This window comes from Hymenobacter polaris (genome assembly GCF_012927305.1).
In the GTDB taxonomy this organism is placed as follows: Bacteria; Bacteroidota; Bacteroidia; order Cytophagales; family Hymenobacteraceae; genus Hymenobacter; species Hymenobacter polaris.
In genome coordinates this window covers 1,876,868-1,932,542 of record NZ_JABBGH010000001.1, presented here as the reverse complement: position 1 = coordinate 1,932,542, position 55,675 = coordinate 1,876,868, and the positions used below count along the sequence as shown (strand labels likewise).

Sequence of the window (55,675 nt, the reverse complement as noted above, 5' to 3'; positions counted from 1 at the left end):
TCACTCTACTTTCGCAATGAGCGGCATTCAGGACATTCTGGACAACAACAAGCAGTGGGTAAAAACCAAGAACCAGGAAGACCCCGCGTTCTTTTCGCGGCTGGCCAATGGGCAGCAGCCGCGCTACCTGTTCATTGGCTGCTCCGACTCGCGGGTGCCGGCCTCGGGCATTACCGGCACCGGGCCGGGCGAGATGTTTGTGCACCGCAACATTGCCAACATGGTGGTGCACACCGACATGAACCTGCTGAGCGTGCTGCAGTACGCCGTGGAGGTGCTGGGCGTGCAGGATATTCTGGTGTGCGGGCACTACGGCTGCGGCGGCGTAGCCGCCGCTTCAAACAACAAGCAGTACGGGCTGATTGACAACTGGCTGGTGAATATCCGCGACGTGGTGCGCCTGCACGAAACCGAGCTGCTGCGCATCTCCGACGAAGCCCAGCGCCTGCGCCGGCTGGTGGAGCTGAACGTGATTGAGCAGGTGCATAACCTGGCCAAAACCAACATCATCCAGAATGCCCAGCGCGGCCCCAACCCGCCCCGCCTGCACGGCCTGGTGTACGATATTGCCGACGGCGTGCTCAAAGACTTGGAAATAAACCGCTACGACATGCTAGACGGGCTAGACCATATTTACGCCACCGAGGTCGCGCTGCCCGAAGACAAAGACAGCAGCAACTACGAAGGCCCGCAGCACGACCCCGCTGCCGAGCAAGCGGCCTAAGCGCCGAAGTATAGCCGACCCCTAGGCCCTTATCAAGCAAAAAACCCTGACCAGAACCAGTCAGGGTTTTTTGCTTGATAAGGGCCTAGGACCATTCGCCCCTGGGCAGGGTGCGCGCCAGCACCCAGCGCCGGGCGGGCTCTTCAAGCAGGCGGTACAGCAACTCGGCGGCCAGCACCGTGGCCAGCAACTGCCAGCCGATGTAGTGGCCCCAACCAAACTGCGCGCGCCACCAAATACTGAGAAACCCAATCTGCACTAAGTAGAAAGCGTAGGCGCGCTTGCCCAACGCATCCAGAAGCGGTGTAGCCAAAAAGGTACGCAGCCAGGTGCTTTCGGTGAGCAGGCCGGCCAGCAGCAGCGTCATGCAGAGCGGATAAAACACCACATTCAGCGCGATGGTGGCGGGCCGCACGTTGCCGTCGTACCAGTCGAAGGGCGAGTTGAGCTTGACTAGCACCACGCCCCCGGCCAGCATGAGCGCGAGGCTGAGCGTAGTGCGCCAGGGCCAGCCGGGCCGGCTTTCGGTGAGGCGGTTGTTCCACCAGCGGGCCAGGCCCACCCCTAGGGTAAACTCGAGCACGCGGCCGAAAAACGTGAAATTGAACAAGTGATGGAACGAGCCGAAAAAGCCGTGCAGTGCCGGCTGGTTGCGGCACACGGCCGTGAGCGTGAGGCCAATAAAGAGGATGCCCAGCGCAAAAGCGGTGGCCCCCCGGTAGCCGTAGCGCCGCCACAGCACTAGCAAGATGGGCAGCGTAAAGTAGAAACACTCCTCGGCCGTGAGCGACCAGGCCTGCGGCAGCCCCACGTACTTGAGGGTGCTGGACAAGCCTCGCAGTAGGGTTTCGCTTAAAAAAAACAGCAGCGCGGTGTGGCCCAGCTGCCCAGCGGGCACTGGCCAGTAGGTATAAAGTAAAATACTGGTATTGAGCACCAAATACATGGGGTAGACCCTGGCCAGGCGCCGCCACACGTAGCGCTTCCACCAGGGCCGCGTGAAGGTGGCCTCGTCCTGGTAGCGCGAGCCCATCACGAAGCCGCTGAGCAGGAAAAACATGCTCATGGTCATATGAAACTGCTCGATGATGAGCACCACCCAGTCGGGGGTGGTGGCGGGCCGAAAGTGTTTGGCAAACACCATGAGCGCCACCACAAACCGCAGGCCGGTGAGGGCTGGGTAGTAGGTGCGCCGGGCTAGCGCCGGTGGGGCAGCGGGGGCCGTGGTGGGGGAGAGCAGCTCGGTCATGGCTGCGCAAAGTAACACCGCCTGCCGCCGGCTAGCGTGCCGGGCGGAGGCTACCTTTAGCCGCTATTCCTGCTCGTTTCTTTTAGCGCCCGATGAAGCAACTCGTTACCTGGCTACTACTGGCCCTACTGTGCCCCTTGCTGGCCCCGGCCCAAACGGCCTCGCCGGCCGCCCCAGCGCCCGATACCACCATCGTGAAGGCCGCGCCCGACTCGGTGCCGCGCTACTGGGACACTCATATCAAGGCGGGCCTGAACGCCAACGAGGCGCTCATTTCCAAGAACTGGAAAAGCGGCGGCTCTAGCTCCCTAGGCATCAGCTTGTTGTTTAACGGCCAGGCCCACTACCAGCGCGGGGTGCACAGCTGGGATGGCGAGGCCGACTTCCTCTACGCCGGCCAGTATACCCAGGACGGCACGGGCTACCGCAAAACCAACGACCGCCTCTACATCGACACCAAGTACGGCTACGACCTGACCAAGAAGTGGGGGTTGTTTACGGCCCTGAACCTGCTTTCGCAGTTCACGCCCGGCTACAACTATAACGACGACAACTCGGCCACGCTCATCTCCAACTTCCTAGCCCCCGGCTACATCACCAACTCCTACGGCGCCGAGTTTCATCCCAACGAGCGCTTCAACCTGCGCCTGGCGCCGGTGGCCGCCCGCGTGACGGTGGTGCGCCAGCCCGACCGCCTGCGCCACCCCGCCGACACCACCATCTACGGCGTGCGCCCCGGCCGCTCCACCTTCTGGCAGGTGGGCTTTCAGGCCCTGGCCGAGCTAGACCAGCCCCTGGGCGACAACGCCAACCTGAAAGCCCGCTACGTGCTGTTTGTGGACTACGGCCAGCTAAAGCTCGTCGATACCTCGCACCGGGTAGATATTACCCTCACGGCCAAGTTCAACAAGTGGCTCAATGCTAGCCTAGGGGGCATCGTGCTTTACGACTACAACCAGGACCGACGCTTCCAATACAGCCAGAACCTGGCCCTAGGCATCCTTTTCGACCGCAAGCGCCCCGCCAACCGGCCCGGCCAGTAGCCGGCGGCCAAGCCCTAAGCAGGGGCTAGGGAGACTAGGGGCGTAGCTTTGCGGCCGTTTTCAACGCCCTTCCATGCCCCGATTTTTACCGCTTGCCGCGGCCCTGGCACTGGCGAGCCCCCTAGTGGCTACCGCTCAGCAGCTTACGGCACCGCCCGATACGGCCCGCCTCGCCGACGTAACTGTGTACGGCTCGCGCGTGGGCCAGACCGAGGGCCAAACCGGGCGCTACGTGACCGTGATTCCGGCCGCCGCGCTCAGCCGCTACCCCGTCAACTCGCTCGACGACTTGCTGCGCCTGCTGCCCAACCTGGAGATGCAGAGCCGCGGCAGCTTCGGCACCCAGGCCGACGTGACCCTGCGCGGCTCGACCTTCAACCAGGTGCTGCTGCTGCTCGATGGCATGCGCCTCAACGACCCGCTCACGGGCCACTTCGCGGCTTATTTGCCCATTGCGCCCAGCGAGATTGAGCAGATTGAGATAGTGCGCGGCCCTGGCGCGGCCCTCTACGGCCCCGACGCGGTGGGCGGCTACATCAACATCGTCACCAAGACCTTCGCCGCCACCCACCACCCCGACGGCGTGCAGCTGGCCGGCACCTTTCTGGCCGGCGAATACGGCCTGAAAAGCACCAACGCCGGCTTCTACGGCCAGGACCAGGGCCTGCGCCTAGGGGGGGGCATCCTTAACAACACGGCCGCCGGCCAGCTGGTGGGCACGCCCGACGGCGCCCGCAACGACTTCAAGCTCAATACTTACTCGCTGTCGGGCGCTTACCAGATTACCGATAAGCTGAGCGCCGCCGCCCGCGCCAGCTTCGATAGGCGCGACTACGGGGCGCGGTTTTTCTACACCACCAACCCCGGCGACCAGGCCCGCGAAACCACCAGCCGCGACTGGTACCAGGGCCAGCTGCGCTACGACTGGAGCGACAAGCACCGCACCGAGGTGCAGCTAGTGGGCACCAGCAGCACCGACCTGTACCTGTACACGCCTACCTCGGTGGCCAGCGACCACCTCATGCACTACCTCAACGTGCAGGCCCAGCACTACTGGACGCTGAGTTCGGCCGTGCGCCTGACCCTAGGGGGGCAGGCCGACCGCCGGGCGGTGCTCAGCAACGACCGGGGCGACCACACGCTCTGGCACCAGGGCGTGTTTGTGGTGGCGGCCCTTGCGCCCTGGGCGGGCCTGAGCCTGACGCCCGCCTTGCGCCTCGACCACGACCAGAGCTACGGCACCGAGCTGGTGCCGCAGCTCAACGCCAGCCAGCAGCTGAGCGAGCGCCTGACCGTGCGCGCTGCCGCTGGGCGCGGCATCCGGGCCCCCAACTTCACCGAGCAGTACACCAGCAACGTGCGGCCCGGCGTGGTGCCCAGCGGCTTCAACGTGGGCAACCCCGCCCTGGCCGCCGAGCGCACCTGGAGCTACGAGGGCGGCCTCGACTACCAGCCCTGGCCGGCCCTGCTGCTGCGCGGCACCTACTTCAACCGCTACGGCCGCAACCTCATCGACTACGTGAACCAGAGTGGGGCGCAGGTAATCGCGGCCACGGGCCTGACTAACATCAACCCCGCCGCCAGCTACCGCTTCGCCCAGAACCTGTTTGCCGTGCGCACCCAGGGCATCGAAACCGAGGCCACCGTGCGCGCCGCCCTAGCCCCCGGCCTGCGCCTGGAGGGCACCGTGGGCTACACCTGGGTGCACCTGAGCACCGAGGGCGACGTGCAGTCGCAGTACCTCTCGAACGTGGCGCGGCAGCTGGTGGCCGGCAACGTGGGCCTGACGCACCGCCGCTTCGGGGTGTACTTCGGGGGCCTCTACAAGCAGCGCGACGCCGCCGCCACGGCCGCCCTAGGCCGCGAGCTGACGCCGAGCTACGCCGTGTTCAACCTGCGCCTCGAAGCCGGCCTGGTGCCCGACCGCGTGTGGCTGACTGGCCAGGCCCTCAACCTCTTCAACGCGAAGTACGCTGACCTGCTGGGCGCCCAAATGCCCACCCGCTGGCTGATGGCCGGCGTGCGCGTGGCCCTGGCGCGCTAGGAGATTGGGGTAGATAGAAGGATTAATAAAAGCACGTCATGCTGAGCGCAGTCGAAGCATCTCTCCCGCGTAACTAACTCCTAACGTCAGGTTTACTTACGCGGGAGAGATGCTTCGACTGCGCTCAGCATGACGTGCTTTTATTGACCCCCTGGCCATCTAACAATTCAGCCACCCGCCCATGTCCCCCAAACCCGCGCCGCCGCGCCTGCTGCTGCTGGCCGCTTTTGCGGCCGTGTACCTGCTGTGGGGCTCTACCTACCTGGCCATTAAGTACGCCATTGCCGGCCTGCCGCCGCTGCTGATGGCGGGCGGCCGCTTCGTGCTGGCGGGCGGCATTTTGTGGCTGGTGGGGCGGCTATCGGCGAGCTACGAGGCGCCCACCTGGCAGCAGTGGCGCACGAGCCTGGTGGTGGGCGCGCTGCTGCTGGTGGGCGGCAACGGCGCCGTGGTGCTGGCCGAGCGCACGCTGCCCTCGGGGCTGGCGGCGCTGCTGGTGGCCAGCGAGCCGTTTTGGGTGGTGCTGCTGGGCTGGTGGTGGCTGGGGCAGGCGCCGCCCAGCGGCCGGGTGGTGCTAGGGCTGCTGCTGGGCTTCGGGGGCGTGTGGCTGCTGGTGGGGCCGCAGCTGCAAAGCCACGCCGGTTCGGGCCAGTTGCTGGGGGCGGGGCTGGTGCTGGCAGCCGCCTTTAGCTGGGCAGCGGGCTCTATCTACGGGCTGCGGGCGCCGGCCGCGCGCTCGCCGGTGCTGGGCGCGGGCATGCAAATGCTGTGCGGCGGGGCGCTGCTGCTGGCCCTGGGCGCCGCGCGGGGCGAGGGACGGGGCCTGCACCTGGCGCAGGTGCCGGCCAGCGCCTGGCTGGGCTGGGGCTTCCTGGTGGTGTTTGGCTCGCTGGTGGCCTTCACGGCCTACAGCTGGCTGCTGCAGCACGCCCCGCCGGCGCGCGTAGCCACCTACGCCTACGTCAACCCGGTGGTGGCCGTGGGGCTGGGCTGGGCGCTGCGGGGCGAGCAGCTCAGCGGTGGCCTACTGCTGGGCGCCGCCGTAGTGGTCGGCGCGGTGGTGCTGCTAACGACCGGCGGCCGCCCTGGCGAGCCTGAGCGCGAGGCGACTGGCGAAGCGTAAAGTCGAGGCCGGAAAGCCCGCTAACGCTGCTGCCGACAGGCTAGGTACAGCATGGCAAAAAAAGAATTAATTTACTTGCTGCTATTTACTTAATCTGATTAAAATACTGTATATAAGACATTTGCATAAGTAAATTGATACTAGCTTACTTAGTTAAGTAAAACAGTTATGGGCATAGTGCTATTGATGATGGTACTATTGCTAGAATAAGCAGGGCAGGTCGAAGTTGAAAGTTACTAAACCTAAGTAAAGTATCGTATTATTGTACTGCCAGTCTGCCACAGCGCAGGCCCCGGCAACGCTACCAAACGGCGCCGCCAGCTTACCGCTACCTGCCAGTCCAGCTACCCAGAAACTACCCGATTACCTCGCTCTGAAAACACGCTCGCTCTGCTTACCCGCTCTACCTGCTGAAAACAAACTACTACCTCTCGCTGGCCTCTTTAAAAGCCTCTTGGCGCCTTGCCAGGAGGCTTTTGCGTGCCTACGGGCCCTAGAGCTGCCTCCGGGCTCAGCCAGCTTGAGTAGTAGTGGCCGGGTGGCACGCGGTTAGCCGACAGCAAGCGAAGCAACTCGCCGGCGCTGGGGCCAGTTAGGCGTAGTTGGTAGTTGCGCAGCACGGCGCGTACTTCGCCCGGCCAACCAACCTTGTGCTATGCTGCGCCGCTACCTACTTGCTTTACTGCTACTGGCCTGCTGGCCCGCCCACGCCCAAGGCAGCTTACCCATAGCCCGCCCCGCCGTGGCCGACACTGCCCGGCTACGGCCCGCTGCGGCCGCTCCCGATACGGCCGCGGCCCTGCACCGCTACTTTGCCCAGCGCCGGCACAACGGGCGCGTCACGCTGGGGGTAGGGGGCGGTATTCTGGTGGTGGGCTACACGATGGCTGCCGTCAGCAATAAAGGCGGCAGCCTGCCTGTTTTTCTAGTTGGAGCGCTGGGCGTCGTCGCAAGCGTGCCAATACTAGTGCAGGGCGCCCTGCGCATCGCCGCGCATTCGCAAGGGCGGGAGCGGCGCGTGCTGCGAACCTGGCAGCAGCACCGCCTGCCCCGCCGCTGGGCCCGGCGTGCCCTAGTGCCCGACTATACCCAGCCCCCCACGCCACGCTAATGCGCCGCACCTGCCTCGCCGGCTGAAGCCCGTTTGCTGCGCGCCTGCCGCGCCGCGTTGGCCCTAGGCCCCCTGGCTCAGTTTCATGACAGCTTTTTCAAGTTTAGTCAAAAACAAGGTGACTTAGCATTTTTTCGGAGCTAGTGAAGGTAGAAGTGGGACTGGCCCCACCCATCCTTGAGCGAGATTAACAGACTAGCGCGAACGTAGGGGTGGATGCCAGTCCTACTGCGGCATCTCTTCAGTTGACCGCAAAACTGCCCTAGAGATATTGTTCGACAAATCCAACATCAGCCTCGAAAATTGTCGATAAGTAAATAACTGTAAACAAGTAATTTATATAGTATAAATTCTGATTTTATGGTGGCTAAATGGCAATTGGCAGGGAGCGCAGCGCTGGGCGTACTTCGCTAGGACAATCCCATTTCACCTTGTCCCAATGCGCCACTTTCTACTATTGCTGGTACTGCTGTTAGCTAGCCTCGACGCCTGCGCCCAGCTTAACCCAGCCGGCACCACCCAGCCGCAGCCCGCTGGCCCCGCCCCAGATACAGTGGCAGCTCTACACCGATTATTTGCGGCCAAACGTGCCAAACGCGATGCGCTGGCTGTCCTTTCGCTAGTTATCGCGGGCACCACCGGCTACGCAGCTACGCAGTCATACAGCCTCAGTGACATTAGTATCGCGTACGGCACAACTATAGGAGCGCTTTCCATAGGTGGTATAGCGCTCGCTTATTATAGCCAGTATAGTCGCCGGCGCGAACAAGAGGCGCTGGAGGCGTTTAAATCTCACCAATTAGCGAAAGAACTCAAACGAAAACTCAAAAGGCGCTATTTCTAGCCCGTTGCGCCTAGGCCCCTGGTCCGCCAAAACGACCTTTTCACGGCGTATTTTTGTTGGGCAAAGTCAGCCTGCGCCGCGGGCGTATCGGCGAAATCCGTTTAATCCGTTAAATCTGCGATGGTTGTTTGCCTTGCCGAAAAGCCCAGCGTAGCCCGCGAAATCGCCCAGGTGATTGGGGCCAAGAACCGCCACGACGGCTACTACGAGGGCAACGGCTACCAAGTGACCTGGACCTTCGGCCACTTCTGCCAGCTGAAGGAGCCCGACGACTACCGCCCCGAGTGGAAGCGCTGGAGTCTGCACGACTTGCCCATGATTCCCGATGCGTTCGGCATCAAGCTGATGCGGCGCGACGACGGGGTGGTGCGCCAGTTCAACGTCATTAAGAAGCTGCTCGAAGGCGCCACCGAGGTGATAAACTGCGGCGACGCCGGGCAGGAGGGCGAGGTGATTCAGCGCTGGGTGCTGCACGAGGCGCGGTGCCGTAAGCCGGTCAAGCGCCTCTGGATTTCGTCGCTCACCGAGGAGGCCATCCGGCAGGGGTTTCAGAACTTGCGGGAGGGCAAGGAGTTCGACAGTCTCTACCAGGCGGGGCGCAGCCGGGCCGTGGGCGACTGGCTGCTGGGGCTGAACGCCACGCGCCTATTTACGCTCAAGTACACCACGTACCAGGACAAGCAGCTGCTGAGCATCGGGCGGGTGCAAACGCCTACGCTGGCGCTGCTGGTGGACCGCTACCACGAGATTCGCAACTTCAAGCCCGAGCCCTACTGGGTTTTGCGGACCGAGTACCGCGGCACCACCTTCACCCGCATCAACACCGAGGCCGAGCAGAAGGAAGCCCAGGACGCGCCCGACGAGCAGAGCCGCCTGCGGGCCCTAGGGTTCTTTGTGAAGGAAGACGAGGCCAAGGCTGCCCTGGAGGCCGTGCGCCCGTCGCCCCTGACGGTGACGAGCGTCGAAATCAAGAAAGGCCGCGAGGCGCCGCCCCGGCTTTTCGACCTCACCAGCCTGCAAGTGCAGTGCAACAACCAGCTCGGATTATCAGCCGAAGACACGCTGAAAATCGTGCAGGCGCTGTACGAGAAGAAGGCCGTGAGCTACCCTAGGGTCGATACCACGTTTCTGCCCGACGACCAGTACCCCAAGATTCCGGGCATCTTGCGCGGGCTGCGCGGCTACGATGCGCTCACGGGCCCGCTGCTGGCCATGCCCCGGCTGCCCAAGAGCGGCAAGGTATTCAACAACAACAAGGTAACCGACCACCACGCCATCATTCCGACCGGCAGCGGCGGGCCCAGCGGCGGCATGGAAAGCAGCGTGTACGATATCATCACGCGCCGCTTCATCGCCGCTTTCTACCCCGACTGTGAGGTAAGCAACACCACCGTGCTGGCCGAGGCGGCGGGCTTCCTCTTCCGAGTGCGCGGCCGCCAAATCCTGAGTCCCGGCTGGCGCGTGGTGTATGGCGACCCCGCCCAGCAAGCCGCGCCTAAACCGGCGCCCGCCCAGGGCGAGAAAGCCACCGGCGCCGAAGATGACGATGCCGTGAGCACCGTGCTGCCGGCCTTTACGAAGGGCGAGAGCGGCCCGCACACCCCTAGGCTGGAAAGCAAGATGACCCAGCCGCCCAAAGACTACACCGAGGCCAGCCTGCTGCGCGGCATGGAAACGGCCGGCCGCAACATCGACGATGACGAGCTGCGCCTGGCCATGAAGGAGAACGGCATCGGCCGCCCCAGCACCCGCGCCGCCATCATCGAAACGCTGTTCAAGCGCAATTACATCAAGCGCGACAAGAAGCGCCTGCTGCCCACGCCTACCGGCATTGAGCTGATTGGCCTCATCCGCAACCCCACGCTGAAATCGGCCGAGCTGACGGGGCAGTGGGAACGGAAGCTGCGCCAGATTGAGCGCAACGAGCTGCCGTCTGACCAGTTCCTGGATGAGCTAAAAGGCCTGGTGCGCGAAATGGTGCAGGAAGTGAAAACCGACCGCGGCGGCCGCATGGTAACGAGCGGCAGCGCCGAAAAAGCCCTGGCCGAAGCTCCCGCCGCGGCTGGCGCCAAAAGCACGCCCGCCGGCTTCCAGGCCAAAACGCCCGGTGCTCCGGCTGCCGGCGCCGGCGGCCTAGGCCCCTGCCCGGCTTGTAAGACCGGCCACGTGCTGCGCGGCAAAACCGCCTTTGGCTGCGCTCGCTTCCGCGAGGGCTGCCAGTGGCGGCTGCCGGCCGAGGTGCTGGGCAAGAAGCTGACCGACCCGCAGGTGAAGGCGCTGCTGAGCAAGGGCCGCACCCAGCTCATCAAAGGCTTCATGACGGGCGCGGGCGAGAAGCTCGACGGCGCCCTCACGCTCGACGCTAACTTGCAGCCCGAGCTGCTGCCCGCCGCCGAAAGCAAGCCCACCACCGCCACCGACCCCGGCCAGGTGCCCTGCCCGGTGTGCAAGCTCGGCACCATGCTCAAAGGCAGCAGCGCCTACGGCTGCTCGCGCTTCCGCGAAGACTGCCAGTTCCGGGTGCCCTTTGAGTGGGGCGGTAAGAAGCTGACCGACACCCAACTGCGCCAGCTGCTGCGCAAGGGTGAAACCGGCGTCATTAAGGGCTTCACATCGGCCAAAACTGGCAAGAAGTACGACGCTGCGCTGAAGGTGGACGAGGGGCGCGTGGTGCCGGTGTTCGCGTAGGGGCCTTAGGGCCCGCCGAGCGCCCAAAGCCTCGCGCCGGTGTTGGTGGATGAGTTGCCGCCCTAGGGCCTGGCTGGGTGCCCAAAGCCCCGCGCTGGCGCCCGCTATAGCCCCTGATGGCAGGCGGGCCGATTGGCCCAAAATGTCCGGTGAATGGCCATTGGGTGCAAGCGGTAGCCGGTACTTTTGGCCTTATGAAAGCCCTGCCCCACCTGGTGTTCGTAGTGCCGCCCGCCGTGCACCTGCTGGACCTAACCGGGCCGGCGCAGGTTTTCTACGAGGCTGCCACCTACGGCCAGCCCTACCGGCTCACGTTTTGCTCTTACCAGTCGGCCGTGAGCAGTTCGGCCGGCCTAGGGCTGGGCCCGCTGGTGCCGTTTGCCGACGTGCCGCTGGCCCCCGGCGACTTCGTATTTGTGCCGGGGCTGGAAATGGACTACCTGCGGTCGGACGCTTTTCGGCGGGAGGGAGCCGCCTTTTTTGAGTGGCTGCGGCAGCTGCATGGCCGCGGCGTGCGCGTGTGCTCCATCTGCACCGGCGCGTTTATGTTGGCGCACGCTGGGCTGCTGAACGGAAAAAAATGCACCACCCACTGGCGGCGCCTGGCCGAGCTGCAGGCGCGCTACCCGCTGGTGCGGGCCCAGCCCGACACGCTGTTTGTGCAGGACGGCGACATTACGACCAGCGCGGGCGTCACGGCCGGCATCGACCTGGCGCTGTACCTGCTGGAGGAGCGGCACGGGCCCCTATTTGCCACTAAAGTGGCGCGCGAGCTGGTGGTATATACCCGCCGCAGCGCGCAGCACCGCCAGCTCAGCATCTACCTCGATTACCGCAACCACCTGCACGCGGGTGTGCACCAGGTGCAAGACTGGCTGGCTGATAACCTCGCCGCCGGGGCCACCCTCGAAACCCTGGCCGAGCTGGTGCACATGAGCCCGCGCACCCTCACGCGCACCTTCCGCAAGGCTACCGGCATCAGCATTCAGCAGTACACCGCCGCCCTGCGCCGGGAGCTGGCCGCCGTGCTGCGCCACGACCCCGCGCTCACGCAGGAAAGCATCGCCGCGCAGTGCGGCTTCCGCAGCGTGCGGCAGCTGCGGCGCATCTGGCCCGCCCTGGCGAGCTAACCGTTCACTTGCCGCTTTACCTCTTTTTTGTAGTGTCATGAAAACCAAAATTCTGCTATTTATCTGCCTGTTAGCTGCTTGGTGTGTCAACCAGTTTCCTGCCCAGGCAACGGGGGGCCTAGGCGCGGTGCAGGCGTGGCACTGCGCCCCCTGCGGCGGGGCGTGCGACGCCGATACGTATGCCGCCGCGGGCACGTGCGCCCACTGCGGTATGGCGCTGGTGCAGTCGGCTGCTAATTCGGCCGGTTCCGAGCGCGCTCCAGCCTTAATTCCTGGCCGGCGCAACGTGGCTATTTTGGTGTACAAAAACATGGAAATCCTCGACTTTGCGGGTCCTGGTGAGGTGTTTTCCGTGGCGGGCTTCAACGTGTACACCGTGGCCGTGGCGCCGGAGCCCATTAGCAGCCAGGGCTTTGTTGTCATTACGCCAAACTACACCCTCGCCAACTGCCCGCCGCCCGACATTGTGGTGGTGCCCGGCGGCGACACGGAGCCCATTCTGGCGGACGCCGCCCTGGTAAAGTGGGTGCAAACCCAGGCCGCCCACGCGGAGGTGCTGCTGTCGGTGTGCACGGGCGCGGGCCTGCTGGGCAAAGCGGGCTTGCTGGATGGCAAGCAGGCCACCACCTACCACGATTACCTCGACGCCTTGCAGCGGGCCAACCCCAAAGCCAAGGTGCTGCGCGGCACGCGCTACGTCGATAACGGCCAGGTTATCACCACCGCTGGCATTTCGGCCGGCATCGATGGCTCGCTGCACGTGGTGGCCAATCTGCTCGGCGAGGAAGCCGCCCGGCAAGTGGCCCGAACGATGGAATACGACAAGTGGCAACCCAACCAGGGCCTAGTGGTGAAGGCGCCCACTGCCACCGCCGCGCCCAGGTAGCCAGGGCTACCGGCTCCCCAACTGGTAGTGCAGCTTCATGCTGAAGATATTGTGCCGGTCGAAGTCGGTGGCGAAGTAGGGCTCCAGGCTAACGGCGCGCAGGCCCGCGGGCAGGCGCAGGTTGGCGCTGGCGAAGGCCAGGCTGGGGGTGGGATAGTGCGCTGAATTAGCGTAGCCCAGTAACAGCTGGCCGCCGCCCGCCTGGCCCAGCCCCGACCCTAGGGCCAGCCGAGTAGTATAAGCGCCTAGGGCATTTTCGGCGCCGTAGCCCGCATCGGCTTGTGCAAATAGCAACTGCGGGTTTCCCACGCGAAGCATTCCTTCAGGCATGAAAAAAGCCGCCTGAGTGGAGTTGTCATTCACGAAATAACTATAATGACCTAAATCACCGAGGTGTGCGCCTATACGGAAGCCTAGAGTTGACCAACCTCTGCCAACACTGGCTTCTAAGTAGCCATGCGCATCAACTAAAGCATAGGATTCGGTAGATAACGATGGAGTTGTGGTGAATACAGGCTGCAAGTCGATGCGTTGCTGGCCCGCCCACAGTCCTCCTCCCACTGTTACGTAGCCGCTCCGCCCATTTTGGCGCTCACGTTGCCTGGCAATCTCAATGCCACCTGCCCGCACCTGCTGATGCAGGTTATAGGTAGTGCCGCCCCCGCAGCCCGAACCATTACTGAATTTATTGAATGCATCATGGTCGCTACCGATGAGGCCCCCAGTAAGGGTTAAGGTTTGGCCTTGCTGAGCGATAGGCTCTTGTGCTGGCGCGGGCGCCTGGGCCGTAGCCAGCAGCAGCGCGCCGCCCAGCAGCACGGCCAGCGGCAGGCCCGCCAGGCGCGGCACCCCGCGGCCCAGGGTTACCAGCCAGGTGTGCCCTTCGGCCAGCAGTACCAGCAGCAGTAGCAGTTGCAGCACCGCCGTTTCAGCCAGCGACAGGGTGGTCGGAGCCAGCCGGGTGGTGGCGGCCAGCAGCCCTAGGGCCAGCAGCGCCGTGGTAATCGGGCGGGGCGCGGGCAAGGCTGCGGGCGCCGGCCGGCGCTGGCGCACCAGCCACGCCCAGCCGCCGAGCAGCAGCAGGGTTTCGGCCAGCATCAGCCACTGCATACCCACCAGCGTTACACCGCCCACAACTACGGGTGCGGCCAGCAGCGGCTCGCCGGCTGGGTCGCGCCAAAACTCCACCGCGAAGCGGCCCAGACACAGCAGCCCCAGGCCCAGCAGGTAGCGGCTACCGGCCGGCCAGGCGCGGCGCCGCAGCAGGTGCAGCGCCAGGCCCGCCCCGGCGCACAGCAACAGCTGCAGCAGCTGGGTAGGCACTAGCACGTGGGTGTGGGCGGCCCCGGCCGGCAGCTGCCCTAGGGCCACCTGAATAACATAAGCCGCTGAGCCGGGCCTGTAGGCCACGCCCCAGGCGCCAGTGGTGGCCGTGCCCCAGCAGCAGCCGGCCAGCACGCAGCCCACACTTTGCACGGCTAGCGCCCAGCACAGCGGCGCGGCCAGCGCATCGAGCACCGCCCGCACCCGCAGGCCCAGCAGCGGCCCTAGGGCCAGCACTACCAGAAAGCTGCCCCAGGCCCCGCCAATAATGGAGCGCGGCCCGCCGGCCAGCGCCTGCACGGCGGCCGCGTCGCCGCGCAGCCAGCCTGGCCACTGCCCTAACGGCAGCAGCACCAGCTGACAACCCAGCACCAGCCCTAGGGTAGTGGCGGCCACCAGCGGCAGCCAGGCCCGCTGCGCATAGCCGCGCCGGTAGCCCTGGCCCAGCAGCAAGGCCACGTACACGGCAAAGGCCACCACTTGGGCGGCCTCGTAATAAGGATGCCCTAGCGGGCTCGGCAGGAGTAAGGGTAGCGGCATAGCTCAGAAAGGCAGATTGTGCTGCCGAAGCTACTGGGCTATGCTCACCGGACGTATAGCAAAACTGCGCTGCCTCTGACGCTAGGCTAGTAGGCTTGTCTTATATAAAGCGCTAGCCATAAGTAGTATAGGCTGGTGACGGCCTGACTTTGAGAAAGCGCCGGGGTGGCTACTTACTTAACCCAAAATGCAGGATAGCGCCGCAGTGTTCCCTCCTCCGCGAAGGAAGTAACGCCTGGCGCCACCCCGCACTCAGGTTGACTACTTAATTGCTGGTGAGAAGCTTACGGTTGCCCCAGCGCTTATTTATACGCATGCGTGGCATAGCCGCCGTCCACCAGCAGCTCAGTTCTCGTGATGTGGCATTAACTCTCTTTTTTTATGAAGACCCAGAATCCCCGTTCTACCTATCCCATCAGCTTTTCGCTGGCTATGCTCGGCGATAGGTGGACGATGATTATTCTGCGCGACATGGTCTTCGTAGGCAAATCGACTGTATGGCGAGTTTCTACAATCGCCCAAAAAGGTGGCAACCGACATCCTCGCGACGCTCGAAGCGCAAGGCTTGGTGACCAAGCAAGTCACCGCCGACAAGAAAGCTAAGTTCACCTATCGCCTTACGGAAAAAGGCCTGGGTTTGCTTCCGCTGCTGATGGAACTCACTCAGTGGGGGCACAAAATACCATCCGGCGGGGGGCAACCCGGCCCTGCTCCACGAACTAACCACGGATAGGGAGGGCCCCTTAAGGTAAATGCATTAAAATTGAAGGCAGCGGTGGCGGTGCTCGTCGCTGAGGGCACATGGGTTCTGCTTGTGCTGGAAGCTGATGCGCTCGGGTAAGGCTTGCAAGAGCCGCAGCACCAGCTGGCGGATGGCGGCGTAGTTGGCGGCGGCTTGCTCCGCCCGCTTGCGGCTTTGGTCCTCGCCCAGCACCACATCCAGCACCCAGTGCAAGTGATGCTCGATGCCCCAGTGGCGGCGCACTACGTGCATGAACGTGGCGGCCGGCACCGTTAGCGAACTCAGGTAGTAGCGCGTGAGCGTTACCGGCTCGGCCGCGCTCGGCACCTGGGGCTGCGGCCGGGTGGGGCCACTGCGCCCGCAATGCTTCCGGTAAAACGCTGGCCGGCAGCACCCGGCATGACCGGGTTTTCACGCGGGCGTGACGCGGTAACTCCGCTGGGGCTTGCTAGGTAGCGACCGTCGGAGCTGGGGCGAAAGCCAGTTGTGCGGCCGGCGGTAACTGGCGCTGGCGGCCCTTGAGCGCCAGTACGTAGTCGGCCCCGGCCTGCGTGAGCGCGGCGGCTGTCGAGGGCTGGGTGAAACCCGCATCGGCGCTCATCACGCAGCCGCGCACACCGAGCAGGGCCAGCAGTACGCGCGGTTCGTTGGCTGGTGACTGCCGTCTCGTACTGGCCCAGGCACACGCCAGCTTCATCGCACCAGGCGTGCAGCAGCGTCACGGGCGTGTGCCCGCCCTGGGCGTGCGCCGTCTGCGCCTGCTAGGCCGTAACTGAACGGCGCAGGGACGCTTAGGTGGGTGCCGCCGGGCAGCCGCACCGTGCGGGTACTCCACTGCACCGAGCAGCGCTCGACCTGGCGCAAGTCCAGTAGACTCATGACGCGGTTTACCGTGTTATGCGAGGGGATACCTTGGGCGTAAGGCAGGTCTTGGCGGAGCCAGGCCAGCTTGAGGCGCGGCCGAGGGTAGTAGTCGAAGTCGGCCTTGAGCAGCACGTCCTGCACGCCCGAGGTGAAGCTGGCTCGGCTGTCCTCGCGCAGCGGCGCGCCCGGCGAGGAATCCTAGGCCTGGTAGCTCAGCTCATTGGCGTAGCGGTAGCGGCGAGCGTGGCGCGGCCGAAGAGTTGAGACGTAAGCGTGCGCTGCCAGCGCAGGGAGGCTAGCGCGTTGCCGTAGCGCAGGTCGCTGCCGGCCTGGTAGCGCAGCTCCCCGCCCGGCACGGGCGTGGTCTGGAGCCGCTGCGTGACGAAGAGCCGGTCGCCGCCCAGGTAAAAGGCCGCCAGCAGTTAGTCGCGGGGCGCGAGCTGGTGGCTGAGCTTGGCGCTGGCATCGTAGAACGAGTAGCCCATCACGCTGGCCCCCTCGGAGTCAAGCGAGCTAGCCACGCGCGAAAACAAGTCCAGGTTGCCGCGCCGCGCCGACACGAGGGAGGTGGTGCGGCCCTTATTCAGCGGGCCTTCGAGCGAGAAGTGGGTGGCCAGCACCCCTAGGCCGGCGTGGCCACTGAGCTGCTGCTTGTTGCTTTCCTTCAGGCGCACGTCTAGCATGGCCGAGAGCCGGCCCCCGTAGCGGGCCGGGAAGTCGCCCTTCAGCAGGCGGATGTCGCGGATGGCGTGGGCATCGAACACGAACAAAAAGCCGCCCACGTGGCTGACGTAGTACAGGGGCACGTCGTCGAGCAGGGTCAGGTAATGAGTGGCGGGGCGTAAAAACTGTCCGTGACGTACTGCATGCTGCTTCGACGATTAAACAAGGGCGCGGCTGCCTAACTCCTACGTTTAGCAACCAAGAAACGGGTAGTTTTGGTCGCCTGTAACGGCGGCGAGCCTGGCTCATCCGTCGGTTGCTGCTAACGCCTGTATGAACCGATTTGACCGCATCGTCGCCATTCTCATTCAGCTGCAAACCCGGCGGGTGGTGAGCGGCCCCTCGCTGGCCGCCCGGTTTGAGGTGAGTCTGCGCACCATCTACCGCGACATCCGCACGCTGGAGCTGGCCGGCGTGCCGCTCCTTGGCGAGCCCAAAATAGGCTATTCGCTGGCCGAAGGCTACCGTTTGCCGCCGGTCATGTTCACCCGGGAGGAAGCGGCGGCGCTGCTCACGGCCGAGAAGCTGGCCACCCGCCTCACGGATGCGCCCACGGCCCAGCTCAGCGGGGCCGCGATGGACAAATTGCGCGCCGTACTGCGCCGCCCTGACCGCGACTACCTGGCTGCGCTGACGCCCCACATCCAGGTGGTGCGGCCCACCGAGCAGTTCCCTGAGTCCAGCACCTACCAGCAGCTGGTGGCAGCTGTCGCTACGCACCAGCTGGTCCATATCCAGTACCAAGCGAGCGCCACCGAGCCGGCGACGCCCCGCGACATCGAGCCGATTGGGCTGTATCTGACCCAGCACTGGCACGTGGTGGCGTACTGCCGGCTGCGGCAGGCCTTCCGCAACTTCCGCCTCGACCGCATGCAGCAGGTAGTACTAAGCCCCGAGGTCTTTGCCCCGCGCCCCGAAACGCTACGGCAGTACTGGGCCGACCGGGCCAACACCTCGCAGCGCAAGAAGGTGGTCGTGCGCCTGCAGCTGGCGCAGACATCCCGTAGCCTGGCGCAGCGCCTGCACGATACCAAGCGCCAGTACGGTTGGGCGCACGAGCAAACCCTGCCCGATGGCAGCGTCGAAATGACGTTGTACCTGGGCTCGTTGCCCTACCTGGCGGCCTGGCTACTGCCCTACGCCGGGGCTGTAACGGTGGTCGAGCCGCCCGCGCTACGGACGCACTTATGCGAGCTGGCGCAGCAGGCGCACCACTTTTTTTGCCCGCCGGCTTCCAATGCTGACACAGGGCTGTCATAGGTGGCGCGGACCTTTGTAGAGCAGTGCAGCAAGGGTGCTGGCTGGTCCTTTTTTCCTTCTTTTTCTATGTTCAACGTCGTGTCCAACATCCACTGGCTGAGTGTACTGGCCGCCTTTGTTGCCTATTACCTGCTCGGGGCCCTGTGGTACCTAGTGCTGTTTCCGCAGCCCTACAAGGTGTCGCTGGGCAAGGCCCACGAAACGCTCCAAAACCAGTCAGCTTTGTTTGTCGTGGGGCCGGGCGTGTGCGTGCTGGTTTCCGTGCTGGCCACGGCGCTCCTGTTTCAGGCGCTGCACATTGCCAGCTACGGCGACGCGCTAGGCCTAGCAGTAGTAGTGGGCGTGGGCTACCTAGTGGCCAATACCACCAACATCGCCATTAACCCCAATATCCCGCAGCCCTTCCTCTACAGCGCCATCACCAGCAGCTACCACCTGGTCGGCATCACCCTCACCTGCCTTCTCCTGGCCGCGCTACGGTAGGGGCGGTGACGCGGCAGCGGGTGCAATGGCCACCCGCTGCCGCGTCCGCTTTCTGTCCGGTTGGCACAAACGCAGGGCCTTGCCACTGCCGGGCGAGTTCATGGTGCTTTTCTTTTCCACTTACTGCCGCCCGCTATGTCTTCCGCGCACACCCTAGGCCAACCCAACTCGACGCCCGCCTGGCTCGACCGCCGCCTGTTTCCCTTTACCAGCCGCTGGCTAACCATCGAAGGCCACACGCTGCACTACCTTGACGAGGGCACGGGCCCCACCCTGCTGCTGCTGCACGGCAACCCAACGTGGTCGTTTCTCTATCGGCACCTGGTGCGGCAGCTGGCCCCGCATTTTCGCTGCATCGCGCTCGACTACCCTGGCTTTGGGCTCAGCACGGCGGGACCGGGCTACGGCTTCACCCCGCGCGAGCATTCCCACCTCGTGGAGCAAGTAGTTGAGCAGCTCGGCCTGCGCGACCTGTGTATTATGGTGCAGGACTGGGGTGGTCCTATCGGGCTGGGCTTTGCCGGGCGCCGGCCCGAGCTGGTGCACTCGCTCATTTTGGGCAACACCTTCGCCTGGCCGGCCACGGGTTCAGCGGGCCTGACCATCTTCTCCAAGCTATTCGGCGGCCGCCTGGCCCGCTGGCTCATCACGCGCTACAACGCGCTGGCCCGCTGGCTCATTCCGGCCGGCATCAACCGAAAGCTCACGCCCGCCGAGTTGGCGGCGTACCTAGGGCCGTTTTCCACGCCGGCCGCGCGGCTGCCCACCTGGATTTTCCCGAAGGAAATCACCGGCAGCCGCGCTTACCTAGCGGAGGTGGAAACCGGCTTGGCCCGGCTGCGCGACAAGCCGGCCCTGGTGGTATGGGGCGAGGCCGATGGCGCCTTTCGCAAGCCCGACCGCCTGCGCTTGCAGCAGTATTTTCCCGCGCACCGCGTATGCCTGCTGCCGCAGGCCAAGCACTTCATTCAGGAAAACGCCCCCGATGAAATCTGCGCGGCTATTCGGGCGTTCGCGCAGTAGGTAAGCCGCTGTCTATTCACTCGCTTGTACTACTGTTAACTGCTGCCCATGAAACCGTTGGAATCCCTGCTCACCTTCACTCCCACCAACCAGGCCGAGTGGCGGGCCTGGCTGCAAGTCCACCACGCCGAGCCCACCGGCATCTGGCTGGTGTACTACCGCCAGGCAACCGGCCAGCCGACTATCAGCGTGAGCGAGGCCACCGACGAGGCCCTGTGTTTCGGGTGGATAAATGGGCAGGGCCGGCCGCTGGATGCCAACCGCTACCTCAGCTACTTTGGGCCGCGCAAGCCCGGCAGCGGGTGGTCGCGGGTAAATAAAACCAAGATTGCGCACCTGCTGGCTACCGGCCAAATGGCCCCGGCTGGGCTGGCCCGCATCGAGGCGGCCTGCCAGGATGGCTCGTGGACGCTGCTCGACGAGGTGGAGCAATTAATAGTGCCGGCCGACCTGGCGGCTGCCCTGCAAGCCCAGCCGCCCGCCGCCGACTTTTTTGCCAGCCTCTCGCGCACCGACCGGCGTAATCTGCTGCAATGGCTGGTACTGGCCCGGCGCCCCGCTACCCGCCAGCGCCGGCTTGCTGCCATCGCCGACCTGGCGGCAAAAGCCCACGCAGTTTGGCAGCCGCCGCCGGGCGACTGAGCCGGGGGCGCCGCCCCAGAAGGCTGCGAAGCCGACAAACCGTGCTAACTAACATAGGACATTAACCGTGCGGTACTGAAGTGGTCTAACTGAGGGAGACAGAATTGGGCAATAAGGCGAGCCATCCTGCTTGAAATGGCTGACGACCTTTATTACGAAATCCACTAACTACGTTTCCTACACCTCAGCGCACCAGAACAGGTCAAACATTTCCCGCATTCGAGTGCTAGAACGTACGTTGAACTACGTTTGGACTACTCATGAAAACGCCTTCTCAGTGGAAATAAGGCGTGTTTCGACACCACCAAGCACAACTACCAGAGACCATATTGGATTACGTACCCATAGGAAGAGCAACTTAAGCGATTACCGCGCTATCTCTTGCTCGTAGCCAGCTTTTAGTAATCTATGGTTCAATGACTTGATGAGTAGTACCCCCGGGGCAATCCGTCTACTAGTCCCAGATGGCCCTAGGGGCTACTAGTCCGGCAGGGAATATAGTTCTCTCAAATTTATGCTCGATGGCGTTTTGGCTTAAACAATGAGCATTTTGGTTAAGCCCCGGCCCGGCAGCGCGGCGGAACTTTGCCTTGTCAATCAACCCAACCTGTTATGAAAGCAGTGAGAATCCACGAGTTTGGCGGTCCCGAGGTGCTGCGCGTAGAGGACGTAGCCCGGCCCGAGCCGGCGGCCGACGAAATCCTGCTGCAAGTGTATGCCAGTGGCGTGAACCCCGCCGACTGGGTGGTGCGCGAGGGCGGCAATGACGTATTGCACGCCCATCTGACCTTGCCCCTGACCCTAGGCTGGGATGCGGCTGGCGTGGTGGCGGCCGTGGGCCGCGATGTAACCACCTTCCAGCCCGGCGATGCCGTGTACGGTGAGCCGAACTTCCCTGGCGACGGCAGCTACGCCGAGTACCTTACCTCCCGCGCCAGCCAGTTTGCCTTAAAACCCCGCAGCCTCAGCTTTGTGGAGGCGGCCGGGGTGCCGCTGGCCGGCCTCACGGCCTGGACGGCCCTCTTCGAGCAGGGCAGGCTGCAAGCCGGCCAGCGCATCCTCATCCAAGGGGCCTCGGGCGGGGTGGGCGGCTTCGCCGTGCAGTTTGCCAAGGCTAAGGGCGCCTACGTCATCGCCACTGCGTCGGCCGCCAACCTCGACTACGTGCGCGGGCTAGGGGCCGATGAGGTGCTCGACTACCGCACCCAACCGGTGGGCGAACTGGTGCGCGGCGTGGACGTGGTGCTGGAAGCCTCGCCCGTGCGCGACAATGCTGAGCGGGTGAAAGTCGTGCCGGCCCTGAAGCCCGGCGGTATCTTCGTGACGGTGAACCTCGATGCGCCGTTTGACGAGGCCATGCAAGCGGCCCTGGCGAAGCAGCAAGCCACGGGCGAGCTGTCGAATAACCAGGCGCGGGGCGAGTGGCTAACCGAAATCGCCCAGCTCATTGATGCGGGGCAAGTCAAGGTGTTCGTCAGCCAGGTGTTCCCGCTGGAGCAGGTGGCCGAGGCGCACCGCGCCAGCCAGACCTGGCGCACCAGGGGCAAGCTGGTGCTGCAAATTCACCCCGAAGACGAGCCGGCATGAAGCGCTTCGCCACCATCAGCGAGTTCCACGAGTTCCGGCACCTGCCCCCGCCGCTGCACCCGCTGCTGAGCGTGGTAGACGTGGGCACCGTGCCGCCGCTGTGGCCCGGCGAGGAGCCGGAGAACCTCGTGCTGGACTTCTACGCTTTCTCGGTCAAGCGCATGCGTAATTTTCGCATTCGCTACGGGCAGCAGCCGTTTGATTTTAACGAGGGCATTATGTCCTTCCTAGCCCCCGGCCAGGTGTTCAGCGTGGCCGTGGCCGACGCGACGGAGGAAGCCGAGAAATCGGGGTGGGCGGTGTACATCCACCCCGATTTCCTGTGGCAGACCCCGCTGGCTACCACCATCCGGCAGTACGATTTCTGGGACTATGGGCTGCGGGAGGCGCTGTTTTTGTCGGCCCGCGAGGAGGCCACCATCCTGGGCGTCATCGCGGCGCTCAACCAGGAGTACCAGGCTACGCTCGACCAGTTCAGCAAACCCATCATTGTGGCGCAGCTCGAAAGCCTGCTGCGCTACGCCGACCGCTACTACCACCGCCAGTTCCTGACCCGCGAGAAAGCCAACCACGAGGTGTTGACCCGGCTCGACGCGCTGCTGCGGGCCTACTTCGACCGCGCCGACCTGGCCCAGCGCGGCCTGCCCACGGTGCAGTACGTGGCGGAGTGCCTGCACACCTCCCCCAAGTACTTGAGCAGCCTGCTGCGGGTGCTCACCGGCCAGAACACGCAGCAGCACATTCACGAGCGGCTGCTGGCCAAGGCCAAGGAGCAGCTGTCGGCCACCAGCCTCACGGTCAGCGAAATCGCCTACCAGCTGGGCTTCGAGCACTTGCAGTCGTTCAGCAAACTATTCAAGGCCAAGACCGGCTGCTCGCCGCTGGAATTTCGGGCCTCGTTCAACTGACGTGGGCCGGGCCTGCTACCGGCCGAAACGGGCTAGGAACGAGAAGTCGGGCTGATGCATGGCCAACTCGTTGCGGCTGGTCTGCGCCTGGGCCGCCTGGGCGTAGGTTCGCATCTGCTGCTCGTAGTCGGCGATGGCCGCCTCCAGGCTGACGAAAGCGCCCGGCCGGGTCAGGTTGTCGGCCAGCAGCCGAGCATCGCGCAGGCCGGTATTGGCCCCCTCGCCGGCGAAAGGCGGCATCACGTGGGCCGCGTCGCCGATGAGGGTGATGAGGGCCGGGCGCGCGGCGTGCCAGGGCTGGGCAAGCGACAGCTGTCGGGCGGGCAGTCCCACAAAGAAGGTCGAAGCCGCGAACAATTCCTGGAAGCACGCCGGCCCGTCAGCGAATAGCGCCGCCAGGAAGGCCCGCGCCTGCGCCGGCTGCCCGAAGTCCGGGGCGCTGTCGCGCAGCCAGTCGGCTGGTTGGCGGAAACTCACGTTGTAGGTCAGCGCCCCATTGTTGTCGGGGTGCGCTACCAGCGTGCGGCCCTGGTGGGCGTACATCAGGATGTTGCCGCCGCAGCGCTGGTAGAAGTTCGGGCAGGCGCGGGCGGGCTCTGTCACCTCGCCCTGCACGATGAACGTGCCCGTGTACGCGGCCTGCGCGTCGGTGACGAAGTGCCGGGCCTGCGACAGCCCCCCGTTGGCCCCGATAACCACGTCGGCCGTGGCCTCGGGGCCACCCTCGAAATGCAGCTGCCAGTTGCCGGCTCGGGACTCCAGCCGGGTGAACTTGTGGCCCCACTGCACCGTGCCGGGCGCCAGGCTGCCGAGCAGCAGTTGGCGCAGGGCGTAGCGGTTTATTTCGGGGGTGGCCGTGTTGGGCGGCGTGGTGAGCTGCACCCGGCACTGCGCATCCACCAGCGTGCGGCCGATGGGCCGGGCCTGGGCAAAGTAGTCGGCCAGCAGGCCAGCCGCGCGCAGGGCGGGCTGCCCGGTTTCTTGGTGCAGGTCGAGGGTGCCACCCCACACGCGGGCCTGGGCGCTGGCATCGCGCTCGTATACGGTGACGGCCACCCCCTGCTGCTGCAGCAGGCGGGCCATCGTCAGCCCCACCGGCCCGGCCCCGAGGATGGCCACGGTCTTGTCTTGTAGAAGCATAAATTTAGATGGTATGCGAGTCGCAAAAGTGCGTCGCCGCGCCGGGCCAGGCTTGTACAAATGCGACAAAATCGGGTTGATTCGGCCTCGGCACTACTGCGGTACTATCGAAGCAGGCGAGCCGGCCAGGCCGCCGCGCTGGCGGAACGCGCCCGGTGAAGTACCCACCACCCGGCGAAACAGGCGACTGAAATACTTGGGGTCGTCGAAGTGCAGGCGGTAGGCGACCTCACTCACCGGCAGGCCCGGCTGGACGAGCAGGCGCTGCGCCTCGCGCACCAGTTCCTGTTGCAGGTGGTGGGTAAGCGAAAAGCCCGTGACGGCCCGCACGGTGTCGTTGAGGTAGCGGACCGATACGTGCAGGGCCGCGGCATAGTCGGCCGGCCGCGGGCGGGCCGCAGCCGGCTGGCGCAGCAACTGCCGGAAAGCTCGGGTCAGCTCTAACTGCCGCGCCGAGTGCTGGCCGAGTACCTGCTGCTCGCTGGCCGTGGCAGCGGCCACCACTTGGTAGCCGACTGCCTGCACCAGCGCCTGCACGATGGGCAACCGAAATAGCTGCTGCTCATCGCCTTGCAGGAGGTGAATCTGCCGCAGCAGGGTGAGTAGCAGTTCGGCGGCCGGCGCAGTAAGGGGCAGCAGCAGCGGGTCGGCGAGGCGCTGCTCCAGCAGGTCGCGCAGCGGCGCGGCAAGCAGGGCCGGCGCAAAGGCCAGGTACCAGCCCCGCGCCGGCCCGGTCGTTACTACGCGGTGTATTTGGCCCGGATACAGCAAAAAAAGCATCTGGCGACCCAGGTGCACCGGCCGGAAATCTACTTCCAGCTCCATCGTGCCTTCCTTCAGCAGCAGGCAATAATAGTAGTCGTGGCGGTGCGGCTGGGCCACCTCGTCGGGGGGGCTCACCGACTTATCAGCCAGCAGCGGCACCGCGTACACGTCCGCGAACTTCTCCTGCATCGGGTGCAGCGGCACGCGGGCTTTTCGGGGCATGGGGCGGAAGGGGGGAATGACGGGCGGTAGTACGCGGTTGAAGCTACGCTAGCCCGCGCTGAAACTCGCTGTGCCGCCGGGCATCCGTCGGCGAGGTAAACAGCGCGGCCAGCTTGGCGCGGGCCACTTGCCGCCGAAATGCCCCGTGCTGCGTCGCGTCGCCTGCGTCGTGCAGCATATCCGTCATTTCTACGGCAAACTCCTGGTAGCGCCACACATGAGCCAGGCAGGTATCGGAATACGTTTGCAGGGCGGTTTCATCGTGCGCGTGCACGGCTTGGCGCAGGGCCTGGGCCAGTACGTCCACGTCGTAGAGGGCCAGGTTCATGCCCTTGGCGCTGGCCGGGGGCACCAGGTGGGCCGCGTCGCCGGCCAGAAACAAGCGGCCGTACTGCATGGGGGCGTGCACTACCGAGCGCAGCGGCACGAAGAACTTGTCGAGTACCGGCGCCTCAGGCAGCGTGGCATCGCCGGTCCGCCGCCGGATTTCGTGCCACAACCGCTCGTTGGGCCAGTCCTCGGCCGTGTCGCTGAGGGCACATTGCAGGTAGTAGCGGCTGCGCTGGGGGCCGCGCGGCAGCTGCCCTACGAAGCCATAATCGCTCACGCCCATGATGGGGTGGCCCACTAGGGGGGCTTCCACCAGCGCGGCCAACCAGGCGTAGCCAAATTCGTGGTGGTAAGTAGTGAGCACCCCGGCCGGGATGGCCGCCCGGCTGGTGCCCCGGCTGCCGTCGCAGCCCACCACGTAGGCGCAGCTCAATTCGTGAGCACCCGTGGCATCCGCGTAGCGCACGCGAGGGCGTTCGCTGTCCGTTAGGTCAATAGATAAGTCGGTTACGCCGAAGCGCACGTCGCCGGCGCGCTGGTCGAGTAGCTCGCGCAACAGGTTGTGCACCAGCATTTGCTGGGTACAGAAGCGACCCTGGCTGCCGTCGTCGCTGCTTAGTTCGAAAATACGGCTGGTGCCGTCGAGGCGGTAGTCAATGGTCTGGGCCACGGGGCCACCAAGCAGCTGGTCGGCCAGGCCCCAGCGCTCAAACATCCGCACACCCCGCGCCTCCACTACGCCAGCCCGCTGGCGCTGCTCCAGGTAGGCCCGGTCGCGGCGCTCCAGCACCACGCAGGGTACTCCGGCCTGGTGCAGAAAGGTAGCCAGGGTCAGGCCGGCCACGCCGGCCCCCACGATAGCCACGGTAGTTTCCATAGACAATTCCATGTTGTTTTTTATCGCTGGTGAACAGGGACAAAGGTCACCTAGTCACTGCTGCGAAAAGGGGTAGCCGGCGCGGTTTCAGGTGGACGATTCGCGGTTAGTAGCGGTTCGATGCCTGGTGAGCGATGGCTGCCGCGATTAAGCTACAAACTCCCGCAATCCGGTTAGGTGGGGGGTAATCGCCGGGCCAGACCTTTGTCCCTGTTCACCCATCTCCCTTTTCGGTATGACTCCGCAACCCCAAGCAGCCGGTGCAGCTAGCCCGGCCCCTAAAATCTGGTTTATCACGGGTGCCTCCCGGGGCTTCGGCCGCATCTGGACCGAGGCGGCCCTACAGCGCGGCGACAAAGTAGCCGCCACCGCCCGCCAATTGGCCAGCCTCGCCGACCTGCCCGCAACATACGGCGACCTCGTGCTGACGCTAGAACTGGACGTAACCAACCCGGCGCAAGTGAAAGCGGCTGTAGCCCAGGCCCACGCCCACTTCGGCCGGCTCGACGTAGTGCTCAACAACGCTGGCTACTCGCTGGTCGGGACCGTGGAGGAAGCCAGCCTTGACGACGTGCGTGCGCTGTACGAAACCAACGTGTTCGGCACGCTGGCCGTTATTCAGGCGGCGCTACCCTTGTTGCGGGCGCAGGGCCACGGCCACATACTGGGCGTTTCTAGCGGCCTAGGCCACTATACCTTACCGGTTATCGGCTACTACTGCTCCACTAAGTGGGCTTTTGAGGCCCTGCACGAGAGTCTGGCTGCCGAGGTGGCCCCGTTCGGTATCCAGGTCACTATCATCGAGCCGGGGGCCTACGCCACCGAGTTTGGCAGCCCCGAGTCGCTGCGCTTCGCCACCGGCCTGGAGGTCTACACCGACTTTAAAAACCAGTTTTTTGGCAACCTGCGTGGGTTGGAGCGGGGCGACCCGGCCGCCACACCGGCGGCGCTCTTTGCCGTGGTAGATGCCGAGCAGCCGCCGCTGCGCCTGTTTTTGGGCAGCCACAACCTGCCGATGGTGCGTGCAACCTACGCCGAGCGGCTGGCTACCTGGGAAGCCTGGCAGCCCGTGGCCGACGCCGCCCAGGGGGACGCTAAGTAACTTACGCCGGGCCTCGGGCAGCGAACGTGGCTACCGAAGGCCCTATTTTTCACTTGGCTGTTATGAAAAAGCCCACTGCCGCCCCGCTGCGGTTCGCGTCCCTGGCCGAGGCCCACCGGGCCTTTGGTCTGCCGCAGCCCCGGCACCCGCTCATCAGCCTGCTCACCAGCGCTGATGTGCCCACGCAGGCCTTGAGCGCCTCCCACACCCACGTACTGAGCTTCTACAAGATAGCCTATAAGCCCCGGCTAGGCGGCCAGCTCACCTACGGGCAAGGGCACTACGACTTCGATGCGGGCGGCCTGCTGTTTGCTGCCCCCGGCCAGCTTATCGGCGGCCGGCCCGACAGCGAACCGGGCGCGTGCAGTCAGGTTACCCTGCTCATTCACCCAGATTTTGTGGCCAGCTACCCCCTGGCTCAGAAGATGCGGCACTACGGCTTCTTCACCTACGCCACTCACGAAGCGCTGCACGTGTCGGAATCGGAAAAGCAACTGCTGCTGGCGCTGCTGCGCACGATGAAAGCCGAGCTGGCCGGTCGCCTCGACGAATTTAGCCAGGACGTGGTGGTGGCCCAACTGGAATTGCTGCTGACGTATGCTAACCGCTTCTACAAGCGCCAGTTCTTGACGCGCAAGGCAGTGCATAGCGACCTGCTGCGCCGGCTAGAGGAGGAGTTAGCCGACTGCTTTCGCCCCGACTACCTGCACCAGCACGGCCTGCCCACGGTGCAGGACCTAGCCCAGCGCCTGCACGTGTCGCCCAGCTACCTGAGCGACATGCTGCGCACACTGACCGGCCAGAGTGCCCAGCAGCACATCCACGACAAGCTCATCGAGCAAGCCAAGGAGCAGCTTGCCGCCACCAACATGACGGTGAGCGAGGTGGCCTACGCGCTGGGCTTCGAGCATCCGCAGTCGTTTAGCCGGTTCTTCAAAACCAAGACTGCCCTCTCGCCACTGGCGTTCCGGCAGTCGTTGCAGCCCAACTGAACGAGCAAGGAAGAGCGACCGGCCCACGCACGGACGAATCCGCGGCCGACGGTGGGCCGGCCGCTACGCCTCGGTATCGGGCTGGCGGCCCAGGTTCCGGCGCACCCGGCTCAGTGACTGCGGCGTAATGCCTAGATAGGAAGCTAGGTAGGCCAAAGGCACCTGGTTGGCCAAGTGGGGGTAGGTGCGTAGAAAGGCCGTGTACTTAGTGGCCGCATCGGCGTGCCCGAGCGCGCTGAGGCGCTCCACCATCTCCAGTAGCGAGCGCGTGATGAGGGTGCGCTCCAGCCCGGGCCAGCCCACGATGGTGCAGCCCAGCGCCTGCCAGTCGCGGTCGGCGAACACCAGTACCCGCGCCGGGGTTACGGCCTGCACATACTCGGTGGCGGGCAGTTGGTACTGGTAGCTGGGCAGGTCAATCATGAAGCGGGGGGCCTCCAGAAAGTATTTGGTAATTTCCGTGCCCTCCCGGTCGAAATAGCAGATGCGAAATACGCCCTCCAGCACGAAGGCGATTTCGCGGGCTACCCGGCCGGCCTCAGAGAAGTAGGCGCCGGCCGGGTAGTGCCGCTCGGTGGCCTGGCTGGCAATCAGGGCCAACTGCTGCGGCGTGAAGGGCGCGCAGTGCAGCAGAAAGTCGTCAAGAGCAGGATACGACATGGCAGGCAGGCGAAAACCAAAGTGGTGCTGGCGGTCGGAAACAGTACGGCCGGTCAGCCGCCCACGGCCACGGCGGCCGGCTGCGCAGCCAGCAACTGCTCGGTGCCAGCCCACAGGTCGGCCCAGAGCCGGGACTGGCGCGCGAGGGCCGAGGAAGGGACGGCCCGCCGGCCCTCGAAGTACTGGCCCGTGACCCCGGCCACGGCCGGGTCGGCCGCGAGCCAGGCCAAGTTACGGCCTGAGGTTTCAGTGGAATGCACGCCAGGGAAGAGACGCAGCACGGGCAGCACGTTCTGCCAGGCCCAGAGGGCGGCCCCGTGGTTGGCCCGGCCCAGGCCGGTGCCGGGCATTAGGCCCGGGTCAAAGGTGGTGACCGTCACGCCCGAACTGGTATCACGCAAGCGGCGGTTCAGCTCGTACATATACAGCAGGGTGCAGAGCTTGGAGGTCGAGTAGCGGAACTGGTTGGCCGGGGCGCTAGCCGGGTCGAGGTCCGCCGGCACTTCGCCCCGCGCCAGGGCAGCGGCCCCCAGGTACTGGGCGGGCGGCATGCCGAACAGGGCGGCCGTCCACACGCGGGGCGCGTCGAAGTGGGTGCCGCTGCCCACCAGCACCAGGCGGCCGGCCGGCTCCAGGGCAGGCAGCAGGCGCTCGACCAGCGCGAAGTGAGCCAGGTAGTTCACGCCGAAGGTTTGCTCGATGCCGTCGGTTGTCCAGTGCTGGCCGTCGGCAAACTGGATGCCGGCGTTGCACACGATGGCTTGTAGCGGGGGCAGCGCGCGGGTCTGCAAGCAGTCGAGTAGCTCGTCGGCGAAGTGGTGCACGCTAGCCAGCGCGTTCAGGTCGAGCGGCAGGATGGTGAGGCGGCCGGGAGCCGGGAGACTGGCCGCCGCCTGCTCGGCCATCGCCCGCGAGCGGGTGGCCCAGATGAGGTGCGCATCGGGGGTGGTAGCCAGCAGCGCGCGGCTGGTGGCCAGGCCGAGGCCCGTGTGGCCGCCGGTAATCAAGATGGAGTGAGGCATGGGACGTGAGACGTAGTACGCATCAAAGGTCCCTATGCACCTTATCCTACTTACTGAACATTTGGTAAGAAAACAGCCGGCGCCCTCCCAACGCCTCTCAGGTTTTGGTGGGTTACCGGTTGTTTGAGCAACAGCCTTGCGATATCTGCGGCACTACTCGTAGCGCATGGGTTGCACGCGGCTGGTGGCTCCGCCGTGGTCTACGAGTACGGCCTCGCCGCTGGGTAGGTCCGCCTCGCCGGCGAAGAGGGCTACCACCACCTGCGCCACGTTGGCGGCCGTGGCGAGCTGGCCGCTGGGGTTGACCGTAGCGAACTGCTGTTTCGCCTTGGGATTACCGCCGGCCAGGCGGTCAATCATGGGCGTGTCCGTCGTCCAGGGGCACACGGCAAAAACGCGCAACTGGTCTTGCTGCCGGGCCGGGTCGGCGGCCAGCCCCCGCGTAATACTGAGCACGGCCGCTTTGCTGGCCCCGTAGGGCAGGGCCACGGGAAAAGGCATTACCGTGCCAATGTACGAGGCCGTGTTGACGACAACCCCGGTGCCGTGGGCCAGCAGCGCGGGTAGCGCGTGCTTGAGCACGAGCAGCACTCCCGTCACGTTGGTGGCTAGAATATCTTCAATGCCCTGGGCCGGGGTCTCCACGAGCGGTCCGGGGGTACCCTCGGCGCCCGCGTTATTGAAGAGCAAATCCAACCTACCAAAGTGGGCAAGCGTTTCCGCCACTAGGGCCTGCACCTGGTTTTCCTGGCTGACATCGGCGGCCACGAACCGCACCTGCTCGGGCCCACCCAGGGCTTGGGCGGCGGCCTGGCCCTGCGGCGCGCTGCGCCCGGCCAGCACGACGCGCGCCCCGCGCGCCACCAACTGCCGCGCTACTTCCAGCCCGATGCCGGAGGTGCCCCCGGTAAGCAGGGCTACTTTGTCTTTTAAGTTATCGGCCATACCCGAAAAGTGGCCGCGGAAATGATGCGCCGCGAACCGGGGCAAAGGTCCGGGCGGGTAGGGCGGGCCGACTTGTGCGCGGCAAACCACTAGTTGCTCGCCTCAAACAAGTGCCTGCTGGCGAAAGGCGCGGGGCGTGAGCTGGAAGTGGCGGCGGAAGAAATGCACGAACGACGACGGCTCGGCGAAGCCCAGCCCCCAGGCGATGTCGGCCAGGGGCCAGGTGCTGTACTGCACCAAAAAGGCCGCCTCCTGCGCCACGCGCGCCCCCAGCAGCTGCGAGGTGGTGCGGCCCGTCACGGCCTTGAGGGCTCGGTTGAGGTGGTTGACGTGCACGGCCAACTGGTCGGCAAAATCGGCGGGGGTTTGCAGGCGCAGGGGGGCAGCCGGCTCCAGCGGGAACTGTCGCTCCAGCAGCTCTGCAAACAGCGTGGCGATGCGGGCATCGGCGCTCGCGCCGGCGGGGGGCACGGCCGGGGTAGCCGGGGCCAGCTTCAGGCCCTGGTGCACCAGCTCGAAGGCTAGGTTACGCAGGCGGTCGTGCCGGTAGGCGTAGTCGGAGCGCAGCTCGCGGCGCATTTCCTCGAAGATGCCCCCTAGGGCTACCTGCTGGGCGTCGGTGAGTGGAAATACCGGCACCCGCCCCGGCTGGAAAACCGGGTACTGGCCGATGTGTCCGAATTGCCGGAAGAAGTCGGCCGTAAAGAGGCAGAAGATGCCCGATTGCGCTTCTTCCAGCAGCTCCCAGCCGTAGGGAATGAGCGGGTTGGAGAAAATGAGCGCGTGGCGCTCAATATTGATAACCTTGTCGGCGTAGGTGAGCTGCTTGCGGCCCGTGAGTAGGCTAATCTTGTAGTAGTCCTTGCGCGCGTAGTGGATGGGCCGGGCGTAGGGGCCGGCAAACTCGGCCATGTCGAACACGTTGAAGTGCCCCAGCATCCCGCGCAGCAGGGCCGGGTCGGGCTGCGGCCGGTCGCGGTAAAAGTCTTCGAGGCTTTGGGTAAGCTGCATGGTGCAAGTTGGCTGCCAGTAATCCGCTGCCTGGTCCGGTAGTGTCCTTTCTCCCTCTTTTACCGGGCTGGCCGCTGGTCGGTGGAACTGTTGCAGCAACGCAGATGAGATTTCGTGCTGGGCAAGGACAGAAACGGAGCAACAAGTTACGCATAGTGCCAGTAGCAGAAAACTGTCTCGTCCGGCTATGTGTTGACAGAAATAAGGCAAGAGCCCCGCTCGGATTTTCCGACGGGGCTTTTTCCCTTGCTGATGGACTTGGTTTGGAATTAAACAGTTCAGGGCTAGGTAGGGGCGCTCTTCATTGTAGAGGTACACGGCCTGGTTGACGAGCAAGCGGGCTTAGGCCAGGTCGTCGGGCAGCACGAAGAGGAATTCATCTTTCAAGATACCGTTGACGCGCTCGGCCAGCGCGTTCTGGTAGCAAGCGTAGCCGTCGGTCATGGAGTAGCGCAGTTGGGCATTGGTCTGGGCGCTTTGGTAGGCCTCGGAGGTGTACTGACTGCCGTGGTCAGAGTGGTGGATGCAGTTGGCCGCGCCGGCCTGGCGCACGGCGGCGGCGAGGGCGGCTAGATAGCCCGCCGTGTGTAGGCTGCTGTGCACGTGCGCGCCGACGATTTTACGCGAAAATGCGTTGGTGATTAAGCTCAGATAAACCGTGCCCTAATGGGTAGGTAAGCAAGTTATATTACTCACATATAGCTGATTATGACCAGTTGGCTTAGGGCATCTTTGACCAGGTTGGGGTGGTAGTGAAAGCGGTGGTGCGAGTCTATCATCTCGGGAAAGCTGCGCTTGCGGGGCACCAGCAACTGCTGGCTGCGCAGCAGGGTGAAGAGGGCGTCGCGCCCGCAGGACGCGCCCTGGGCCCGCAGGCGCGGCGCAATTTTGCGCAGCAGTTTGCGTGTGCCCAGCCGCAGCAGCAAGGTACGCACGGCCCGTACCGCGACCAGCACCTGTTGGGCGCGGGCGGCGTGCGCCTATTCCCGGTCCCGGCGCTGGTAAAAGCTTTGGCGCGAAAGGCCAAAATGCTGGCATGCGCGCTGCACACTCATTTTTTTAGCGGCTTTGAGGCGGGAAACAGCCGCTAGAAAGACTTTTTTGGCAGCGGGATGTCGTGGGTCATCCACCACCACTTGCAGCATCGTGCGCAGCAGCAGATGCAGCTCGGCACTAGCTTGTAACTGCTTCTCGTACTGCGCCTAACTGGTTTCTCTTCGGGCTCTTGCATGACAACTTCTGGAAAAGTGTCAATACATAGCCGGATGGGACACACACTAGCTTGACAATAAGAGCTTTCTCGGCAGGATCTTCAGCTAGGGTGTGTGGACAATCTGCAATCTTTAGGTGGTGCGACGTTATGAACTCAAAGATGCTGATTGGGCGCGGTTAGCGCCGTTATTACCAGGCAAAGTCGAAGATGTGGGCCGTTCGGCCGCCGACAACCGATTGTTTGTCAATACCGTACTGTGGATTGCTCGTAGCGGGGCGCCCTGGCGCGATTTGTTGCCCGAGCGGTTCGGGCCGTGGAACTCGGTGTACCGGCGCTTCCGCCGCTAGGCACAAACCGGCGTTTGGCACCGCGTGTTCGAAGCGGTGCAGGACCTGGCCCTGGACTGGGCCATGCTGGACTCGACTAGCGTGCGAGCCCACCAGCACACGGCCGGGTAAAAAAAATGGCAATGATATACAATATTACACCAATTAGCAACTTATTGAAATTTTGAGCGTATATTTACACCAGATAAACGGCCTGGTGTTATGCTCCCTACCTTCAAAAGCCTGCTGGATTTGGTCAAAGCCTTCCCTGATGAGGAAAGCTGCTTGCTGCACCTGGAGCAACTGCGGTGGAACGGCACGCCCGTTTCGCCCTTCGATACTACCAGTAAGGTGTACAAGTGCGCCGGACACCGCTACAAGTGCAAGAATACCAACAAGTACTTTAACGTCAAGGTTGGCACCATCTTCGAGGACACCAAGATACCGCTGCAAAAGTGGTTCATGGCCCTCTACATCTTCTCCAGCCACAAAAAGGGCATCAGCTCGCACCAGCTAGCGAAGGACATTGACGTGACGCAGAAAAGCGCGTGGTTCATGCTCCACCGCTTGCGCTACGCCTTCGCGCACCCCAACTTCAAGGCTACGATGGAAGGCCCGGTTGAAGTAGATGAAACCTTCGTGGGTGGCAAGGAAAGCAACAAACACGCTAGTAAGCGTACCCCTAATACCCAGGGCCGTAGCCTGAAAACCAAGAAGGCCGTGGTGGGCGTGTTGCAGCGCGAAGGGCACGTAATAGCTCAGGTGGTAGAAGATGTAGCCACCGCTACGCTGGTGGGCATCATTACGGAGACGGTACAGCCGGGCGCTACGGTACACACCGACGAGTACGCCGCCTACCGTCCGATTGCTACCGTGTACAACCACCAGATTGTACGCCACAGCGCCAAGCAGTACGTGGATGGGAAGGCGCACACCAACGGATTAGAAGGCTTCTGGAGCCATTTTAAGCGCATGGTGGATGGCATCTACCACCACGTCAGCTTTGAGCACCTGCAAGCCTACGTAACGGAGTTTTCGCTTCGCTGGAACTCGCGCCGGGCTACGACTGCCGACCGCTTTAATCTAGTGCTGGGCAATGTCGCCGGGCGCTTGACTTATAAAACCCTTATTTCCCATGTCTGACTTGCAGCTTATACAGGAGGACGAGCCTAATTCGTCCACGCTTAAAGCAATCAAACAAGGTGTGCTAACAATTGCAGACTTTGAGATGAGATGCTATGTCTTGGATACGCCCGATAACGAACGGGTGATAAGTCGCCAGGACTTAATGGGGGCATTGGGTATGCACGCCAACCCACCTAATAGACCTACGGAAAATCCAAACGACAAACTACCAGCTTTTTTACGCGCTGCGAATCTTAGGCCGTTCATAAGCAATGAGTTAATTGATTCGGCAAAGCCGATAGATTTCAAGAACTTAAAGTGGCATAAGACAATTGGCTACAAAGCTACTATCTTGAAAGACATATGCTACGTGTTTATTGACGCTAATAAGGCGGGGGTTCTGACCGCTAAGCAAAAGCATATCGTTGAGCGATGTGAAGCTTTGGTTAGGGCATTTGCCACAGTAGGTATTACTGCGCTGGTAGATGAGGCTACGGGCTATCAATATGATAGGGAGCGCGACGAGCTGCAAAAGATTCTAAAAGCCTATATCGGCGAAGAACTACTTGAATGGCGTAAGCGGTTTCCTGATGAGTTTTATCGAGAAATATTTCGCCTAAATGGTTGGGATTTTACTGTAAAAGGTATTAAGCAGCGCCCCGGCATTATTGGCACTTGGACAAAGCAGTTTATCTATGCACCGATGCCAAAAGGGGTATTACCAGCACTTGTTGAGAAAACGACCCATGTTCCTGGTAAGCGCAAGCCTAAACTACACCAAGCATTTAGTAAGGATACTGGCGTACCACATCTAGAAAAGCAGCTCGTTTCAGTTGTAACCCTAATGAACGTTTCGAGTGATTGGAAAGAATTTAAGGGGTTATTTGAGCGCAAATTTGGGCAGCAGGTACTTGACTTTGGCGGCAAAGAGCTTGGCCCCGCACCAGGTAAAAGCGACTTTGATATTGCGCTCACTGGTCTTCTTTCCGTTCCACCACCCTCGAAGGATGATAGGCCCGTCAAATCCCCAGAAGATGATGAGGATAACGAAACTGGTACGGAAGAGGTGGTTCCTGACGATAAACCGATAGAACCTAAGAAGTGACAATTACACTTCCATTCCACAATATTTCGAAAATTAGAAGCTTATAATCCATAACAACACTAGGGGCACATAAGCCCAAATCGCATATGCCAATAATTGCCAAAAAACCTAGAATATCTGTAAACAAGCTTGCAGAATATCTTGAAGCTTCGCCTACTAGAAGAAAGAAGATTATTTCTGATGCCAAGAATCCTGCTAAGTTTATAACGACTAGGTACACTAATGCGCGAGATGTTATCAAAAACTATCTTATAGCAGGGCAAGACGAAGATTACGTATTAGAATCAATCAAGGAAATTGAAGAGATAGAAGCTAAGTCTGATTTTCAAGAGCAAGACAAAGCCTTGTCTATTGAATCTCTAGAGCTACTACTTGAAACTGATTTTGCTGTACTAGATGAGTGTGAAATAATCAATTTTGATGATGCAAATAAATTAATTGAAATAGCAGGAGTTAATATAAGTGTTAATCCTGACTTAGTTCTGACTAAGAGAGTTGGCGATATTACTCATATAGGAGCGGTAAAGCTTCATTTATCAAAAAGCAATCTCTTGACTAATGAAAGTCAGAAGATTGTAGGCGTGATGTTACATGATTTTACTGGTAAGTTCTTAACTAAGGAAGGTGAAAATCCTAATCCCAAATTAAGCATGTCAATAGATGTTTTTCAAGCAACTATCGATTGCTGCCCTAAATCATATACACTTCGCATGCGCACGATAGAAACTGCTTGTGAAGAGATTGCATTGTGGTGGGGAAAGCTATGAGTTTTTTCGTTGTGGCAATCCAAGCAAAGCGTTTGAAAATTTGATATGTCACATGCAGCCCCGCCCTCGAATACAGGTAGAATATGGTCGGCTTGCCAGTCGTCGGTAATAGAGCCACAATATCTGCAAGCACCCCCATCAAGCTGATAAAGGTATTTGCGTATTTCTGAAGTGTCTCCTTTTATAATGGCAAAAGTTCTATAAGCCATATCTCGGCAATCAGTTGAATACCATTTTTTTCTGCTTTGAGGTATGTCTTTGCCACATCCACACGCGCATTTCCCTTCTATCGTTGGATAAAGCTCAGCAAGAACCATCCCGGTTTGGTAGCGCCGAAAGTAGTTAATCATGTATAAAGCTACAAAATTTAGTCTGATAATCCAATGAAATTAGTTATATAACGCAAAAGCCTCCTTTTTATTTTAGTGTAAACTCGTATATCATTGCCAAAAAAATAGCGCCCCAGCCGAAGCCCTCGGCCGTTCCCGCGGGGGCTTTACCAGCAAGCTCCACGTCGTCGTAGATGCGCTGGGCAACCCGTTGCGGCTGGCTCTGACGCCGGGCCAGCAGGCTAATTGCACCGTGGCCGCTGACTTGTTGGCCGGCTTGGCGGTGGGAGCCGTACTGGCCGATAAGGCGTATGATACCAACGCCTTAGTGGACCAACTCAACCAGGCCGGGGCCGCTGTCGTCGTCCTCAGCAAACGCAGCCGGCGTGCCGCGCGTGAGCTGGACCGTAACCTATATGCGGACCGCAACAAGGTAGAGCGCTTCTTTAATCGCCTCAAACAGTATTGCCGCTTGGCTACTCGCTACGATAAAACCGCGTCCTCTTTCCTGGCCTTCGCGCAATGCGCCACTACTTTCGTTTGGCTCCTCTAATTGTCAACACGCCCTAGCTTAATGGGTGGAATTAATGAAAAAGTACAGCGTGTAGCGCCCGTTATGTCAGGCAGTATTGCTGAGCTTATCTGCCAGTTGCTGGCTAGTCTTTCTGCTGTTAAGATTGGGGCAAGTAGCTTTCTCCGTGACTAATCCTACCCGACCACCTCACGTCTTTAAAAAAGTGGACAGCAATTGATGGCCGTGCGCCGTCAAAATCGATTCGGGATGAAACTGCACGCCATAAATCGGTAGCTCTTGGTGAGCGAGACCCATAATTTCGTCTACCTCCTTATCTGGCGTGGCCGTCCACGCGGTGATGGCCAAGCACTCTGGCAAACTCGCTGGCTCAACGATGAGGGAATGGTAGCGCCCAGCCAAGAAGGCCTGGGGAATATCCACAAACAGCCCGCGGCCGGTGTGCTGGATCGGGCTGGCTTTGCCGTGCATGACCCGCCGGGCGTGCTTTACGCACCCCCCGAAGGCTTCGCCAATCAGCTCATGCCCTAGGCAAATACCCAGCGTGGGCAGGCCTTGGCGCGCGGCCGCCAACAGCAACTCCCTGGAAATGCCAGCATCCTGGGGCCGGCCGGGCCCAGGCGACAGCACGAGGTGCGTCGGCGCTAACGCCAGCACCGCCGGTGTCGACAGCTCGTCGTTAAGCACGACGCGCACTTCTGCCCCGAGCTCGTGCAAGTAATGCACGATGTTGTACGTGAACGAATCGTAATTATCAACTACACACACCATAGCGGCTCCTTCCACGGCGGGTCTAAGGTAACTTGTACCACCCCCCGAACGGCGTTAGTGAGGTAAATCGCGTCAGCTTGGTGCAAATCTTCTACCGAGAGCACTTTCTCTGTCGCCTCGATGTCGCTGCTCTCCAGCAAACACTGGCGTTGAATACCCGGCAGCACGCCGCACGCCACCGGCGGGGTGTACCAGGCCGCCCCCACCCGAATAAATACGTTGTTAAACGTGCCCTCCGTTATCTCGCCTTGCTCGTTGACAAAAAGCACGTCGTAATAGCCGTGGCGGCGGTAAGTCGCGTACATTGCCTGGTAAAAAGCGCGCCGAGACGTTTTGTGCTGAGGTAATACGTGCTGGGCTGGTCGAATGGGCTGCGGTGCGACCATAACCTTTTTTTCTTCGTTGCCTAACGAGTCAAGGACTAGGCTTTCAATGGTATAGTGGCCCGATTTAGCGAGGACGACTCGCACTTTGGTCGGCGCGCTGAGCGCAGCGGCCTGGCGCAGCAGGTCGCGTTGCAATTGAGGTAAATCCACGCTAAAGCCTAAGGTAGCGGCACTTTTCCCCAGCCGGACCAGGTGCTTAGCCAACTGCCCATACCCATTATCGAACAATAGGGATTCGAGCAGGCTAAATTCCGTAAAGCCCCGCGTAAAAAACTGGCCTTTTAAGCGGCACTCCGCGTACTCGGCTTCCGGGTCGGAATCGGACACGATGCCGCTGCCCACGCCCATTTCTCCCTGGCCGTCCGGCCACAGCGCCAGCGTTCGGATGGGCACGTTCAAGCCGAGGCTGCCGTCCGGCCCCACATACCCAAGGGCGCCGGTGTACACGCCCCGGGGTTCCGTTTCCAAGTCGCGAATGAGTTCCATCGTGCGTACTTTGGGCGCGCCCGTGATGGAGCCAGAAGGAAAAACTCCACGCAGTAAACTGATCAACGAAAGATTTTTAGCAACTCGGGCCGTCACGGTTGACACCATTTGGTGCACGGTCTCATAGGTTTGAACCTCGAACAAGCCGGTGGTTTTCACGGTGCCGCGCTGGCTGAGGCGGGAAAAGTCGTTGCGCAGCAAATCGACAATCATCACGTGTTCGGCACGTGACTTTTCGTCTTGGAGCAGAAACGCGGCGTTGCGGGCGTCTAGCTCCGGCGTTTTGCCCCGCTCACTCGTCCCCTTCATGGGCTTGGTGCAAAGGTCCTCGCCGGTCTTCTGCACGAAGAGTTCCGGAGAGCGCGAGAGGACGGTGAGACCCGGAAAATCCAGAAACGCCCCGTACGCCACGCGTTGCCGCTGGCGCAGCTCGGCGTAGAGCTTGAGCGGGGACCCGCCGTGGGTGAATTTATATTTTAGCGTGTAGTTGACCTGGTAGGTATCGCCCTGGTACAGGTGTTCTTGCACTCGCCGGAGCCGCTCTAGGTACTGGGCTTTCGGCATGTTTAATTGGCAGTTCAGGATATAGGCATCGTCGTGCTGCACAAAGCTGGCCAACGCAGCCTCCAGCACTTTGTCACGGACGACCAAACGCTGACGGTAAATGCCCACGCAAAAAAGCGGCACGGTTCGTTCAGCCGGCAAACGCTCGCGCAGTCGCGGATGAAGTACGTAACTCAACTCGTAGGAAAAATACCCTACCGCATAGTCTCCGGCCTGCACACAGGCTTCTATGGCCGCAAGTTGCGCCTCCATTTCGCTGGGCGACGTGGCGGTATAAAACCGGCTGAGTTCGAAAAAAAGATAGCTAAGCTGCTCGCCGCCTTCCCGGTTGTTATCCAAGATAGCAAACTTGCCTCCAGCTAGTATGTCGTGGATGTTAGCCGTTAGGTCCATGCAATGCCCAAAAGTAACCAGGTCTAGTGAGAAGCGCACTAACCAGTTCGCGTGTCCGGTTTAATCGTTACTAGTTTCCGCATTGGGTTGGGCCGCCCCGCCCCAGCAACCGGAGAATTCTCGGTACAACGGAGTGAATGATTGCCGTAAGGGATTCTTTGTTGGAGCCGACGCCAACCCGGTGCTCGGTTCAGGAACGCTAGTTTTCCTAAGCCGTTCTCCGGCTCCGTTCTCCGCAATGGCTAGGAGGCGAGCAGTACATTAACGAAGAGCTTATCCGGGGTCGTATCAGCGGTAGGTACCAGTAGCCCTGTCGTTTCTAGCCACGTTACAAAGGCTACCCATTTTTGCGCGTCCATGGTGCCCCAGTTGCCCGACTCCGTCAGAAAGTGGGGTTGTAGCAACTCAAGCGAAGTTTGCACCAGCGGCACGTCGGCGAAGTCAGGCAGGCCGGTTTGAGCGAGCTGCTGCGCGGCCAGGGCTGGGTCGGCCACGGCCTGCCGGTAGCCCTCGCCGCTTACTTGCAAAAATCGGGCGATGGCCGGGCGCTTGGTCGCTAGCACGGCCGGCACGCTGACCAGCACGGGGGTGTAGCCGTAGGGAATGCCGTACTCTTCCAGGCTGAACGTGCGCAGGGCCACGTTGGCGAGCTTGGCCTGGGCTCCTTCCCAGCCTAGAAAAATCCAGGTGGCGGCCGCTTGCCCTTGCAGCAGGCGATTCCAAATTTCCAGCTTAGGCGGGTATTCCAGGCGCAAGTTGCCTTGGCCCCCATCGCGCTTGACCAGCTCCTGCACAATCCAATCTTCAAAGCGGGCCTGGTAGGAGGCGTAGACTTGGCCGTCGAGCTGGGCGGGCCGCTCGATGCCACTAGCGGCCAGTACGGCAATGGCGCTGGTGTCGTGTTGCAAGAGAGCGGCCACGGCCGTTACCTCCACTGGTACGGCGGCCGTGCGGTAGCTGAGCACGGTTTCCGAACTGGCCACCGCGAGGTCCACCTCGCCGGCTACCAGCCGGCGAGCAGGAGTAGTGGCATAGGCATCCGCCTTAGGCGAAAGAAGGACGACTTCTAGGCCCGCGGCGGCATAGAGGCCTTGTTGCTGGGCGTCCAATCTAAGGCAATGGTGAGTTTCTCCATGAAGGAAGGGGCGTGCCTGGAAGGCCCGCTCGGCTAGCTAACTCAAGTTGCGGGCTACAGACCGACTTGGTGTAAGGTATGGGCAAAAATGAACAAGACAGTTTTCAAGGCAAATCCGGCGGCCGTCACGGCGTGAATATGCTTAGGAAAGCGGGTGGTCAACTGACTGAACGCAGTTTCAATACCCTTGCGAAGTATTGTATCAGAAAGCTTTGGGCAGGATGATGCGGCCGTTTACTGTCTTTGCGCCGCGCATTTTGCTGCTGGCTGCCGCTGGCTTCGTTGAACAAGTCCTCCGCCACGTAGTCCGTATAGCCGGCATCGGTGTAGAGGCTGCTCCGGCAGGCAAGTCCAGCGCCAAGCCGCGCCGGCCGGTCTGCTCCGACTCGGCCCCGGCATGAATATAAAACTCGACCGGGATGCCGTCGCTGGCGGCCACGACCTGCACGTTCAAGCCATAAAACCAGCTGCACTTGCTGGCGCAGCGGCCGTGATACGCCTTACCGGTCAAGAGCTTACAGCGTGGAATACGGGTATTATGGCACACGGCCACCGGAAAGGAGTCGAGCACATAGCGTGCCTCGGTGTGTAGGTGCTTGAGCCAGTCGCCCACTAGGGCGAAGAGGGCGTGGAGCGTGTCAGTGAGCGCGTGCAGGCGGCGGGTAAAGCCACTTTTATCCAGCCGGTTCTGGCCCCAGTGCTGCTCCATATAGTGTTTGGCTACTAGCAGGTTGCCCCCGAAAAAGCGCGTCGCCACCAAGGCCGTGGTCAGCACCTGCGCGTCGGTCAGTCGCCGGCCGCCCGTGGCGGGCGGCGTATGCGCCGGGCGGGTGAAGCGGATGATATCGTCGAGCACGCAGTACATTGCAACGGTCTGTTCGCGCATGGTCAAGGCGGTAAAGGGAGGTCAGAGACCCTAAACCTAGTCTGTTCGTGCCGAACAGACTTTTTTCTGCTTTGTCTATACCCCGCAACTTGGGTTAGCTAGGCGCTGGTGCAGCGGGGCGACAATACTGGGCAGTAGGGTGCAATCGCGCTGGTCGGCGAAATCGGCCTGCACGTGACTGATAGCTCCGTGGCTCTCATTCACGGCCATACTACATAAGTGATTGAGCGCTCGCGCTTTGCCGGGTTTGACGGAGATGCGGGTATCGGGGTCAGCCGGGCTGTAATGTGTTTTGTTGCTCAGCAGCCAAGCCTGCGGCCGGCCGCGCCATAAGAGCTCGCTGTCATTACGCAGGTAGCGCGCGTGGAGGCAAGGTGCTATAGCAGGGCTGATGCGCGGGGCTAGAAATAACAGCCGCTAGTGCTAGGGTCGGCACGTCTGGCAGCGACTCGCCGGCTACGTGTAGCGGGCGCGCCGGCGCTACACGTAGCCTACTTCTCGCACAGGCCCTCGAGTGAGGCGTTCGCCTTGACGAAGGCCGAGTCTACAGCTTGGGTGTGGCCGGTGACGAGCCTCGCAGCCACATAGTGGGCAAAGACGTGCTCAAATAGGTGCTCGAAGACGGTAGCCGGGTAGAGCTGGCGGGGGCAGCTGATAGTCGAGCGCCAGGGTAACTCTTCGTCTACTTCGTAGCCTAAAAAGTAGAGGATATCGAGCCGCAGACTACAGTGCTCAATAAGGCGGCGGTCACTAACCAGGTTTTCCAGCCGACTGACCAGCATCAACTTGAAGAACACCACGGGGGCAAGCGAGGGCTGGCCGGTGAGGCTATAGAGGACCTGGGTTTGGGCATAGAGAAAGTCCCAGTCGAGCAGCTCGGCTAGCCGACGGTAGATATTCTGCTTCGGCACGCGCTCCGACAACTGGAAGCGGAGGACAACTTTATTGACTAACTGCTTGTGGCCCTGCACGGACCTAAGGTACCGCGGTCCAGTCGCCTACTTTTGCAACAGTTACCGCACTTTAAAGAACCTACCCCCTATTAGTTGATAAAGCCTGATTTTTGAGGGGCAAGAAGTGAGTTCTGGAAGTAGAGCTGGTGAGCCGTATCTCCTTAGTTAATCAACGAATTTTTGATTACGCCTGTGCTGCAAGCCTTGGCAGTTGGCCGAAGTGCCTGCGTCGCGAGGCCCTGGTGCGAAACCAAGCGGAGTCGAGCAGGATGCTTGTAGCACCTGGTGCCAACTGCCAGGCCCTAGACTACTTTTTCTTGGGCGCCACGTAAGGTTTGCCGTTCAGGCGCTTGGCAGGGCCGCCGGCGTCGATGCGGCCGTCGCGGTAGGTTACCTGGCGCTCGATGGTGGTGCCGTCGGCTTTGTAGTAGGTCCACTGGCTGCTGGCTTTGCCGTTTTTATACTGGCCGGTTTCGGCCAGGGTGCCGTCTTGGCGCAGCTCGCGGTAGGGGCCCGAGAGCAGGCTCTTCGCGTAAGTGCCTTCCTTCCAGAGCTTGCCGTTGGCGAAGTACTGCTGCCCTAGGCCGGTTTGCAGGCCGTTTTCGTAGAGCTGGCGGGTTTGCACCTGGCCGGTGTCGAAGTAAGTGGTGCGCTCGCCCTGCAGTTTGCCGGTGGGGCCGTAGGTTTCTTGTAGGCGCGGGGTTTTGCCGTCGGGAAAGTAGCCTTTCCAAGTGCCGGCGGGGTGCTCGTTCTTGGTTTGCTGCTCGTCTTTGCGGGGCTGGCCGGGGGCGTCGTAGTAGCTCACCAGCTTGGTGTCGCGGCCCTGGGCCGAGTAGTCGGTTTCCTGCTTCACCTGCCCGTTTTCGTAGTACTCGGTGGCGCGGCCGGTGGGCACGCCGCCCCGGTAGGTGGTTTTGCTGCGCACCTTGCCGCTGACGTAGTAGCTGGTGGCCGGCCCGTCGAGGGCGGCCGTGCCGGTGCGCGGGGCCACGCGCTTGGTTAGGTCGTCGCCTAGGGTGTTGCGCACCGGGCGCTCCCGGATGGCGGCCGGCGCGTAGGTGCCCTCGGTTTCCAGCTGCCCGGTGGGGTAGTAGGCGCGGTAGCTGCCCTTGCCGGTCTGGTCGTTCATCACCGTCTCGCTTTCGAGCTGGCCGGTTTCGTAATATGTTCTGTACGAGCCGCTTAGCAGGCCGCCGCGTAGCGTGCCCTCGCTCTGGAGCTGGCCGCTGGGGTAGTAGAACTTGGCCGGGCCGCTGGCTTGCCCGTTGGCGTAGCTGATTTCGGCGGCGGGCTTGCCGTTGGCGTACAGCTCGCGCACGGCGCCGGTGGGCTGGCCCTTGGCGTCGAGGGTGGTTTGCAGCTTCACCTGGCCGGTGGGGTGGTAGGTGGTGAGCGGCCCGCTGGGCTGGTCGTCCACGAAAGTGCCCTCCTGGGCCACCTGCTTGCCGCCGGGGTAGTAGGTTTTGAACGGGCCCTGGCGCACGCCGGCCTTATAAGTCGCCTCCAGCCGGCGCGCGCCGTCGGGGTGAAACTCCACGTAGGCCGAGTCGCGCTTGCCGTCGGTGTAGCGGGTTTGGGCCTCCAGGCGGCCGTTGCGGTAAAAGCGCTTGTAGGGGCCGTTGGGCACGGTATCGCCCGCCACCAGGGCGCGGTAAATCTCGTGCGGGTGGGTCTTGGTCGAGTCAAACCACACGGTAATGCGCTGGCTGCGCTGGGCGTGGGCGCCTAGGGGCAGCAGCGCTAGTAAAAGCAATTGGTATCGCATGAAGTAGCAGAACGTTGGGCGAACGTCTTTTAGCGCAAAGTTTCGCAAGGTTCTCTGAACAAAGCGGCTGGGCGCTTCCATTCAAAAACCTTGCGAAACTTGTTTAAGGTGTCATAGGAGATAAATAAAACGTCATGCTCATCTGGCGTCCGCTTGCCGAAGCAGCTCTACTGCACCGTCCGGGTGACGTTCGGTAGAGATGCTTCGGCAAGCGGACGCCAGATGAGCATGACCGCCTGCCTGTTGCTAGATAACCCTAGGGCCTCCTATAGCGCCTTTTTCTGCATGGCCTGGTACTGCTTGAGCTGGGGCGCGATTACTTTCTGGTCGCCCACTACTACGGTCGTCAGCGCCTCGGGGCGGATGTACTTGCGCGTGAGGGCGCTCACCTGCTCGGGCGTCACGGCGTTGAGGCGCTGCACCTGCTCGGTGAGGTAGGTGTCGGGCTGGCCCTGCAGGTGCATGCCGTCGAGCTGGCTCACGATGCCGCCCGGCGAGGAGTTGCGCAGCACAAACGTGCCCACCTCATAGTTCTGGATGCCGCGCAGCTCGTCGGCGGTGGGCGGCGTTTTTTGCAGCCGCTCAATCTCGTTCACTATCTCCTTCAGCGAGTTATAGGTGTCCTTGGTGGTCACGTCGGCGGCCTGCACCCACAGGGCGGTGTGGTAGTCGGCGTCGAGATAGCTGTAGGGCGAGTAGGTGTAGCCCTTGTCCTCGCGGATGTTGCGGGTGATGCGTGAGCCAAACGAACCGCCTAGCAGCGAGTTGGTTACACGCAGGGCCGTGTAGTCGGGGCTGGTAGGGTCGGCCACGGGCAAACCCAGCATCAGCGTCGATTGGGGCGCGTCGGGGCGGTCCTGGGTGAGCAGCTGGGCCTGGGTGGCGGGCTTGGCCACCACTAGGCGCGGGGCCGGGCCAGTGGGCCAGCTGGTCCAGTTGGTTTCTACGGCCTGGCGCGCGGTAGCGGGGTCAAACTTGCCCGCGATGAAGATGGCCGTGCGCTGCGCCCCAAACTCGGCCTGGTAAAACGCCCGTGCCTGCTCCAGGGTGAGCGCATCTACTTGGGCATCAGTAGGCAGCGGGCGCCCGTAGGCCTGGCCGGGGTACAGCGACCCTAGGAGCTTCTGCTCGGCCTGGGTGCCGGGCTGGCCGCGCTGCAGGTTGTACTGGCGCTTGAGGTCGGTTTTGAGGCGCGGCAGCTCGGCGGCGGGCAGGGCCGGGTGCTGCACCACGTCGGCCAGCAACGCTAGCATGGCGGGCGCGTACTCGCTCAGGCAGTCGGCGTAGATGCGCGTTTCGTCGTTGCCGGCGCCCACGTAGAGCGAGCCGCCCATGCGGGCCGCCTGCTCGGCCACGGCGGCGGCCGTGCGGCTAGTGGTGCCCTCCTGCAATAGCTTGGCCAGCAGGGTGCTTACGCCGTCTTGCCCGGCTGGCTCGTTCACCTTAGCGGCCCGCACGGCCACCAAAATATTCACCTTGGGGATGTCGCCGTAGGGCACCAGCCGGGTCAGCAGCCCGTTGCTGAGCGTGAAATCGGTGCGGGCCGGCAGCTGGAAATCGCGAGCCGGGCCGCCCGCCGGGGGTGTTTCCTTGGGTGCAACTGGCTCCGTGGTACGGGTGGCCGCTGTGTGCGCCGGCCTGCGCTGGGGTACTGGACCCGACTTGCGCTGGGCAGCGGCCGGCAGGGCTAGGGCGGCCGACAACGCTAGGCCGCAGGCAGTCAAGACAAAGGTTTTCATAGGGAATTAGCTTTTAGCCAGCGGGTTGACGATGAGGATGGTGCGGTTGGTGGGCCGCAGGTAGTCGCGCACGGTTTGCTGCATCAGGGCCGGCGTCACCTTCCGAAACTCGGCCTCCAAGGTGTTGATGCGGGCGGGGTCGTTGTCGAACAGCGCGAAGGCGGCCAGCAAATCGGCCCGGCCGAAGCCGCTTTGTAGGTTGTCGTAGAGCGAGCTGCGCAGCTTCACCAGCGCCAGGTCGAGGTCGGCCTGGCTCACACCCTGCTGCTGCAAGCGCCCAATCGTTTGGTTAACAGCGCCCAGCACCGAGTCGGCACTCACCGAGCTGTCGTAGGTCAGGTTGCCCATCCACAGCATGGGGCCGCTGTAGTTGTAGGCGTTGCCCAGGTAGTTGATGCCGCCGCTCACGTCGTCGGTGTAGCCGCGCTTCTGCACTAGCGCCTGATAAAGGCGGCTGTCCTTGCCTTGCAGCAGCAGCTGGTCGAGCAAAATCATGGCGTAGTAGGCGGGCGTGTTGCGGTCGGGCATGTGGTAGGCGAAGGCCAGGGCCGGCTTGTTGGCCAGCTTGTCGTCCTTCGTGAAGCGCTGCTCCTGTTCCTGGCGCGGCTCGGTCAGGTCGGGTTTGGCAGGCCTGGGGGCGCTCGGGATGTGGGCAAAATACTTCTCTACCATGGCTTTGGCTTCGGCCGGCTCGAAGTCGCCCACCACGGCCAGCGCCGCGTTGCTGGGCGTGTAGTAGGTCTTGAAAAACCCTAGGGCATCCTGCAGCGTGGCCGCGTCGAGGTCGGCCAGGTCGCCGTAAAAGTTGTGGGCGTTGTTCCAGTTCTTGTTGGCTTTCTGCGGCATATCGAGCCACGGGAAACCGCCGTAGGGCTGGTTGAGCACGTTCACGCGCACCTCGCTCTTCACCACGCCCTGCTGGTTGGCCAGGCTGGCGGGCGTCAGGGCCGTGCCGCGCATGCGGTCGGCCTCGGCCCAGAGCATGGTTTCGAGCTTGTTAGAAGGCACCGTCTCGAAGTAGTTGGTGAAGTCGAAGCGCGTCGAGCCGTTCAGCACCCCGCCGTTCTTCTGAATCAGATTGATGAACTCCAGCTTGCCCAGGTTCTGCGAGCCCTGAAACATCAGGTGCTCAAATAAATGCGCGTAGCCCGTGCGGTCGCGCGGCTCGTTGCGGAAGCCCACGTTGTAGTACACCGCCACCGTGGCCGTGGGCGCCGTATGGTCGGGCGAGAGTACCACCCGCAGCCCATTCGGCAGCGTGTAGTACTCGACCGGAATGGAAAAAGCCGGCGCCGCTGGCGTGGTGGCGGATGCCGGCGCCGCCGTGCTGGCGGGCGGCGTGGTAGTGGCGGCAGTGGTGCCGGTAGCGGCCGGGCGGCTGCAAGCCCCCAGCAGCAAGCCCGCCGCCAGCAGTGGCAAGTAGGTCGTTGTTCGTCTCATATAGCAGAACGTGAAGGTGAGTGAGGCCGCTAACGTACTGCTGATTCAGGGGATAATGCTAAAATATAAAAATAAAAGGCGGTCATGCGGAGCCTGCCGAAGCATCTCTACCACGCCGTATGGTTCAGTAGAGATGCTTCGGCAGGCTCCGCATGACCGCCTGTTTTATGCAGCTAGAGGCTACAGCTTCTCCAGCACGATGGAGCTGGCGCCGCCGCCGCCGTTGCAGATGCCCGTCACGCCGATTTTGCCGCCCTCATTTTCCATGACGGCCAGCAGCGTGGTCACGATGCGGGCGCCCGAGGCCCCTAGGGGGTGGCCCAGGCTCACGGCCCCGCCGTACACGTTCACCTTGTCGCCCTCCAACTCCAGCAGCCGGTTGTTCACCAAGGATACTACCGAGAAGGCCTCGTTAATCTCGTAGAAGTCAACGTCCTTAGCGTCCACGCCCGCGTGCTTCAGCGCTTTCGGAATAGCCAGCGAGGGCGTGGTCGTGAACCACTCCGGCGCCTGCTCGGCATCGGCGAAGCCGCGCACCAAAGCCAGCGGTTTCACCCCGAGGGCCTCGGCTTTCTCGCGGCTCATCAGCAGCACGGCGGCGGCCCCGTCGTTGAGGGTCGAAGCGTTGGCGGCCGTCACGGTGCCCTCCTTGCCGAAGCTTGGCTTCAGGGTCAGCATCTTGTCGAACTGCACCTTGCTGTACTCCTCGTCGTCGCTCACCACGGTGTCCTTACCGCGCACCGATACCGTCACGGGCACAATCTCGTTGTTCTTCTTGCCGGCCTGGGCGGCGGCGGCGCTGCGCTCGTAGCTCTGCTTGGCAAAGGCGTCCTGCTCCTCGCGCGTGATGCCGTAGTGCTTGGCCGTGGCGTCGGCAATGTTGCCCATCGCAAAGTCGCCGTAGGGGTCCCAGAGGCCGTCTTTTTGCAGGCCGTCAATGAGCTTGCCGTCGCCGTACTTCATGCCGAAGCGGGTTTTGTCGAGGTAGTAGGGCACGTTGCTCATGCTCTCCATGCCGCCGGCCAGCACTACCTCGGCCTGGCCCAGCATAATGGCCTGGGCCGCCAGCATAATCGCCTTCGAGCCCGAGGCGCACACCTTGTTCACGAGCGTGCATTCCACCGTATCGGGCAAGCCGGCCTTGCGCGCCACCTGCCGGGCGGGTGCCTGCCCCAGGTTGGCCGAAATCACGTTGCCCATAATCACCTGCTGCACCTCGGCGGGGTCCACGCCGGCTTTTTCGAGGGCGCCCTTCACGGCTATGGCGCCCAGCTCAACGGCCGTGAGCGAGGCCAGCGCGCCGCCAAACGAGCCAATCGGCGTGCGCACGGCCGCCACGATAACTACTTCTTTTACTTGCATATACCAGGGGTGGGAGAGAAAGCCATACCACTCAGCGCTAGCTCGTAGCTCAGGCGGCGGGGGAATTTAGGAGTACACCAACAAACAGCCGTTTGCCAGCGCAAAAGTACGTCCTAGGCCCTGGTCCTAGCCCAACGCCAGCCTGGCCCATTCGGCCTCCCCAAGCAGTTGCCGCGCCGGCCGCCCCTAGGGCCCACCTGGCCTGCCCGAGTGCTGGCTTGGCCGCGCCGGCCGCTACCAGGTGGGCGTGCCCGGCGCCGGGGCCGCGCCTTGCCGCACCCGAGGGCGCTGCTGCAAGTACTGCTGCTCGCCGGCCCGTAGCGCATCAAGCAGCTGCTGGGCCTGGGCGGGCGATAAGTTCATGGCTTTCAAGCGCTCGCGCTGGGTTTGCAGCTGGGCGTCGGCGTCGGTGGCAGCGTCGGTGCCAGCGCCCTGGCGGTGTTCGCTGGGCTTGGTGCCGCTGCCGCCCAGGCCGCGCTGCGAGCCACTGCTGCTGCCAGTGGGCAATGGCCGCTCGGGGCCGGCCCCCGGCCGGAAGTTGCCGTTAGCCTGGCTTCCAGCTCCTGGGGTGGGCTGCTGGCGGTTGGGCTGGCCCTCGGCGGCCGGTTGGGGGGCGCGGGCCGAGCCGCCGCTGGCAGATTCGGGGCGGGTAGCGTTAGGGGCGGCGCCCGGCTGGCCGGTGGGCTGCTGGCTGGGCGACTTGCCCCCACTGGCCGCCGAGTCGGGCCGGTTGCTAGGCGGCTTAGGCGCTGGCGAATCGGCAGACGGCGGCGGGGGCTGCTGCTCGGCCAGATAGCGGGTCAGCACTTCGTAGTCGTAGCGGGCTGCCAAGTTGCTCGGGTTCAGCCGCAGGGCTTGGCGCAGCAGGCCCGTGGCCTGGGCCGCCTGCCCCTGCCGGGCCAGCAGCACCGCCAGCTGCTGCCGCGCCGCGCTGCCTAGGGCCCTAGGCACGGCCGGGCCCAGCAAGCGGGCGTAGGTGGCGCGGGCCTGGGGCAACTGGCCCGCCCGCGCCTGCGCCTGCGCCTGGCTCAGCAGCAGGGCGGGGGTGGGGCCACCCCGGCCGGCCAGCACCACGGCCTGCCCAAAGTAGTAAGCCGCCTCGGGGGCTTGGCCGCGGGCGGCGGCGGCCAGGCCCTGCAGCTGGGCCGCGTTGTGCTCGCGCACCCGCAGCAGCCAGCGCCAGCCGGGCAGCCCCAGGCTCAGCAGCAGCAGGGTCAGCAGCCAGGTTTTCATGAGTCGAGGCGCAGCACGCGCACGGTTAGCAGGCTATCAAGCAGCAACAAGGCCAGGGCTATACCCAGCGGGTAGCGGTAGCGGTTATCGGCCACGGCCACGGTGCGGGTAGCGGCCGCATTGGCGGCCGGAGGGAGCGTGCGCAAGTCGGCCAGCAGGGTGGGCAGGCCGTTTTCGCGGTTGTTGAGCGGCACGTACTGGCCCCCGGTTTGGGCGGCTACCTGCAGCAGCGGGGCCTCGCCCAGGTGGCTAATTACAGGCCGGCCCTTGGCATTGAGCAGGGCCTTTTTGTTGCCCGGCGCCGGCACCGGGGCGCCCTGGGCGGTGCCTACCCCCACCGTATACACCCGCGCCCCGGTGCGCCCGAGGGCCTGCAGCACCGGCTCCAGGTTCTCGCCAAAGTCCTCGCCGTCGCTCAGCACTACGGCGGCTACGGCGCGCGGGGCCACGCCGGCAGGGGGCGTGCTGAGGCGTGCCAGTAGCAGCTGCAGCGGCGCGCGCAGCGTGGTGGGGCCGGGCGGCACCAGCCGGGTGCTGAGCGTGTTGATAAACGTTTGCAGAGCGGGCTGGTCGTAGGTGAGGGGGCACTGCACGAAGGCCTCGGCGCCAAACACCACCAGCCCCAGGCGGTCGGCCGGGAAGGCGGCCACCAGCTCGGTTAGGGCGGCCTGGGTGCGCAGCAGGCGTGTGGGGGCCACGTCGGCCGCATCCATCGAGCGCGATACATCGACCAGCAGCCACACATCTTGCCCGCTGGTACGAATGGCTTGCTGCCGCACGCCCAGCGCCGGCCCCAGCCAAGCTAGCAGCAGCAGGCCTCCGGCCACCAGGCGCAGCGGCAGCTTCCAGGCCAGCCGGCCGGCGCCTAGGCCCAGCCGCTGCCCCAGCCGCCGGGTGCGCGCCACTTGCAGCACCAGCAGTAGTAGCAGCAGCCCTAGGCCCAGCGCGGCCGGCCCAAAGTCAGGATAAGCCCAGGAAATCACGCGGTAGCTGGCAAATAGTGCTTAAAGAAGGAAAACGGACAAACGAGCGCGTGGCGGAGCCCCGTGCGTGCGCCCCTGCAAAGCTAGGTTTCAGCTGCGGCTACCACCAGGGCGGGCCACCCCGGGAGAAGGGGGCGCCACCCGATGGCTGGCAATCAAGCCCTTGGGTAAAGCTCGAAACTTTGTCGCCCCGCACGTGCCGATATTCCAGTCCTCGCCGTATATTTGCAGCCGCTAAGGCCAATTGGTCCGCAGTAAATCCACTCTCGGAGAAGTGGGTGAGTGGCTGAAACCAGTAGTTTGCTAAACTGCCGTAGCTCTAAAGGCTACCGGGGGTTCGAATCCCCCCTTCTCCGCTGAAAGGCCCCTAGGATACCCCTAGGGGCCTTTTTTAGTTATTGCACCCAGTTTCGCACCTAACTAGGGCCTAAATTCCCGAAACCATGGGTGCCAGCGGCTTAGTCTACTAGGAGCTTATCAGTTAGCCCCGCCTTTTCTTTCAGGTACTAGGTGCCGTCGCCGATAGCCCGAATGTCGGCCCCGATGGTGCTACTGTAAAGTGTTCGGGTCGCGTCTACCAACCACTTCAGCGCTGAGCCGGCTGTACCCGACGCAAAGAAGCTCTGCACGTCGTTGGTGAGTTTATTTCACGAGCCGGCCAGTGTACTGGTGTTGATAGCTGATGCGGAAGCTGGTGTGCGCTGGTCAGGCTTACCGCCCGTGCTGTAGCGTCTGGTGCTGAATGCGGCGGAGTTTGAAAAGTGGAGCGCTGCTCACCCGCGAAGCTTTACTTTGTGCTATGAAGAAGCTGACCTTTCACAGCTGGGAAACTTGCAAGAGCCAGGAGCGCTTTATTTTACTACTCTGCCACTTGGGCGGCTTGCGTGTAGCCAGGGCCCGCGTACTGATTCAGCACGTACTGGCCCAGCAGCCGCAAACCCTGGAACTGCCTGATAAAGTAGCCGCCGAGCTGCGCGCGCAGGCAGAAGCTATCGGCATCGCGTGTGCTTACGAATAAGCAGCTTTTCTTTGCTCCCTGCTCTGCTGTTTAAACAGGTAATGGCTCCTACCCGCTAGCACTTACGCACGCTCCGCCATGTCCAGAAACCGGCCCCGGCTGTTGTGCGGGGGCGGGTGGGGTAAGTAGCCGAACGTAAGCTGACCGTGGTTGAGGGCAATGCGCTCGCGAATGGGCAAATCGTGGCGGTCCGGTGAGAGAAAGCTGAAGACCTTCGCGTTGCGCTCCAGCACCTGGGTGTGAGTGGTGTCGGTAGGTTGGCCAGCTACCTGGAAAGAACCCGTCCAACCCGACTCTAACACGGGCTGGTGAAAGGCGACACGTACCGCTAGTACGTGGTGCGCCGGGTCAAAGGCGTGCGACATAGACTAGAGAAAAGGGTAAGCGCCTGGATAACCGACCAGTTGAGCTAAAAGTTAGCCTGCTGGCAGTTGCACGTAAGGCGTACCTCCACCAAGAAGCCGTGCTCCTCGTTGGCGCAGTGGCAGAGATTCATGCTGCCTTGGCTTTCCCCGCGACGAACCAAGAAAGTGCCGTGCTTGAGCACCCAGTGCAGCTGCGCCACGGACGAGAGCAGGCAGAAGGCGTAGAAGCCCGTGGCCACAAAGAAAAACCCAGTCGGAAACCGACTGGGTTTTAATGCCAGCAAGAGTATTAGTTCTAATGCGTGCTAGGTATTAGTACGTTATAGTAGGGCTTTAGTAAAAGCCCCGACCAACCGGCCGGGGCTTCGGAGTTTGTTTAACAGAGCACGGAAAGCAACTAGTGTCCGACCTACGACTAAGCTTACCTCATTGGATTGGCTGATAATTGAAAAGGCCCCCTAGAAACCAGCGGGCCTTTCTGAGCTATGAAAACAAACTTAGCCTCGGTATTGCTACCGCTGGCTGAGTAGTTTAATGCGCGGCACTATGCATTAGTGCCGATATAGCAGCATTTTAATTGATATGAGGTATGCTGAGTAGGTTGAGCTGAAACAAACAGGGAGCAGTCAAGCGAGCGAGAATTAGCAGCAAGAGAAGGCTAACAATACAATAGGTTAAGCTTAACAACAAAAAGATATAAAGGCTAATTAATAAAGCATATATAAAAGTTAGCAAGTGTAACTTGGCTCTGGTAGGAAAATGGGCGAATAAGCTAGGCTGGAGAGGGATAATGAAAAAGGCCCCGGCAACCTATTTGGTTACCGGGGCAAGGTTACTGTGCGAAAGCTGCCGTTTAGTGCAGGCTAGCCGCCGCTTCGGTCAACAGGTGGCCGATTTGCTTGATTTTGTCCACGGACGCCCCTTCGGCACTAGCGGCGGCGGCGCTGGTGTGCTTGCCAATGGAGGTGAGCGCCTTTTTGAGTTGCGGGGTGGTCGCCTTATCGCTGGCAAGTAGGTCTTCCAAATGCTTCAGCTCCTCAGCCAGGGTGCCTAGGGCGGGGACGCCTGCCCCCGAGAGGGTTTCTACCCAGCTGTTGATGCTGCGGACGGCGCCGGGCTTGGCGTGGGCCAGGCCTTGGTCAAGCGAATGAATAGTGGAATCGAGGTGGGCGAGAATTGCGGCGGTAGCCATATTGAGGAAAAGGAAAAAGGGAGGATGAAAAGGGAGGCGCTGCCGCTTGCTCTGGCTTACGGGATACTGCGTGGCAAGTTGAGCTAGTGTGCGCTTTACCTGCTTCTGTATAACCTGAAACTTCCTGCGTACTGCTGGCGAGCGCGGTGGCGTCGAAGTGCTTGTGGCCGCGGTCGTCGTAAAGCGGCTGCGCACCTGCTATGACGGCCTCGATGGGAAGCAGCTAGCGGCCGCCAATGGTACTGGGGGCCGCTTTGCCAAGTAGAGTGCGGCGGTTGTGGTCGCTGCGGTGGGTCTGGCCGTTGCGGTAGCGGGCAATCTGAGAGGGGTATTAAGAGGAAGTAGGCTGAAGCACAAGCAGACGCGGCCGTTGGTGTACGCCACCACGCCGTAGCTGAGTTCACCAGACTTTTAAGGGACGGGTGGGGACGTTGGCATAATAGTTGGAACCGATAGCGTAGCACGTTGTAGAGCTGAGCTTAATTTGATGAGTCAATTACATTCGTTACTGCGCGGCTTACCTCCTACCTGTTTGCTGTCGTTGCGCTGGCTAGTAGGAGGCGGGCTACTGTACCTGCTGCCGCGGGCCTTCGCCTATTCGGTTGGCCCGGAGCAGCAGCACCTGCGTCGGGGCCGGCGCCTCATTGGGTTTGCGCTTGGGCTGGGGCTGGTGGAATTGATGCTGCTGTCATGGCTGTAGGGCGGCGTGGGGCGAAGCGTTAGGTTGCGTAAGGAGTGGAAAACGTGAAGATAACCTGGAGGGTTGAGTCGCGTATGAGAGGTGCTACACGTATTTATACCTAGTCACTATGAACTTCGTAGAGGCGGCCAAGCGGGTGCTTACCCTAGGGCTCTGGAAGCCCAAAAAGCGTACGAGTAGGCGCAATCGAGACTTAGACCATAAGTTCTTCGAAGCGGTGCGCCAGGAGGGACGCAAACCATTCGCTGTTGACTCAAAGCCAGGTACGCTATAGTAGTAGCGCAGTTCGGCAAGCGAGATGACCCTAGGCTAGTCGATAGTTGGGAGCAGCTGCAGGAGGATGATACTAGCGGGGCTTACATTTGGCCTATGCTACTTAAAATCAGTGATTCGTGGGGTCCTAGCTTACAATATCTCGCGCTGGCGCTAATAGGCGGGGCGGCCCTGCTCGTTGGGTTGGTATGGGGGCTCTCGAATCTGTTTCGGGGTAAGTCCAAGAAGAAGAGCTGGGCCGCCCTCGGCGTCTTTCTGGCCATCGTGGTCGTTGTAGCCATCGCCGTATTTATCATCGTGGCCTAGCCCTGGGCCCGTGTACTCCAGGTCTCGGCCACCTGCTTGTGGGTATCGTGGGGGCGGGTTTCGCTGAGTGTCATCGGGCATGCCGGCGCGTCGCAGCCCACAAAGAAGCCGTGGTGCTAGCGATGCTACTACTTGACGCATTGCCCGATAGAAAATCTGCTGCACCTGGCCTAGGCGTCACCTTAGTAATCTTAGCTTTTGCGGCGGCCAGGTAGTCGGCAGCAGACTTCGTGGGTGGCTATTAGCTTAGGAGGAATACGGGATAGGAGTACTAGGTGCCAGCCAGTAAGCGGCGCAGTGTATCACTACTGGCCGGCGGCGAAGG

The 55,675-nt window shown here is 62.5% G+C and carries 54 protein-coding genes, 1 tRNA gene and 3 pseudogenes; 27 read left to right on the top strand and 31 right to left on the bottom strand.

The window, feature by feature from the left end:
- Positions 1–16 precede the first annotated feature (16 nt).
- Positions 17–724, top strand: a complete 708-nt coding sequence (can, locus tag HHL22_RS08335; protein ID WP_169530457.1) for a carbonate dehydratase — start codon at positions 17–19, stop codon at positions 722–724.
- An 85-nt stretch (positions 725–809) separates the two neighbouring features.
- Here the strand turns inward: can and HHL22_RS08330 are convergent, their stop codons facing one another.
- Positions 810–1,973, bottom strand: a complete 1,164-nt coding sequence (locus HHL22_RS08330; RefSeq protein WP_169530456.1) for an acyltransferase family protein — start codon at positions 1,971–1,973, stop codon at positions 810–812.
- 92 nt (positions 1,974–2,065) lie between these two features.
- Between HHL22_RS08330 and HHL22_RS08325 the strand changes: the two genes are divergently transcribed.
- The 8 genes from HHL22_RS08325 (at position 2,066) to HHL22_RS08290 (ending at position 12,842) form a co-directional block, all read left to right on the top strand.
- Positions 2,066–3,016: a DUF3078 domain-containing protein gene (locus HHL22_RS08325; RefSeq protein WP_169530455.1), complete on the top strand. Its 951-nt coding sequence runs from the start codon at positions 2,066–2,068 to the stop codon at positions 3,014–3,016.
- A gap of 73 nt (positions 3,017–3,089) precedes the next feature.
- Positions 3,090–5,060 (top strand): TonB-dependent receptor plug domain-containing protein, encoded by a 1,971-nt coding sequence (locus HHL22_RS08320; protein ID WP_169530454.1) that lies wholly within the window; start codon positions 3,090–3,092, stop codon positions 5,058–5,060.
- A gap of 181 nt (positions 5,061–5,241) precedes the next feature.
- Positions 5,242–6,183 (top strand): EamA family transporter, encoded by a 942-nt coding sequence (locus tag HHL22_RS08315; protein ID WP_169530453.1) that lies wholly within the window; start codon positions 5,242–5,244, stop codon positions 6,181–6,183.
- Positions 6,184–6,838: 655 nt separating this feature from the next.
- Positions 6,839–7,294, top strand: a complete 456-nt coding sequence (locus HHL22_RS08310) for a hypothetical protein (RefSeq protein ID WP_169530452.1) — start codon at positions 6,839–6,841, stop codon at positions 7,292–7,294.
- Between the two features lie 439 nt (positions 7,295–7,733).
- On the top strand, positions 7,734–8,138 hold the full coding sequence (locus HHL22_RS08305) for a hypothetical protein (RefSeq protein ID WP_169530451.1): 405 nt from the start codon (positions 7,734–7,736) through the stop codon (positions 8,136–8,138).
- Between the two features lie 120 nt (positions 8,139–8,258).
- Positions 8,259–10,826 (top strand): type IA DNA topoisomerase, encoded by a 2,568-nt coding sequence (locus HHL22_RS08300; protein WP_169530450.1) that lies wholly within the window; start codon positions 8,259–8,261, stop codon positions 10,824–10,826.
- Between the two features lie 194 nt (positions 10,827–11,020).
- On the top strand, positions 11,021–11,956 hold the full coding sequence (locus HHL22_RS08295) for a GlxA family transcriptional regulator (protein ID WP_169530449.1): 936 nt from the start codon (positions 11,021–11,023) through the stop codon (positions 11,954–11,956).
- Positions 11,957–11,993: 37 nt separating this feature from the next.
- Positions 11,994–12,842 (top strand): DJ-1/PfpI family protein, encoded by an 849-nt coding sequence (locus HHL22_RS08290; protein ID WP_241737992.1) that lies wholly within the window; start codon positions 11,994–11,996, stop codon positions 12,840–12,842.
- 6 nt (positions 12,843–12,848) lie between these two features.
- On the opposite strand, the gene HHL22_RS08285 is transcribed toward HHL22_RS08290, so the two are convergent.
- Positions 12,849–14,705: a prolipoprotein diacylglyceryl transferase family protein gene (locus HHL22_RS08285; protein WP_169530448.1), complete on the bottom strand. Its 1,857-nt coding sequence runs from the start codon at positions 14,703–14,705 to the stop codon at positions 12,849–12,851.
- Between the two features lie 526 nt (positions 14,706–15,231).
- Between HHL22_RS08285 and HHL22_RS24015 the strand changes: the two genes are divergently transcribed.
- Entirely contained in the window at positions 15,232–15,438 is a 207-nt protein-coding gene (locus HHL22_RS24015; RefSeq protein ID WP_317172639.1) for a winged helix-turn-helix transcriptional regulator, read from the top strand.
- 24 nt (positions 15,439–15,462) lie between these two features.
- Here HHL22_RS24015 and HHL22_RS08275 read toward each other — a convergent pair.
- The 5 genes and pseudogenes from HHL22_RS08275 to HHL22_RS08255 all read right to left on the bottom strand — a co-directional run.
- Positions 15,463–15,816 (bottom strand): annotated as a pseudogene (locus HHL22_RS08275) (ISAs1 family transposase); the annotation flags it as partial.
- Positions 15,817–15,895: 79 nt separating this feature from the next.
- A complete protein-coding gene (locus HHL22_RS08270; RefSeq protein WP_169530447.1) occupies positions 15,896–16,144 on the bottom strand; it encodes a hypothetical protein in 249 nt (82 codons plus the stop codon).
- Entirely contained in the window at positions 16,141–16,443 is a 303-nt protein-coding gene (locus tag HHL22_RS24465; RefSeq protein ID WP_394354450.1) for a transposase family protein, read from the bottom strand. Before HHL22_RS24465 ends, HHL22_RS08270 begins: the two co-directional genes overlap by 4 nt.
- 80 nt (positions 16,444–16,523) lie before the next feature.
- The gene (locus HHL22_RS08260; RefSeq protein WP_169530445.1) at positions 16,524–16,667 is read right to left on the bottom strand and encodes a hypothetical protein; all 144 of its coding nucleotides are present in this window, start codon (positions 16,665–16,667) and stop codon (positions 16,524–16,526) included.
- Positions 16,668–16,733: 66 nt separating this feature from the next.
- Positions 16,734–17,117 carry a hypothetical protein gene (locus tag HHL22_RS08255; protein ID WP_169530444.1) on the bottom strand — a complete coding sequence of 128 codons (384 nt, stop codon included), beginning with the start codon at positions 17,115–17,117 and terminating at the stop codon, positions 16,734–16,736.
- A 190-nt stretch (positions 17,118–17,307) separates the two neighbouring features.
- Between HHL22_RS08255 and HHL22_RS08250 the strand changes: the two genes are divergently transcribed.
- From HHL22_RS08250 to HHL22_RS08225, 6 genes are all read left to right on the top strand, one after another.
- A complete protein-coding gene (locus HHL22_RS08250) occupies positions 17,308–18,294 on the top strand; it encodes a helix-turn-helix transcriptional regulator (protein WP_169530443.1) in 987 nt (328 codons plus the stop codon).
- A 66-nt stretch (positions 18,295–18,360) separates the two neighbouring features.
- Positions 18,361–18,777 (top strand): DUF1761 domain-containing protein, encoded by a 417-nt coding sequence (locus HHL22_RS08245; protein WP_169530442.1) that lies wholly within the window; start codon positions 18,361–18,363, stop codon positions 18,775–18,777.
- 135 nt (positions 18,778–18,912) lie between these two features.
- Positions 18,913–19,800, top strand: coding sequence for an alpha/beta fold hydrolase (locus HHL22_RS08240; RefSeq protein WP_169530441.1), 888 nt, complete (start codon positions 18,913–18,915; stop codon positions 19,798–19,800).
- A 48-nt stretch (positions 19,801–19,848) separates the two neighbouring features.
- The gene (locus HHL22_RS08235; RefSeq protein ID WP_169530440.1) at positions 19,849–20,442 is read left to right on the top strand and encodes a YdeI/OmpD-associated family protein; all 594 of its coding nucleotides are present in this window, start codon (positions 19,849–19,851) and stop codon (positions 20,440–20,442) included.
- 612 nt (positions 20,443–21,054) lie between these two features.
- Entirely contained in the window at positions 21,055–22,029 is a 975-nt protein-coding gene (locus HHL22_RS08230) for an NADP-dependent oxidoreductase (RefSeq protein WP_169530439.1), read from the top strand.
- Entirely contained in the window at positions 22,026–22,937 is a 912-nt protein-coding gene (locus tag HHL22_RS08225) for a helix-turn-helix domain-containing protein (RefSeq protein WP_169530438.1), read from the top strand. The genes HHL22_RS08230 and HHL22_RS08225 overlap by 4 nt, the downstream gene beginning before the upstream one ends.
- Before the next feature lie 15 nt (positions 22,938–22,952).
- Here the strand turns inward: HHL22_RS08225 and HHL22_RS08220 are convergent, their stop codons facing one another.
- From HHL22_RS08220 to HHL22_RS08210, 3 genes are all read right to left on the bottom strand, one after another.
- Positions 22,953–24,077, bottom strand: a complete 1,125-nt coding sequence (locus HHL22_RS08220) for an FAD-dependent oxidoreductase (protein WP_169530437.1) — start codon at positions 24,075–24,077, stop codon at positions 22,953–22,955.
- 93 nt (positions 24,078–24,170) lie between these two features.
- Positions 24,171–25,064 (bottom strand): helix-turn-helix domain-containing protein, encoded by an 894-nt coding sequence (locus HHL22_RS08215; RefSeq protein WP_169530436.1) that lies wholly within the window; start codon positions 25,062–25,064, stop codon positions 24,171–24,173.
- Positions 25,065–25,107: 43 nt separating this feature from the next.
- Entirely contained in the window at positions 25,108–26,271 is a 1,164-nt protein-coding gene (locus tag HHL22_RS08210; protein WP_206680696.1) for a 4-hydroxybenzoate 3-monooxygenase, read from the bottom strand.
- Between the two features lie 235 nt (positions 26,272–26,506).
- On the opposite strand from HHL22_RS08210, the gene HHL22_RS08205 reads away from it, so the two are divergent.
- Entirely contained in the window at positions 26,507–27,373 is an 867-nt protein-coding gene (locus tag HHL22_RS08205; RefSeq protein ID WP_169530434.1) for an SDR family NAD(P)-dependent oxidoreductase, read from the top strand.
- 62 nt (positions 27,374–27,435) lie between these two features.
- Positions 27,436–28,365, top strand: coding sequence for a helix-turn-helix domain-containing protein (locus tag HHL22_RS08200; protein ID WP_169530433.1), 930 nt, complete (start codon positions 27,436–27,438; stop codon positions 28,363–28,365).
- Positions 28,366–28,428: 63 nt separating this feature from the next.
- Here HHL22_RS08200 and HHL22_RS08195 read toward each other — a convergent pair whose 3' ends face one another.
- The 6 genes from HHL22_RS08195 to HHL22_RS08170 form a co-directional block, all read right to left on the bottom strand.
- Entirely contained in the window at positions 28,429–29,025 is a 597-nt protein-coding gene (locus HHL22_RS08195) for a Crp/Fnr family transcriptional regulator (protein WP_169530432.1), read from the bottom strand.
- Positions 29,026–29,078: 53 nt separating this feature from the next.
- Positions 29,079–30,047: an SDR family NAD(P)-dependent oxidoreductase gene (locus HHL22_RS08190; RefSeq protein ID WP_169530431.1), complete on the bottom strand. Its 969-nt coding sequence runs from the start codon at positions 30,045–30,047 to the stop codon at positions 29,079–29,081.
- 153 nt (positions 30,048–30,200) lie between these two features.
- A complete protein-coding gene (locus HHL22_RS08185; RefSeq protein ID WP_169530430.1) occupies positions 30,201–30,992 on the bottom strand; it encodes an SDR family NAD(P)-dependent oxidoreductase in 792 nt (263 codons plus the stop codon).
- 102 nt (positions 30,993–31,094) lie between these two features.
- A complete protein-coding gene (locus tag HHL22_RS08180; RefSeq protein ID WP_169530429.1) occupies positions 31,095–32,003 on the bottom strand; it encodes a helix-turn-helix domain-containing protein in 909 nt (302 codons plus the stop codon).
- A gap of 342 nt (positions 32,004–32,345) precedes the next feature.
- Positions 32,346–32,654: a DDE-type integrase/transposase/recombinase gene (locus HHL22_RS08175; protein ID WP_169531018.1), complete on the bottom strand. Its 309-nt coding sequence runs from the start codon at positions 32,652–32,654 to the stop codon at positions 32,346–32,348.
- 41 nt (positions 32,655–32,695) lie between these two features.
- Positions 32,696–32,938 (bottom strand): hypothetical protein, encoded by a 243-nt coding sequence (locus tag HHL22_RS08170; RefSeq protein ID WP_169530428.1) that lies wholly within the window; start codon positions 32,936–32,938, stop codon positions 32,696–32,698.
- A 412-nt stretch (positions 32,939–33,350) separates the two neighbouring features.
- Between HHL22_RS08170 and HHL22_RS08160 the strand changes: the two genes are divergently transcribed.
- The 4 genes from HHL22_RS08160 (at position 33,351) to HHL22_RS08145 (ending at position 36,539) form a co-directional block, all read left to right on the top strand.
- Positions 33,351–33,563 carry a transposase gene (locus tag HHL22_RS08160; protein ID WP_394354446.1) on the top strand — a complete coding sequence of 71 codons (213 nt, stop codon included), beginning with the start codon at positions 33,351–33,353 and terminating at the stop codon, positions 33,561–33,563.
- A gap of 201 nt (positions 33,564–33,764) precedes the next feature.
- Positions 33,765–34,685 (top strand): IS1595 family transposase, encoded by a 921-nt coding sequence (locus HHL22_RS08155; protein WP_169530425.1) that lies wholly within the window; start codon positions 33,765–33,767, stop codon positions 34,683–34,685.
- Positions 34,678–35,772 (top strand): P63C domain-containing protein, encoded by a 1,095-nt coding sequence (locus HHL22_RS08150; RefSeq protein WP_169530424.1) that lies wholly within the window; start codon positions 34,678–34,680, stop codon positions 35,770–35,772. Before HHL22_RS08155 ends, HHL22_RS08150 begins: the two co-directional genes overlap by 8 nt.
- An 86-nt stretch (positions 35,773–35,858) precedes the next feature.
- A complete protein-coding gene (locus HHL22_RS08145) occupies positions 35,859–36,539 on the top strand; it encodes a hypothetical protein (protein WP_169530423.1) in 681 nt (226 codons plus the stop codon).
- Here the strand turns inward: HHL22_RS08145 and HHL22_RS24460 are convergent.
- Positions 36,440–36,748, bottom strand: coding sequence for an HNH endonuclease (locus HHL22_RS24460; RefSeq protein WP_394354449.1), 309 nt, complete (start codon positions 36,746–36,748; stop codon positions 36,440–36,442). The genes HHL22_RS08145 and HHL22_RS24460 overlap by 100 nt on opposite strands.
- Positions 36,749–37,001: 253 nt before the next feature.
- On the opposite strand from HHL22_RS24460, the pseudogene HHL22_RS08135 reads away from it, so the two are divergent.
- A pseudogene (locus HHL22_RS08135) lies at positions 37,002–37,421 on the top strand (IS5 family transposase); the annotation flags it as partial.
- A gap of 168 nt (positions 37,422–37,589) precedes the next feature.
- Here HHL22_RS08135 and HHL22_RS08130 read toward each other — a convergent pair.
- The 11 genes and pseudogenes from HHL22_RS08130 to HHL22_RS08080 all read right to left on the bottom strand — a co-directional run bounded on the left by HHL22_RS08130 (position 37,590) and on the right by HHL22_RS08080 (position 51,496).
- The gene (locus HHL22_RS08130; RefSeq protein WP_317172638.1) at positions 37,590–38,186 is read right to left on the bottom strand and encodes an aminodeoxychorismate/anthranilate synthase component II; all 597 of its coding nucleotides are present in this window, start codon (positions 38,184–38,186) and stop codon (positions 37,590–37,592) included.
- Positions 38,159–39,946: an aminodeoxychorismate synthase component I gene (gene pabB, locus HHL22_RS08125; protein WP_169530421.1), complete on the bottom strand. Its 1,788-nt coding sequence runs from the start codon at positions 39,944–39,946 to the stop codon at positions 38,159–38,161. The genes HHL22_RS08130 and pabB overlap by 28 nt, the downstream gene beginning before the upstream one ends.
- A 296-nt stretch (positions 39,947–40,242) precedes the next feature.
- Positions 40,243–41,109 (bottom strand): ABC transporter substrate-binding protein, encoded by an 867-nt coding sequence (locus HHL22_RS08120; RefSeq protein WP_169530420.1) that lies wholly within the window; start codon positions 41,107–41,109, stop codon positions 40,243–40,245.
- Positions 41,110–41,189: 80 nt separating this feature from the next.
- A pseudogene (locus HHL22_RS08115) lies at positions 41,190–42,021 on the bottom strand (IS982 family transposase).
- 491 nt (positions 42,022–42,512) lie between these two features.
- Positions 42,513–42,992 carry a transposase gene (locus HHL22_RS24010; protein WP_169530418.1) on the bottom strand — a complete coding sequence of 160 codons (480 nt, stop codon included), beginning with the start codon at positions 42,990–42,992 and terminating at the stop codon, positions 42,513–42,515.
- A gap of 289 nt (positions 42,993–43,281) precedes the next feature.
- Positions 43,282–44,739: a toxin-antitoxin system YwqK family antitoxin gene (locus HHL22_RS08105; RefSeq protein WP_169530417.1), complete on the bottom strand. Its 1,458-nt coding sequence runs from the start codon at positions 44,737–44,739 to the stop codon at positions 43,282–43,284.
- A 266-nt stretch (positions 44,740–45,005) separates the two neighbouring features.
- The gene (locus HHL22_RS08100; protein ID WP_169530416.1) at positions 45,006–46,478 is read right to left on the bottom strand and encodes a M16 family metallopeptidase; all 1,473 of its coding nucleotides are present in this window, start codon (positions 46,476–46,478) and stop codon (positions 45,006–45,008) included.
- A 6-nt stretch (positions 46,479–46,484) separates the two neighbouring features.
- Positions 46,485–47,918: a M16 family metallopeptidase gene (locus HHL22_RS08095; RefSeq protein ID WP_169530415.1), complete on the bottom strand. Its 1,434-nt coding sequence runs from the start codon at positions 47,916–47,918 to the stop codon at positions 46,485–46,487.
- A gap of 180 nt (positions 47,919–48,098) precedes the next feature.
- Positions 48,099–49,280, bottom strand: a complete 1,182-nt coding sequence (locus HHL22_RS08090) for an acetyl-CoA C-acyltransferase (RefSeq protein WP_169530414.1) — start codon at positions 49,278–49,280, stop codon at positions 48,099–48,101.
- A 234-nt stretch (positions 49,281–49,514) separates the two neighbouring features.
- Entirely contained in the window at positions 49,515–50,513 is a 999-nt protein-coding gene (locus HHL22_RS08085) for a hypothetical protein (RefSeq protein ID WP_169530413.1), read from the bottom strand.
- Positions 50,510–51,496 (bottom strand): VWA domain-containing protein, encoded by a 987-nt coding sequence (locus HHL22_RS08080; protein ID WP_169530412.1) that lies wholly within the window; start codon positions 51,494–51,496, stop codon positions 50,510–50,512. The genes HHL22_RS08085 and HHL22_RS08080 overlap by 4 nt, the downstream gene beginning before the upstream one ends.
- Positions 51,497–51,764: 268 nt before the next feature.
- Between HHL22_RS08080 and HHL22_RS08075 the strand changes: the two genes are divergently transcribed.
- Positions 51,765–51,852 (top strand) — tRNA-Ser (locus tag HHL22_RS08075).
- A 443-nt stretch (positions 51,853–52,295) separates the two neighbouring features.
- Complete coding sequence (locus HHL22_RS08070) at positions 52,296–52,514, top strand: hypothetical protein (RefSeq protein ID WP_169530411.1); 219 nt, start codon at positions 52,296–52,298, stop codon at positions 52,512–52,514.
- A 62-nt stretch (positions 52,515–52,576) separates the two neighbouring features.
- Here HHL22_RS08070 and HHL22_RS08065 read toward each other — a convergent pair whose 3' ends face one another.
- The 3 genes from HHL22_RS08065 to HHL22_RS08055 all read right to left on the bottom strand — a co-directional run bounded on the left by HHL22_RS08065 (position 52,577) and on the right by HHL22_RS08055 (position 54,071).
- The gene (locus tag HHL22_RS08065; RefSeq protein ID WP_169530410.1) at positions 52,577–52,879 is read right to left on the bottom strand and encodes a hypothetical protein; all 303 of its coding nucleotides are present in this window, start codon (positions 52,877–52,879) and stop codon (positions 52,577–52,579) included.
- A 44-nt stretch (positions 52,880–52,923) separates the two neighbouring features.
- A complete protein-coding gene (locus HHL22_RS08060) occupies positions 52,924–53,118 on the bottom strand; it encodes a hypothetical protein (RefSeq protein WP_169530409.1) in 195 nt (64 codons plus the stop codon).
- Positions 53,119–53,732: 614 nt separating this feature from the next.
- Positions 53,733–54,071 (bottom strand): hypothetical protein, encoded by a 339-nt coding sequence (locus HHL22_RS08055; RefSeq protein WP_169530408.1) that lies wholly within the window; start codon positions 54,069–54,071, stop codon positions 53,733–53,735.
- 532 nt (positions 54,072–54,603) lie between these two features.
- On the opposite strand from HHL22_RS08055, the gene HHL22_RS08050 reads away from it, so the two are divergent.
- Positions 54,604–54,771, top strand: coding sequence for a hypothetical protein (locus HHL22_RS08050; RefSeq protein ID WP_169530407.1), 168 nt, complete (start codon positions 54,604–54,606; stop codon positions 54,769–54,771).
- A gap of 369 nt (positions 54,772–55,140) precedes the next feature.
- A complete protein-coding gene (locus HHL22_RS08045; protein ID WP_169530406.1) occupies positions 55,141–55,350 on the top strand; it encodes a hypothetical protein in 210 nt (69 codons plus the stop codon).
- The last annotated feature ends 325 nt before the right edge of the window (positions 55,351–55,675 follow it).

Bases quoted from the DNA above. Each gene is read 5' to 3' on its own strand.
- can (WP_169530457.1), top strand. From the start codon at position 17: ATGAGCGGCATTCAGGACATTCTGGACAACAACAAGCAGTGGGTAAAA.
- HHL22_RS08330 (WP_169530456.1), bottom strand. From the start codon at position 1,973: ATGACCGAGCTGCTCTCCCCCACCACGGCCCCCGCTGCCCCACCGGCG.
- HHL22_RS08325 (WP_169530455.1), top strand. From the start codon at position 2,066: ATGAAGCAACTCGTTACCTGGCTACTACTGGCCCTACTGTGCCCCTTG.
- HHL22_RS08320 (WP_169530454.1), top strand. From the start codon at position 3,090: ATGCCCCGATTTTTACCGCTTGCCGCGGCCCTGGCACTGGCGAGCCCC.
- HHL22_RS08315 (WP_169530453.1), top strand. From the start codon at position 5,242: ATGTCCCCCAAACCCGCGCCGCCGCGCCTGCTGCTGCTGGCCGCTTTT.
- HHL22_RS08310 (WP_169530452.1), top strand. From the start codon at position 6,839: ATGCTGCGCCGCTACCTACTTGCTTTACTGCTACTGGCCTGCTGGCCC.
- HHL22_RS08305 (WP_169530451.1), top strand. From the start codon at position 7,734: ATGCGCCACTTTCTACTATTGCTGGTACTGCTGTTAGCTAGCCTCGAC.
- HHL22_RS08300 (WP_169530450.1), top strand. From the start codon at position 8,259: ATGGTTGTTTGCCTTGCCGAAAAGCCCAGCGTAGCCCGCGAAATCGCC.
- HHL22_RS08295 (WP_169530449.1), top strand. From the start codon at position 11,021: ATGAAAGCCCTGCCCCACCTGGTGTTCGTAGTGCCGCCCGCCGTGCAC.
- HHL22_RS08290 (WP_241737992.1), top strand. From the start codon at position 11,994: ATGAAAACCAAAATTCTGCTATTTATCTGCCTGTTAGCTGCTTGGTGT.
- HHL22_RS08285 (WP_169530448.1), bottom strand. From the start codon at position 14,705: ATGCCGCTACCCTTACTCCTGCCGAGCCCGCTAGGGCATCCTTATTAC.
- HHL22_RS08270 (WP_169530447.1), bottom strand. From the start codon at position 16,144: ATGAAGCTGGCGTGTGCCTGGGCCAGTACGAGACGGCAGTCACCAGCC.
- HHL22_RS08250 (WP_169530443.1), top strand. From the start codon at position 17,308: ATGAACCGATTTGACCGCATCGTCGCCATTCTCATTCAGCTGCAAACC.
- HHL22_RS08245 (WP_169530442.1), top strand. From the start codon at position 18,361: ATGTTCAACGTCGTGTCCAACATCCACTGGCTGAGTGTACTGGCCGCC.
- HHL22_RS08240 (WP_169530441.1), top strand. From the start codon at position 18,913: ATGTCTTCCGCGCACACCCTAGGCCAACCCAACTCGACGCCCGCCTGG.
- HHL22_RS08235 (WP_169530440.1), top strand. From the start codon at position 19,849: ATGAAACCGTTGGAATCCCTGCTCACCTTCACTCCCACCAACCAGGCC.
- HHL22_RS08230 (WP_169530439.1), top strand. From the start codon at position 21,055: ATGAAAGCAGTGAGAATCCACGAGTTTGGCGGTCCCGAGGTGCTGCGC.
- HHL22_RS08225 (WP_169530438.1), top strand. From the start codon at position 22,026: ATGAAGCGCTTCGCCACCATCAGCGAGTTCCACGAGTTCCGGCACCTG.
- HHL22_RS08220 (WP_169530437.1), bottom strand. From the start codon at position 24,077: ATGCTTCTACAAGACAAGACCGTGGCCATCCTCGGGGCCGGGCCGGTG.
- HHL22_RS08215 (WP_169530436.1), bottom strand. From the start codon at position 25,064: ATGCCCCGAAAAGCCCGCGTGCCGCTGCACCCGATGCAGGAGAAGTTC.
- HHL22_RS08210 (WP_206680696.1), bottom strand. From the start codon at position 26,271: ATGGAAACTACCGTGGCTATCGTGGGGGCCGGCGTGGCCGGCCTGACC.
- HHL22_RS08205 (WP_169530434.1), top strand. From the start codon at position 26,507: ATGACTCCGCAACCCCAAGCAGCCGGTGCAGCTAGCCCGGCCCCTAAA.
- HHL22_RS08200 (WP_169530433.1), top strand. From the start codon at position 27,436: ATGAAAAAGCCCACTGCCGCCCCGCTGCGGTTCGCGTCCCTGGCCGAG.
- HHL22_RS08195 (WP_169530432.1), bottom strand. From the start codon at position 29,025: ATGTCGTATCCTGCTCTTGACGACTTTCTGCTGCACTGCGCGCCCTTC.
- HHL22_RS08190 (WP_169530431.1), bottom strand. From the start codon at position 30,047: ATGCCTCACTCCATCTTGATTACCGGCGGCCACACGGGCCTCGGCCTG.
- HHL22_RS08185 (WP_169530430.1), bottom strand. From the start codon at position 30,992: ATGGCCGATAACTTAAAAGACAAAGTAGCCCTGCTTACCGGGGGCACC.
- HHL22_RS08180 (WP_169530429.1), bottom strand. From the start codon at position 32,003: ATGCAGCTTACCCAAAGCCTCGAAGACTTTTACCGCGACCGGCCGCAG.
- HHL22_RS08155 (WP_169530425.1), top strand. From the start codon at position 33,765: ATGCTCCCTACCTTCAAAAGCCTGCTGGATTTGGTCAAAGCCTTCCCT.
- HHL22_RS08150 (WP_169530424.1), top strand. From the start codon at position 34,678: ATGTCTGACTTGCAGCTTATACAGGAGGACGAGCCTAATTCGTCCACG.
- HHL22_RS08145 (WP_169530423.1), top strand. From the start codon at position 35,859: ATGCCAATAATTGCCAAAAAACCTAGAATATCTGTAAACAAGCTTGCA.
- HHL22_RS24460 (WP_394354449.1), bottom strand. From the start codon at position 36,748: ATGGCTTATAGAACTTTTGCCATTATAAAAGGAGACACTTCAGAAATA.
- HHL22_RS08105 (WP_169530417.1), bottom strand. From the start codon at position 44,739: ATGCGATACCAATTGCTTTTACTAGCGCTGCTGCCCCTAGGCGCCCAC.
- HHL22_RS08100 (WP_169530416.1), bottom strand. From the start codon at position 46,478: ATGAAAACCTTTGTCTTGACTGCCTGCGGCCTAGCGTTGTCGGCCGCC.
- HHL22_RS08095 (WP_169530415.1), bottom strand. From the start codon at position 47,918: ATGAGACGAACAACGACCTACTTGCCACTGCTGGCGGCGGGCTTGCTG.
- HHL22_RS08090 (WP_169530414.1), bottom strand. From the start codon at position 49,280: ATGCAAGTAAAAGAAGTAGTTATCGTGGCGGCCGTGCGCACGCCGATT.
- HHL22_RS08085 (WP_169530413.1), bottom strand. From the start codon at position 50,513: ATGAAAACCTGGCTGCTGACCCTGCTGCTGCTGAGCCTGGGGCTGCCC.
- HHL22_RS08070 (WP_169530411.1), top strand. From the start codon at position 52,296: ATGAAGAAGCTGACCTTTCACAGCTGGGAAACTTGCAAGAGCCAGGAG.
- HHL22_RS08065 (WP_169530410.1), bottom strand. From the start codon at position 52,879: ATGTCGCACGCCTTTGACCCGGCGCACCACGTACTAGCGGTACGTGTC.
- HHL22_RS08055 (WP_169530408.1), bottom strand. From the start codon at position 54,071: ATGGCTACCGCCGCAATTCTCGCCCACCTCGATTCCACTATTCATTCG.
- HHL22_RS08045 (WP_169530406.1), top strand. From the start codon at position 55,141: ATGCTACTTAAAATCAGTGATTCGTGGGGTCCTAGCTTACAATATCTC.